The sequence below is a fragment of the Acinetobacter amyesii genome (assembly GCF_002018365.1).
Lineage (GTDB): Bacteria > Pseudomonadota > Gammaproteobacteria > Pseudomonadales > Moraxellaceae > Acinetobacter > Acinetobacter amyesii.
The window spans coordinates 57,672-115,342 of record NZ_MVKX01000010.1 but is presented as its reverse complement, the minus strand read 5'-3'; the positions used below and the strand labels follow the sequence as shown (position 1 = coordinate 115,342).

The following is a 57,671-nucleotide window of genomic DNA, read 5'->3' as shown; positions in this document are numbered from 1 at the left end:
CGTCAGCCGGTGTATTACGTGGATCTAACTTTAAGGGAAGGGATTAGCTTGAATGAAGCGATTATTCAGGCGAAGCAAATTGATGAACAGAGCAAGCAGGCTGGGTTTTATCAGGAAGCTTTAGACTTTACCGCAAGGAAGGGTTTTGGGAATGGAAGGATGGATGTGGATATAGAGGAAGGTTTGGATGTGGTTGAGGAGTTTTATCAGCTTGTTGAAGGCCAGCAGATTGAGGAAACGCAGCCTGAATTTAATATTCAGCAGGGATTGAAAGGATCAGTGACGGCTTTGAATTAAATCTAACAGGGTAAAACCTTACGAGATTGCCGTATCTCATGAGCGAGTTGCTCGAAATCATGAGATAGGAGTAAACATCATGAATGCATTTGTTGGTCAAACTTTCCCGATGAACTAGCTGATTAGTATCAAGCAGGTCGTAGAACTATTGGCTGGTCGGCTTGGGAAATTAATCAGTGGATTGAGGCTAAGCTAGCAAGTCGAGAATAAATGGGAGCTACGGTTCCCTTATTTTTTTGGCTAGTTTGTTTATCAATTTCCAATTTTCAGTAATCCCTGTCAGCTAAAATAGAAAAAATTATGGTTTGCAAGCAGAGAAAAATAACTACTATCTTGGAGTTTAGCGTTTTTTCCGATTCCGTATCCTCCATAGAGCCGCTTTCCGCCAATTAATATTGGTGAACCATTATTGATTAGAGCCAAGTACGTTGACAAAAATGGGTTTAACCCATCTCTAATAGTAGCCTAGCTGAGCACAATGTAATTTTAACTTGCAAAATGCTATGCAAATTCATAGATAATGTTATGCTCCTGACCAATATTGACACTCACAACAAGAGGCACAGCCATGATCCGCTGCCACCTCGCCCGAATGATGGGTGAACAAAAGTTGCGTATTGCCGACGTTGCCAGAGAGACGGGACTCAGTCGTGCTACTGTAACGTTGCTCTATAAAGAGACTGCTCAAAAAGTGGATTTAGACACGATAGAAAAAATCTGTCTGTTATTCGGTTGTGGCATTGGCGATCTGCTGGAGCTTCAGGCTCAGGGAGTTAAAGCCCAAGGAAAGGAATTGATGGATGCAGATCACTAGTACCACGCAAAATACCACGCTCATGAGCTCACGTGCCTTCACTCGGTGGACAGTGTAGATCGACTTTCACAATCCCTGTTCGACGTAACGGTAGATTTGAATCCTCATCAGATTGAAGCGACACTGTACATTGAAGCAACAATTGGCCGGTTTGGCAAAACCACAATAACAGGACACTTATTTACTATTCGTTGGAAAGTGAAGCAATTATTTAGGAGAAATGCCAGTGGCATCCACACAAAAAATTAGAAACAAACTCATGGGCAAACTGACGGAGTTGTTTCAGCTAGATCAGCCCGATCTGGACTTTGGTTTTTATCGCATTATGCAAGCCAAATCAGCGCAAGTTACATCATTCATTGATAAAGACCTCCTGAAGATCATTGAAGACGCTTTTGGGCAGGTGGATGAGAATAGAAAGGCTGAGTTACAAGCAAATATTCAGAAAGAAATTGAAGCCGCAAAAGAATATGGTGTTGCTGACCCTGAAAACTCACCAAAAGTATTGGCTGCCAAAGCTAAATACGATTCCCTAAAAGATGGTGCTAACGCAGAAGCTGATGTGTATGACCATTTATATCGTTTTTTTGAACGCTACTACGATCAGGGGGATTTTATTTCGCGTCGTTACTATGCCCGCGAAAATGCCGGTAAAGCAGCGCCGTTTGCCATTCCTTATAACGGAGAAGAAGTTAAGTTGCATTGGGCCAATGCCGATCAATATTACGTGAAAACGGCAGAGTACTTTACGAATTTTACATTCGACCTGGCCAAGGCAAAGGAAGTATTAGACAACCAACAATCTTTGTCTCCGCTAGACATTCCGGCTAGTCTGAAAGTGCATTTCCGAATTGTTGATGTTAGCGAAGGTGAGCATGGCAATGTGAAAGCCGCAGAGGATAAAAAGCGTTTTTTCATTCTGCACGAGGAAAACCCCATTGAGTTAAACGATGCTGATGAGCTGGTTATTAATTTTGAATACAAAGCGCTACCCGGTGGGAGTAATGATGTTGATGCCGATACAGAAAAGGCGTTAAAAATTAAATTCGGAAAGAGTCTGAATAAAGGTGATATGCCAAATCTGGCTATTGCCGAAAGGATCATTACGGCAGCTGGTGCAATAGAAAAAGCCAAAAATTATCTTGAGGTAATGGGGCTCCTTGCACCGACAGAAAAAATCAAAAATCGCCCACTATTAGCGAAGTACATCAATCAATATACCGCCCGCAACACCTGCGATTATTTTATTCATAAAGATCTTTCTGGCTTCCTTAAGCGAGAGCTGGATTTTTATATTAAAAACGAGGTGATGCATCTGGATGATATTGAAAATGCCGATGCTCCCGCCGTAGAAAACTATCTGGCCAAGCTCAAAGTAATCCGCAAAATTGCTACCAAGCTGATAGACTTTCTTGCCCAGCTGGAAAACTTTCAGAAAAAGCTCTGGCTGAAAAAGAAGTTTATTACCCAAACCAATTACTGCATAACGCTGGATCGAGTTCCCGAAGAGCTTTACGAAGAAATTGCGGCTAACGATGCACAGCGTGAAGAGTGGGTAAAACTTTTTGCTATTGATGAAATAAGTGCTACCGATGGCGATTTGATTGAGGGAGATATTCCGGGTTATTCCATTCCACTGACGGTTGAATTTCTGAAAGCCAATGAAAAATTGGTATTGGACACTGCATTTTATAGCAGTGACTTTAAGGCAAGGTTGATTGCTTCAATCGAAAATTTTGATGAGCAGTGCAATGGACTGCTGATTAATTCGGAAAATTTTCAGGCGCTGAATCTTCTGCAGGAGCGGTATCGGGCGCAGGTGGGATGTGTCTATATAGATCCGCCATATAATACAGGTAGCGATGGATTTGCTTATAAAGATAATTATAAAAGCTCTTCTTGGAATTCAATGTTTTATCAGCTTACTTTTTTGCAGGCGCCTCTTTTGAATAAGGGGTGCCCATTTATGATTAGTTTGGATGAAAACCAGATCGATGAGGCAAAATATATAATTAAAGAGAATATGCATTTAATTAATACAGTGTCAGTTAAGACAAAAGTATCAGGTGTATCTGGATCCCATCATGGGAAATCATTAAAAAACTCTCTAGAATATTTGGTGCTTGCTACAAATTCAGAAAGGGAATTTAAGCTTTCAGAAAGTGTTTACGATCTGTTTGAGTTGATGGCTTATATTCAGGAAATGGAAGATGAAGGAAGAAGCTGGAAATATACACAAGTAATTACATCTTTCGGAGAGAAAACTGAAGTAGCAGAATTTAAAGATGGATATGGTCAATTAATTAAGATATACAAACATACTGGCCACACATTTAAGTCAATTCAACAGATTGCAAAAGAAGAGTTTAATGGTGATTTGAGGGAAGCTTATTATAAATATCTAGATAAAATATTTGATACGCAGCCAGCGCAATCCTCAATAAGAACTAAAGTGATTGAAAATAGTCATGCTATTGATTCAGATTTAATAAGTATCTCCTATGTTCCTACTAGCGGTAGAAATAAAGGTAGGCTAATTGACCAATTTTACCGAGGGGCTGCACGAAGGCTAATTACTTGGCTTAGTGATATTACCCTCACAGATAATGGTGTGATTTATAAAAAAGATAACGCGGGTAATTTGTGGGGTAACATAAGTTACAATAATCTTAAAATGGAAGGAGATACGGCTTTTCCTAATGGTAAAAAGCCTCTGGCATTAATAGTTAAAAGTATAAGCTTGAGTGAAAATAGCGACGGAATTACTCTGGATTACTTTGCTGGTTCTGGCACCACCGGTCACGCTGTTATTAACCTCAACCGGGATGATCAAGGCAAGCGTAAATTCATACTCGTTGAAATGGGGGATTACTTCAACAATGTAACTAAACCCCGTATTTCCAAGGTTATATACGCCTCCGATTGGAAAAACGGTAAACCAACTAGCCGTAACACCGGTATTTCTCAGTGCTTCAAGTACATCCGTCTGGAATCTTACGAAGACACTCTGAATAACCTAGTGTTTGATGGCAATCCTGTTCGTGATAAGGCCATTGAGAATAATCCATCTCTCAAAGAAGACTACATGCTCCGCTATCTACTGGATGTGGAAACCCGTGGCAGTCAAAGCTTACTGAATATCGATGCATTTGCAGACCCAACGGCCTATTCCCTTGTCGTCAAAAAAACGGGTAGCGATGAACAGGTCACAAGAAATATCGACCTAATTGAAACCTTTAATTACCTGCTCGGCTTGCGCCTTGAACACATGGCGGCACCGCAAAATTTTACCGCCAGCTTTACCCGTAAGCCCGATTCGGAATTGCCGGAAGACCAGCACACAAAATTGGTTGTGGATGGAAAAATACAGCAGGCTACCGATGGCAAATGGTGGTTCCGTAAATTGGAAGGCTGGGTGCCTGCCGATCCTATGAATCCGAATAACGGCAAGAAAGAAAAGGTGTTGATTGTGTGGCGTAAGCTCACTGGCAATTTGGAAGAAGATAACCTGATGCTGGATGAGTGGTTTAGAAAGTATCGGATATCCAGCCGCGAGTCGGCGGAGTTTGATGTTATCTATGTGAATGGCTCCAACAACCTGCCCAATCTCAAAAAGGATGAAGAGCGCTGGAAAGTACGCCTTATAGAAGAGAGCTTCCATAAGCTGATGTGGGCAGTTGAGGGAGAGGCTTAATGGCGAAGGCAAAAGCAAAATCTCAAGCGCTAAAACAGCATAAGTTCAGAGATAAGCTGTTACTAAACCAATGGCTGCTCACTTTGTTCGGCATTGATCCGCTCGATAAGGACGCCAAAATGCGCCCCTTTCACCAATTGGCAGAGCCTATTCGTGACCCGAGGCTAGAAGGGCTGGATAAAGATAACCTGCACCATTTTTACCACACACTAACAGCAAGCAAGCTATTTGTAGGTACTCGTTCTGCACTGACTAAAGCTCAGTTGCTGGCCTATGAGGAGAATATCGTCCATTACACGCAAGCGATCAATGCCAAGCGTCATCGCCCCGTGGTCTGGAAGTATTATCAGTGGCTTTCACTATTATTTGTTGAGATTTATCTCGACCGTTATTTCAGTAACCGCGAGTCCTTGCTTGCGGCATTGAACGAATACGTTGACCGCTTTAATAAGCATTGGCCAGATTATGCGGATATGGATTTTTTCAATGAAGATGAGCTAAATAAACTCTCATTGCAGAATGCCACCGGCTCCGGCAAAACACTGCTCATGCATGTTAACTACCTGCAATATAAGCATTACGCTAAAAAATACGGCCGAGAGAAAGAGCTATCCCGAGCGATTCTTATGTCACCCAACGAGCGGTTGAGCGAACAGCATATTGCCGAATTTTCAGAGAGCAATATTGCGGCTAACCGGCTTGAAATAAAGCAGCAAACCACAGCTCAAATTGATGTTGTGGAAATTACCAAGCTGGGCGATAAAGAAGGCCCAAATACCATAGCAACACGCAGCCTTGGTGATCAAAACCTTCTGCTTGTTGATGAGGGCCACCGCGGTCTTTCAGGAAAAAATGCCAAAGCCGATGAAAACGCATGGTTTAAAAACCGTGCCATGCTGTGTGAAAAAGGCTTCACCTTCGAATACTCCGCTACCTTTGATCAAGCGGTATCCGGTACAGGGCACGAAGACGATTATGCAAAAACCATTGTGTTTGATTACTCATACCGCTGGTTTTATGAAGATGGTTTTGGAAAAGATTACCAGATCCTAAACCTGCCAAATTCCTTTCAGGAAACCAAGGCGATCTATTTAACCGCCTGCTTGCTTAAGTTTTATCAGCAACTTGATATATACGAAGAAAAAAGCCAGGTTTTGCAGCCATTTAACATAGAGAAGCCATTATGGGTATTTGTCGGGAGTACGGTAACCGGTGGCAAGCTGGGAAAAGATGAACAAATTGTCGCAACCGATGTGGCACAAATCATTGCGTTTATCGCCGATTTTCTCTCAAATAAAGAAAACGCCTGTAGGCGTATGCAACAAATTTTACTCGGTAAAGGGCAGGATACCGGGCTGCTGGACAATAACGGTGTTGATATTTTTGAAGGTTCATTTACATGGCTGGCTAAGGCAATAAATACAGGGATCTCCTATGAAGACCTCTACAAAAATATTTTGAAGCGCCTGTTCAATACCAGTAGTGGCGGCCACTTAGCGCTTGATCGCGTAAAAGGCGAATCCGGCGAAATTGCTCTGCGGGTTGGTACATCAGAAATACCTTTCGGGTTGATTAACGTTGGTGATGCCAAAGCGCTTGCTGATCACATTGAAGGTGTAGCCAAACAGGATGGTCTGTCACTTGTGGTAGCGGATAGCGATTTTTCGGAAGCAACATTCGATACGGTTAAGGATTCATCATCACCCGTTAACCTGCTTATTGGTTCAAAGAAGTTTGTCGAGGGCTGGGATTGTTGGCGAGTCAGCACTCTCGGTTTGATGCACGTTGGTAAAAGCGAAGGTGCGCAGATTATTCAGCTTTTTGGACGTGGCGTTCGGCTGAAAGGATACGAATGGAGTCTCAAACGAAGTGGTCACAGCTATGCACCAACAATTCCTCAATATATCGAGGAACTCGAAACGCTAAACGTATTCGGTGTGGAAGCCGATTTTATGGAGAAATTCCGTCAATTCCTTGCTGATGAAGGTTTGCCCGGCAACGAGCGGCGGCGCGTATTTACCATACCGCTAAACGTTACCTATGACTTCGGCAAGAAGCTTCAGATTATCCGCCCAAAACGTAAGGCGGATGACGGAAAAGAATATGACTTTAAAAAAGATGCGCCAGTCCCCACTCTTGGTCAGCTTACCAAGTACCTTGAACTTCATCCGGTGGTATCAGATTGGTATCCGCGCATTCAATCCATTCACTCAAAGCAAACGAGCGATGCGGCCAAAAAAGATGATGTGAAGTTGGAAGATAAACATATTGCGCTACTGAATTTCGATCAATTGTATTTTGAACTTGAGCAGTTCAAGCGCGAGCGTAGTTGGTACAACTTAAACATTGATAAAGCAGGCATTAAAAAACTGCTTTCTGATAACGCATGGTATAGCCTCTTTCTGCCCACAGACCGATTGGCGCCAGTAAATTTTGCTGGTGTTTCTTTGTTGCAACAGGTAGCCACTGAATTACTTAAGCGGTTTGCAGAGCACTATTACAATTATTGTAAGCGCTCATTTATCGAGCCTCGCTTAGAGTTAAGAGAACTCACACCACAAGATGACAATATCCCCCAGGAAGAGTTTTATCAGCTTATCGTTGATGGTAGTGAGGAACAGGTAATTCTTGCCATTGAAACGCTCAAAAAAGAACTCGAAGACAACAAAAAAACGCTGTTAAAAGCCGGCGACTTGCAAGCCTGTAAATTTGGAATGCATTTATTTCAACCGCTTTTCCATATCAAGAAAGGCGGAAAAATTACCGTTCTTCCAGTGGCTTTAAATGAAAGCGAATTTCAGTTTGTGACTGACCTTAAAGAGTGGGCAGAAGTAAATGCTCAGCAGCTTCAAAAAAATGGAGCGGAACTCTTTTTGCTGCGCAATCAGAGTCGCGGCAAAGGTGTCGGTTTTTTTGAGGCGGGAAATTTTCACCCCGACTTTATTCTGTGGATGATTGTTGGCGGCAAGCAATATGTCACCTTCATTGAGCCGCACGGCTTGCTCCATGAAGGCCCCGCGAGCGATAAAGTTTTGTTCCATAGCCGCATTAAAGATATTGAAAAGCGCTTTGCCAACCCTGATGTGGTTCTTAACAGTTTTATTTTATCGCCGACAAAATACGCGCAACTTCAATGGGGGATAGATAAACAGGAACTGGAAGACAAACACGTGCTGTTTATGGAAGATGGTGGGAACAGTTACCTTAGAAAAATGTTTGACCGGATTAATTAATCACAACCAGTGCGCAGGAATCTCTAGCTCAAATTGCTTCGCGGTATATTTGAGCATAGAGAATATCTCCTAGTAATTGCTTGCTAGAATATTGGGTTTAACAATTGTGAATAGTCGAATGGGGTGGTGACAAAAAACACTGAAATGTCACCACTTAAAATGGTAACCTATGGACAACTTGGAAATCGCCTACAATGCAGAGAAATTCAGGCCTAAAAACGTTGTCACCAGTGATGAATGTTACGGGTGAATGGGATCTGGAAATTTCCTTGTCATTGCTTATAAAGAGCTGCGTAAAATCGTAGCTCAAATTAATGAGCTACGTTATGAAAAGGGGGGGCGACTAATATTCCACTGACGAATTTCCGTAGTATTGAAATCAATAGTTTTCCTGGGCTTTGTTGCAAAAATCTCTGCTAAAGGCTTATTCAGCAATATACTTCCTAGATGAATAAGTCCGCACCTTAAATCTATCGCACAACCAACTAGTCCTACTACAATCAAGCTTTAATCAATCGAGGGAATCTCTCGATCTAGTTTGATCCTTATACTCAATGGTATGTCCATAGTGGTGTAATTGTATTATTTTTTACACCTAATTTACGCCATTGGATTTTTGTTTATTTGTAAATCATTGATATTTATTGGTTAATTGCATTCAATTGTCCAATCCATCATTGGCGCAACACTAATTCGTGGTTGAAGTTTATTTTCAATGGGTTGGAGATCAGTCATTAAAAAAACACGCCTTAAAAGAACAAGATGGAAGAACGAAATGGAAAATGGTGAAGAAATACCAAAAGCAGTCCGAAATACGATGAAAAAAACCGCATTTCAAGACGCGCGCAATATTAGCATAAATTGTGGTTTGGGGCATGGTCTTGCTAGTGTGGCGTATTCAAAGTCAGGCTAGAAAGAGTCGGAAGTGAGGCTTAAGTAATTTAAATTTTTATGTGATTAATCTATAATTTTATAAAATTTATTGTATGGTTTCTCAGCAGATTTAACTGCCTACCTATATGTCTTTATTTTCCCAATATCTATTGCAACGCCAGTTTTGTATCTCGTTAGAATATCTAACGACGCAAAAACCGCATCTCGTCCCAAAGACATTTGCGGGCTTTCCTGTGTGCATGACATTGGCTGACCGAGTACAAAGTGACACGGATATTGCTCCTTTGGAAGCATTGCATGACTACCCTCAAAGCATTGAAAAAATTCTGCATTATTCGGGGAAAGGTCGAGATATCTCAGATTTTCAAACTTTTCTGAAAGATGCTCAGCAGCACGGTGTAGAGAATTTACTCTTGCTCAGTGGTGATAAGTTGAAGCAGCATCAGGATGGGGCAAATGATCCGAGTTTACGGAGTCGTTATTTAGAGTCTGTGAATCAAGTCATGGCAGCCAAAGACTTTGGCGGGTTTTATTTAGGGGTGGCGTTTAATCCTTTTAAATATGCAGAAGCAGAAAAGGATGCGCAGTATTTTAAACTGAATAAAAAAATTCAAGCTGGCGCTGACTATGTGATTACACAGTTGGGCTTTGACATGGATGTGTTGAGCAGTTACCAACGCTATATGCAGCAATATTATCCACGTGTACCTGTATTGGCTTGTGTCATGCCGCTGACATTTGCCCGTGCCCGTTTTATGGCCAAGCAAAAAGTTGCAGGCATCGTGCTTTCAGCAGATGTATTAAATTTTTTGCAACAAGAACAGCAAACTGATGCCATACAAGCTGAACAAAATGTCTATGCCCGATGTGCCTTACAAATTTTAATGTGTCAGCAATTGGGCTATGCAGGGGTTCATTTATCGGCTTGTCATAAAGCGGAAGAACAAGAGAAGTTGCAAAAAGCAATTTTGCAATTTGCGAAATTAACGTATGAACAATGTTTAGCAAAATGGAAAATGCTTTGGCGCTCAAGTGTTGAGGTGAACTTCCAACCGACGGGAGCAAATAACCATAAGGCTCCAATTGAACAAGTTTTGAAATATAAAAGTATGCATGTTATGCATGAGTTATTTTTTAGTTCAAAACTGGCCAAAGGGGCGGGATCTTATATTTTTTCGGCCAAATTATGGCAAAAACCGAAAGCTGATGCAGCCTTGCTGCAAACAGAATTTATCAGTAAACATGGCATCGTGGGCTGTGAAAGTTGCGGACAATGTCGTTTAGGTGAAACCTTATATATTTGTCCTGAAACCTGCCCAAAAGGATTAGCCAATGGACCCTGTGGTGGCTCCAACCTTGACCGCTGTGAGTTTGAAGACCGTGAGTGCATACACTCGGTCAAAGCTCGGTTGGCGAAAGCCGTTGGTCAAGAAAAAATGCTGAAGCAAGAGCTCATCCCTACCGTTGCAATTGAAACTCGCCACAGTAGCTCTTGGAAAAACTGGTTTGTTCCACCGACTTCGTCACCAACAGAACAATAATTAACTTAAAGCATTATTTAGTCTAACCCTTCATAAATGTGAATTTTTAAAGTGTTAATCATTCTAAAAATCAGACGAATAGTCGTATAAAAAAATGAAAAAGATGAAAGAAACAATTAAGATCAACAGCAGATGAAAATCAAAAAATTAAAAATAGAAATGTGAAGAATTTGGGGAATACCACATGATGAAACAAACCTGCTTAGGATTAGCTTTAGTTTTCACATTGTCAGGAACAACAGGCTGTTCAGTTGTTATGGCAAGCAAGCAGCCGAGCAAGAAAAATACCGAAATGATTCAACGCGGCCTGTCTCGTAACTTGGTGATTGCTGAATTTGGCGCACCGATCACCTCTGAATATAAAAATGGCAAACGCCATGAAATTTATACCTTTACCCAAGGTTATTCGACTGCAAGTAAAGTGGGACGTGCGTTTTGGCATGGTGCGGCAGATGTGGCGACTGTGGGTTTATGGGAACTTTTAGGAACACCTGCCGAATCCGTTTTTAACGGAAAGAAAATGTCTTATGAATTGATTTTTGATGAAAATGATCAGTTAGAACGTTATACCTATCTCACACAAGATGAGACCAAATAGTTGAATACAGAGATATTTTTATTGCATGCCGGTAAACAATTGCGCTAAGTTCAAATGGTAGAAAAATAAACGAATTATCCATTGGAATTTAGCAGGCATGATGCTACTTGAAGAAATATTCAAAAGTAAAAAGTCGGAACATACCGACCAATTTAATTTACGCATTCATCGAGGTTTAAGTTGGCTGAAAAAGTCGATTGATCTTCAAGATGACCTCGATTTGCAATTTATCAGTTTATGGGTGTCCTTCAACGCAATATACGCGCAAGACTTACAGATTGCGCAGGACAAGCAAAGCTTAAGGCAGTTTTTATATGTGATTTGCCAAAAGGATACAGAGCATAAAATCTATAATATTTTATGGGAGCGTTTTAGTCAGCCGATACGGTTATTTTTAGATAATCCCTATGTTTATCAGGGCTTTTGGGATTATCAAAATCAAAAAATTAGCCATGACGCATGCAAAGAGGGCCTGGCGCATGAAAAACAGAAAGTACTACGCGCGCTTAAAGAAAAAGATTCCGTTGATATTTTAATGGTGCTGTTCAATCGCATGTATACGCTACGCAATCAAATGGTTCATGGCGGCGCGACCTATAAAAGTTCGGTCAATCGGAAACAGCTTCAAGATGGCTGCACAATACTGTCGGCACTCTTACCGGTGTTTATGGTGATTCTTTTGGAAAATGCAGAAACCTTGGATTTAGGCAAACCCTTTTATCCCGTGGTGCAGGTCAGTTAATTTGCAAAAATAAAGCCACTTATTGTGGCTTTATTGCGGTGATGAATACTTCTCATTGTGGATATTTTAGTTGCCGCGAAGTATAGAGTTGATCGATCAATACAAAAAAACCAGCAGCAATGACTAAGGCAATCCCTGTCATGCAGGTGGTGGTCCAGCCGCCATGATGCCATGCAAATACGCCCAAAGCTGAACCACATGCACCACCGACAAAATAAAAAGTCATGTAAATTGAATTGATTCGAGAGCGTGCAATCGGGTTGAGTTGGAAAATAATATTTTGATTACAGCTATGTACCATTGCCAAACCTAGGTTGATTAAACCATAGCCCAAAATATAAAAGGCAAGTGATGATCCACCCAAATACAGCAGTCCCCAACTGAGGGCTAAGATGCTGCAACCGAGCCAGGTTAATTTTCGGTTGAAACCTAAATCCGCCCAACGCCCAATCCATTGTGTCGATAGGGCACCAAACACACCAACTAACGTTACAACACCGACCCAAACATCTGCCAAATGAAAAGGTGGCTCAGTCAGTAACATGGCAATTGTGGAAAACAGCATACTCATCGCAGCAAAGACACAGCCCCCAATCAGAGATCGGAAAATTAACCGTGGCTCATGTTTGAGTAATGCGCCCATTGACTGGAAAACTTGGCTGTAGGGCATCCGTGTGATGCTAACCACGGGCAGACGCTTCTTGAGTAAGACGGCTAATACCAACATCAAGAGCGCACTGAGGATGTAAATCGATTTCCAATGAAACAGATAGGACAATAAGCCAGAGAGACTGGTTGATAACAGAATGCCGACCAATAGCCCACTCATTAAAAAGCCAACAACAGCCCCAATTTTTTCAGGTCGTATCGCAACAGTGACCAAAGGGATGAGGACCTGAGCAGCCACTGAAAATAGCCCGGTGATAATGGTTCCTGCCCAAAGCATGTATAGATTGGTCGAAAAAGCACAGAGGGCTAAACCGACAGTCGCACCAAGCATGAGTAATGGAATAAATTTGGCTTTATTCACAATATCGCCAATCGGCACAATAAACAGTAGACCCAAAGCATAAGAAATTTGCGCAAAGGTGACGGTTAGCGCCACTTCAGATTGTGGAATTTGAAAGCTTTGTTGGATAGAGGCCACTAAAGGTTGGCAATAATAATTGGCACCCGCACACAAACCACATGCAGCAGCCATAAGCCACAATAGGGTTTTATCATGGCTAATGTCGATCGAGGCTTTCATAAATTGTCCAGATTTTGGGCGGAAGCGTATGCAAAGAATTTGCTGCCACGCTGTTGTGGTCACTATAAGGAAAATCAAACCGGTCTTAAAGTGTTTCTCTGTGAATAGTATCCACGTACGCGTTTAGGATTTCTTACTGAGACTGATCATTAAGACACCCAACATATTCAGACCACAACCGACCCATTGCCATAGGTTTAAGTGTTCATTCAGTAAAGCGACGGCCAGTAAAATCGTTAAAATGGGCCCGATAGAGGCAATCATGGCCGATTGTGCAGCCCCCAGTCGGACGATACTTTGCATCATCAAAATAGTTGGAAGCACGGTAACCAATAGCCCTAGCGCTAAACCATATAGCCAGACTTGATACGGAAGTTGTTGAAGCAAGGCAATGGGCTGCGGTGTTGCAAATAGAAAATGAATAATCGTCCCAACGCAGGCTATGCTCAGGGCTAGACCAGTAAAGTGTAAAGAACCAAACTTTTGCATGAGGCCTGGCGTGAGTAATAAATAAATCGCAAATAACACGGCGCTGGCAAAAACCAAACTACATCCGAGCCAAAAGTACTGATCATGTGGTGTGGCATTTTGTTCTTGTAGCATCACTAACACTGTTCCGCCATAACTTAAAATCAGGGCAAGGATGGTTTTAAAACTCAGTGGCTTTTTGAATAAAACAGCGGAAGCCAGTACGGTTAATGTGGGGTATAAAAAAAGAATAATCCGTTCAAGCGAAGCACTGATATACATCAAGCCACGGAAGTCGAGCCAGCTCGAAAAGTAATAGCCGATTAAACCTGAAATGAGCAAGAGCACCCAATCTTTTCGTTGAATCGTTTGATAAGAACGTCGACTCAGCCATGCAATGACCAAGAAAAACGGCAATGCACTCATCATGCGTAAAGCCATGAGGACTGTGGCATCGACAAGAGGAGAAAGTGCATAGGCTTGCTTAATAAAAATCGCTTTGGTACTAAACAAGAAGGCAGCAATCAGCGCAAAAATTGCACCGATGAAGTGCGGACTAAGATTTCTTGACATAAGTTAAGGTATGCCTCATGACGACTGAATGAATTCGACAGCATTGTTCCGATAAGTTTGAACTGTCATTTTGATTATAAAAAATGCATCGTGTGAGTAAAAATGCAAAAAAAGAATAGTACTTATTCCTTTATGCATAAGGGATTGCTAGATCAAACATGAAAAACAGCGGAAGAAATGACCAATTTGGTTTTGAAATTTTTAATCTCAACATGACTCGGCAGGTCAAATATATCAGGCTGAAACATTTAAGGTGAAAATTGCACATAAATGGTGCAATAGTGTTTTTTAGGGATAGAAAGTCAGTAGCGATATCATGATGCTAAATATTCAAAAAATTATTTTTTTAGCTAAAAAAGTCAATTCTAAGACTTAAGGCGAAGCATCAGGTGGGGAGGGCAAGATCTCAATAAACCCGAAAAGTGCACAAAAATTCATCGGACATTCAAGCTGACCGATTTGACGAGACTGTGTTAGAAATAAGTCAGTTTTCAACACCAGTCAGCACGTCAAAACTGTCAAATGAGTCAACGAGCTGATGCAGTCTAAATGAAAGAGTGGCTTTACCTGACTTAAGTCGATTTTTCACGACACGTTCAGGTTATTGTGTGTTGAATGAAAATGTCACAATGATCAACGCAGTGAAACAATTTGCACTAAAACTAGCGAGATTATTTATGTTTTTGGTCTTAAGTAATATTAAAAAGTTATAAATAGGATAAAAATGAGTAATAAATCGACAAATAAAACTGAATAAATGAAATATCGCACCATTCTTTTCATGAATCATGAGTTCAAAATATGGGTATTTATTAAATAAATATTGGGTAGTATTTTAAAAAAGTTCAATTAGAATCCAAAAATTGTACAAAAACACATCCTGAGGGGAGACATCGCGGATTGCGATGTTTACTTAAGAAAAATTAGCTTGAGGAACGCTCATGCAGATCGGAATTCCAGCCGAAACTGTTGTCGGTGAAAATCGCGTCGCTGCGACGCCTGAAACAGTAAAGAAGTTGATCAGCGCTGGTCATAGCGTTGTTATTGAACGTGGAGCAGGGGTAAACGCTGCTTACATCGATAGCGCCTATGAACAAGTTGGTGCCAAAATTACGGATGATGCCTATACCGGTAGTCAAATGATTTTGAAAGTTCGTGCGCCTAAAGGTGACGAAATTCAAAAACTCACAGCGGGTACCACCGTTGTTGGGATGTTTGACCCTTACCGCAACACCGAACTTGACCAATTTGCGTCACAAAACGTGTCTGCATTTGCATTGGAACTTTTGCCACGAACCCTATCTCGTGCGCAAAACATGGACGTACTTTCATCTCAAGCCAACCTTTCAGGTTATAAATCTGTGCTTTTGGCTGCGGCAGAATATCAACGTATGTTCCCAATGCTGATGACAGCAGCAGGTACAGTAAAACCTGCACGTGTTGTGATCATGGGCGTAGGTGTCGCAGGCTTACAAGCCATTGCAACAGCGAAACGTTTAGGTGCCGTAGTTGAAGCAACTGACTTACGTCCTACAGCACGTGACCAAGTTGAATCTTTGGGTGGTAAATGGTTAGACGTACCAATGTCACCAGAAGAGCAACAAAAAGCAGCTGATGCTGCGAAAAATGGTTATGGCTGGATGCCGGGTGAAGACTACATTCGTGACCAAGCGATTATTGTTGATAAAGCCGTATCGAATGCTGACATCGTGATTACGACTGCATTATTGCCGGGTCGTGATGCACCACGTTTAATCAAAGCAGAAACCGTTGCCAAAATGAAACCGGGCTCAATCATTTTAGATATGGCGGTTGAAACTGGCGGTAACGTTGAAGGTTCTGTCTGCGGCGAAAATGTTGTGACTGCCAATGGTGTAAAAATTCTTGGTATTCCAAATATTCCTTCAACAGTTTCGACTGAAGCGTCGGCACTGTACGCACGTAACGTTTTGAATTTCATTGAAACCATGTTTGATAGCGAAAAGAACTTCGCGATTAACCCTGAAGAAGAAATTCAAAAAGCACTACTTGTCACTCATGGCGGCCAAGTGCTGCTGAAACGTGGTTAAGGAGAATCATCATGGTTGAAACGATTACTATTTTTGTCTTGGCAATCTTTGTTGGTTACTACGTGGTTTGGGGGGTAACACCTGCACTACATACACCATTAATGGCTGTAACCAATGCGTTGTCATCGATCATTATCGTTGGTGCGATGATTCAAACCGTTGGTATCCCAGGTATTGTGGATGCAAGCGTACAGTTCCAAAGCATTAACGTGGTGAGTATTTTAGGTGCGATTGCCGTTTTCCTTGCAAGTATCAACATTTTTGGTGGCTTTGCGGTGACTGCACGTATGCTAGAAATGTTCAAACCTAAGCAAAAGAAAAAAGAGGGTTAATCCATGGAATTCATTAAAGAATATGCGGATTGGTTCTACCTGATTGGTGCCGTTCTTTTTATCTTAACGTTGCGTGGTTTGTCTGGTCCAAAAACTGCGATTCAAGGTAACCGTTACGGCATGATCGCAATGGCGATTGCTGTAATCACCACATTCTTTGTCGCAGATCATCCAGTGATTTGGATGATTGTGGGTGCAATGGTGTTGGGTGCAGTCGTTGGTATTGCACGTGCAAAAACAGTTCCAATGACGCAAATGCCTGAAACTGTGGCACTGATGCACTCATTGGTTGGTTTGGCTGCGGTACTGATTGCGATCGCTGCGATTCTGCATAACAACCAATTGACTGCAGCATTTGCGGAGAATGAAGCGGTATTAACAGCTGCGGGTGTAGAACATGCCCACATGAGCAAAGTTCATTTATTTGAATTGTTTGTAGGTTGTTTCGTTGGTGCGATTACCTTCACAGCGTCGGTATTTGCTTACGGTAAATTGGCTGCGAAGAAATGGGCAAAAACCATTTCAGGTGGATGGGTAAAACCTGTTCAAGCTTTAATTTTCCTTGCGATGTTGGCGTGTGGTATCTACTTCTTCACTACAGGCAACATGAACGCATTCTGGGCAATGACTGTTCTCGCACTTGCATTTGGTTGGGTATGGATTGCGCCAGTAGGCGGTGGCGATATGCCAGTGGTGGTATCACTACTGAACTCGTTCTCAGGCTGGGCAGCAGCAGGGATTGGTTTCACGCTTGAAAATAACATGCTGATTGTTGCAGGTTCACTGGTTGGTTCATCAGGTGCGATTCTGTCTTACATCATGTGTAAAGCCATGAACCGTTCAATCATCAACGTTTTGTTTGGTGGTGCAATGGGTGGTACAGCAGTAGCTGCAGCGGATAATGGTGAAAAAGCACAGCGTAATCACCGTTCAGGTTCTGCAGACGATGCTGGCTTCTTGATGTCAAATGCGGACAGCGTGGTGATCGTGCCGGGTTATGGTATGGCGCAAGGTCGTGCACAAAATGCCGTGAAAGAATTGTGTGAAATCTTAAAAGAGCAAGGTGTAAAAGTTCGTTTTGCGATTCACCCAGTGGCAGGTCGTATGCCGGGTCATATGAACGTACTTTTAGCTGAAGCTGACGTTGCATATGAAGACATTCTTGAAATGGACGAGATCAACTCAGACTTCCCTGCAACAGATGTAGTACTGGTGATTGGTGCGAATGACGTTGTGAACCCAGCGGCAAAAGACGATCCAAGTTCCCCAATTTACGGCATGCCAATCCTTGAAGCACATAAAGCACGAACCATTATGGTCATCAAACGCTCTATGGCTACAGGCTACGCAGGTCTAGATAATGACTTGTTCTATAATGATAAAACGATGATGATCTTCGGTGATGCGAAGAAAGTTGTGGAAGATATGACAAAAGCCATTAATGGCGGCGGTCATTAATCCATATTGCCAAAGTCCCGCTGTGATAAAGCGGGATTGAGGAAGATTTAAACCACCTTCGGGTGGTTTTTTGTTTTCTTCGCTTTTATTTTCTTGGCTTTTGATTAATGGATGCCTCACACTAAAAGTGCACAAATATTTAGCGCATCAGGTGCTTGAATCAAATTGATGCGCTGTTTTGTTTCATTAAATTCGATCTCAGTGATTCAAAATATTGTCGCGAACTTGTTTTGTGACGCAATGCATTGAAAAATAATTAATTGTCTGAAATTTGGTATTCTTTTTGCACAGCATGGTTATTCTTGGGGGAATAATCATGAAAAAAACATACTTGATGGCACTGTTTCTGAGTGTCCTGACATCGACTGCATGGGCAGTTGACCCGCAAATCGCCAGTAATATTCAAGAAATTCGTATTTCGCTCGACAGTATTTGGGTAGTACTGGGCGGTATCTTGGTGTTCTTTATGCAAGCTGGATTTGCCATGATCGAAAGTGGTTCAGTTCGCAGTAAAAACACCGTGAACGTACTCATGAAAAACTACATGGATGCCTGCTTGGGTGGTCTGGTATTTTGGTTGGTGGGTTTTGGTCTGATGTTTGGGGTCAATACCACGGGCTGGTTTGGCTTAAGTCATTTTGCACCCGATCAACTGGATGATTGGCACTGGAACCTTCTATTTTTCCAAATGATGTTTGCTGCAACGGCAACCACTATTGCCAGTGGTGCCATGGCGGAGCGGATTCATTTTGTGGCTTATGTGGTGAGTGCGGCCGTTGTGTCCGGTCTGATTTATCCTGTCTTTGGTAGTTGGGCATGGGGCAGTTTATTTGGCGGAGACGGTTGGTTAAAAGCACTCGGGTTTATCGATTTTGCAGGTTCGACCGTGGTGCATTCGATGGGTGGCTGGGTGGCTTTAGCGGGCATCATCGTACTGGGTCCACGTTTGGGGCGATTTGGACGCAATGGGCAAAGCCATTATTTACCGGGGCATAACTTACCCTTAGTGGCATTAGGTGGTTTTATTTTATGGTTAGCATGGTTTGGTTTTAATGCAGGCTCGACCATTAATGCCAATGTCAGCGTAGGACGTATTGCTTTAAATACGCATCTTGCAGCGTGTGCGGCAGCGGTTGCATATATGTTGCTCTGCCTTATCCGTTCAAAAGCCATTTTGATCCGCAGCACGATCAATGCCTCACTGGGTGGCTTGGTTGCCATTACGGCAGGCTGTGCAACGATGTCTCCACTGTATGCAGTCATCACCGGTTTATGTGCAGGTGTCATGGTGACCTGCCTACCAATGTTCATGGAAAAAATGAAACTGGATGATGTGGTGGATGCGGTGACCGTGCATGGTTTCTGTGGCGCATGGGGAACATTGGCTGCAGGGATCTTCCTTGAAAATAATATGTTTAATGGCGATGTCATCGCGATACAAGGGCTTGGGGTGATTGCAGCCTTTTTATGGGGCTTTGGTGTTGCGTTCATTGTATTTAAGGTCTTGGACAAATTGTTGGGTGGCTTACGGGTGAGTAAGCAACATGAACAACGTGGTTTGGACTATACCGAACATGCTGAATTGTCTTATCCCGAGTTTCAAAAAGATGTGACTTTTGAAACGGATGATATGACCAAGCGTCATTAATAGGAGTAAAGCAATGAGCACAGAACTGTTGAATTTGGCACAACGCCGCGAAGCTTTAGAAAAAGGCTTACAACAATTTATTCATGGGACTTTACTCGAGAGTGCGCTACGGCACTGGGAGCAGCAGTACAGCATGAAACCGTCATTTGTATTGAATCGCTTCTTAAATGATATCTGTACCACAGAGGAGCTTCGCTTTTATCGTAAAGATATGCTGAAGCAAGTTTTGTATGAGTTATCTACCTTAGAAAAGCAGGAACTGTTACGGGTTGAAAAACCACAGGAACAGGTGCAAGAAGACGAGCTCATTGCAGAAACGATTAGCGAGGCCTTTTTAGGCTTTATCGAGTCAGTCATGCTGACGGTGAAATCTACAGATCAGGCTGATTTCACCCAAGATGTGATTGAGCAATTAGAAGAAATCGGGCTGGCAATTGCGGCAAATGCACAAATAAATACAGCGAGTTTTGTCGAGTTTTTGCCCTTGACCAGTTATGCCAAAGTTTTAACGAGCATTTATGAAGTGTATTGTGACTTTTATGGCCCGATGCGTGCAGACCAAGTTTATGCACAAACCAAGCTGAAAATTAAAGCCAATTATCCTGAGGTGGATTTACATCAACTGCTTTAGTGTAGGGGTAAAACACCATGAAGCTGATTGTCCGTGTATAAAGTCAAGGGATAAAAAAGCGACCTAATTAGGTCGCTTTTTTCTGGAAGCTTAAGCTACAGTTTCTGGAGCTGTACGCCATAAGCTTTCTAAATCATAGAATTTACGTGCTGTAGGTAACATCACATGTACCACTACAAAACCGAGATCAATCAGGATCCATTCTGCATCACGTTCGCCTTCAACACCGATAGGGCGGAATCCAGCTTTACGTGCTTCTTCTGCCACGTTGTCTGCAAGAGACTTAATGTGACGAGTTGAAGTACCGCTCGCAATAACAATCGCATCTGCTACGTTGCTGATAGTGCTGATATCAAGTTCAATAATATCTTTGGCTTTTACATCTTCAAGTGCTTCACGTACAACAGCTAAGCAAGCTTGTACGTCTTTGATTTGCGTTGATTTTGCGAGATCGAGAGAATTAGAAGCGCTGGGCGATGGTTCTAAATTCATAGAGGGTATGATTTCCTGACAATTTTACATGATCTAATATAGCGGTTTTGTTGCTGAATTTCAAATCAACACGTCATTGACCATTAGCTAAATGAGGGAAGTATTTGTCTTTCCACGCAAAAGAATGTGATGAGTTGCTTCGTGGTCGGTATTCAGCCGCGATGTAACCTGTATATTGGCTTTGATCTAACCATTTAAAAATCTCTGCAAATGGAATCTGTGCTGAGTCAGGTTCATGTCGCCCTGGACAGTCAGCAAACTGTATGTGACCGATATCCTGAATATTTTCTGCCAAAGTACTGAGAATATCTTCACCCATCATCGCCATGTGGTAGCAGTCATATTGCATCTTCAAAGTAGAGTGTTGTACAGCTTCAAGCATTTCCTGAGCTTGGGCAATATTTTGGACCAAAAAGCGCGGCATATCAGTGCCATTAATCATTTCAAATACCGGTTGAATATGATGTTCAGACAACATGTGGCACGCCAGTTTGAGGTTGCTTGACAAGGTATTTAAACATGGCAGCAAGTCAGCATCTTGTGGCTGTTTGCCAGCTAAAATATTGACACTCGGTACATTTAACGCAGTGGCATAGCGAATACATTGTTCTAAGGCCTGATGAAATTGATTTTCACGCCCCGGAACTCCCGCAAGACCATCACCGCCTTGCATCAAATCACCCGCAGGGACATTGATTAAACACAGGCTTAAATCATTGATGGTGAGTTGGGTTTGGATCTGCTCAATACTCAGCTCATACGGAAACTGAATTTCTACATGCTTAAAACCGTGTTCACGAGCCAAAGCAAAACGCTCTAACAACGGCACTTCGGTAAAAATCATGGATAAATTAACCGCGAGCTGAGTCATGTATATCGTCCTTGAAGCAATTTACTTCTAAAGTGAAAGTCGTTAGTTATGTTCGACATGTTGAATGATGGTGGCTAAATCTTTTTCTGCAAAACCATTGTCCTGATGGGCTTTGAGTTGCGATAAAGCAAGGCTGGCAACAGGGATACTTAATTTAAATTGGGCAGCCAGTTGGACTGCATTATTCAGGTCTTTAGATAAAGTTTGAACTTTCCATTGCACGGGCTCGAACTGATGCGTTGCCATACGTGGAGTTAAAATCTGAAAAGGCTTTGAATCTGCAAAACCGCCGGCAAGCGCTGGTGCTAATAACGTGGTGTCTACACCTGATTTCTCGGCCAGTGCGACAGCTTCTGCGATTAACGTGCTATTGGCAGCGACGATCAGCTGATTACAAATTTTGGTGGCTTGACCTGTACCTGAGTCGCCCATGCGGGTAACACGTTGAGATAAAACATTGTAGATCAGACTCAAATCTTGAATCGTTTGAGCATCACCACCGGCAAAGATGACCAAGGTGCCTTGCTCAGCGCCTGCTGTGCCCCCGGAAACAGGCGAGTCAATCCAAGTGACTTGTTTTATTTTTGCAGCATGAGCCAATTGATGGGTTTGATTCACAGAAAGACTCGAGAAGTCGACAATAATTTGTCCTGCCGCTAAATGGGTTTCGATGCTTGCATACACCGCGGCAACAGCAGCATCATCTGCGAGACAAGATAAAACCACAGGATAATGGGCAATATTCTCCAATTGAAGCGCCGTCGCGCCAATCGCAATCAACTCATCACACGCAGCGGCAGTTCTGTTCCATACCGCAACTTCAAATCCTGCCTGAATGAGGCGCGTGGCCATGCGGCTACCCATCAGCCCCATACCTAGAAATGCAATTTTTGTATTACGATCAAACGCCATGTGCTGTACTCAATCTATCCTGTGTGACTATTTTACTTATATTGGCGTGGTAAAAACTGAACCTCTGGGTTCTTGTCTTTTTTACGTGCCAATTGGCTGTTTTTGCCGAGCAGTAATTTAAATTGCCAGATTTTTTCTAAGCGTAAAGAACGTTTTGGACTATGTTCCATGGCATCTAGTACTTGTTTTGCCGCTGCCAAGGCATCTGGTGAACGTTGTGATAATTCTTCGGCTAACTGCTGCGCTTGAAGCAAAGGCTGTTCATTTAAATGCGTTACTAAGCCAATATCCTTGGCATATTTTGCATCAAAAATACGTGCTGTAAGGGTTAATTCTTTGGCTAAATCCAGTCCAATTACACCTTTCAGTGAGCGAGTTAAGCCCATATCAGGGACTAAGCCCCAACGACTTTCCATAATCGACATTTGCGTTTTCGGGTGGGCAATACGGATATCGGCAGCCAAGGCAAGTTGCATGCCTGCACCAAAACAAAAGCCTTCAAGTGCTGCAATTACAGGTACAGGAAGTTGTTGCCAAATTAGAAAGGCTTTTTGAAATAAACTTTGACCGGGCTTTAACAGTTCCCACGCGGCATAGGCACGATTTTTTGGATCATTTAGGTCAGCCAAATCAATGCCAGCACTAAATACATTGGCTTCACCCGTTAAAATGACACAGCGTAAGCTACGATCTTTTTTTAATTTTTCAGCGGTGCTGACCAACTCTTTGAGCAATGCAAAGCTCATTGCATTACGTTTTTCTGGACGGTTTAAGTAAACCGTTGCAATGCCATTATTTTTTTCTACACGTAATAAAGCCATGGTAATTACTCTTGTTGTTTCTGCGCCCGAGCATAGCATGCACCCTGACAGGATACATGACAGTGCAGTCACAACAGAAGCTGGACGGCACTGACTTTAGTCGGACTGCGCTTAATTATTTTGTTTAGCTAAGATTTGTTGAGCCGCGTGTTCAACTTGTGCCATGACATTTTTTAACTCATCAAAACGGTTTAGGGTTTCTTGAACAAAAGCATCATCTGCTTTACGGCGTTCCTTACGTAAGGTTGAAACAAACTGCTCAAAATGACCTGAAACCTCTTGGAGGGTTGGAGCACCGACATAGCGGGTTGCGCCATAAAGACGATGTAGCACATGCTCTAATTGTGGGAAATCTTCATCTTCGATGAGTTGTGCCATTTCATGGGTTTCTTGCTCAAAGCTATCGACGAGCATTTTCAGTAAATCAACCGCAAGGTCTTCTTTATTCGCGGCCAACTGCAAGCTTTGCTGCCAATCTAAAATACTCGGCTCTAGGGCTTCAATCACCGAACTACGCTCTAAAACCGGTACTTTCTTAAAGTTATCGGTAGTCCATTGAGTCAAGATTTGAATAATTTGATCCATTTGAATTGGCTTGGTGACATAGTCATCCATACCACTTTGCAGAAGCTTTTGTTTTTCATCCGAGAGCGCATGTGCCGTCAATGCAATAATTGGAAGGCGCTTATGATTTTCAAAGGTCGACTCAAGTGATCGAATGGCACGCGTGGTATCAACACCTGACATCACAGGCATTTGAATATCCATAAAGATGAGGTCAAAAGCGGCCAAACCTTGCTCTTGGCGAGCTTGAATGATTTCAATGGCTTCTTGTCCACTCAAAGCCTTGGTGGTTTTCACATTTAACTCAGAGAGCAGGGCTTCAAGCACAATCAGGTTCGGTAAATGATCGTCGACAGCCAAAATGTGCAGACCTTGACCATTAAATTCTTCATGTTGCTCTTGATCAAACCACGGCTCATTACTCAACAACTGAATCAACGCTGTACGGCTGAGTGGTTGATGCAATGGACGGGCACGGTACTCGTTCAACATGTTTGGATCGAGCATCATTTGGTAGCCATAAACCGCTAAGTTACCGCTATAACGATGACGAATTTCTTTCAGTAAAGCTTCAGAGTCGCCACTATGATCAACAATTAACCAAGTGTTTTCATTGGTTTGCAGCTGATTGAGACGGCTAAATAAATCTAGGATTGACTGCGTTTCAATATGTTCAACATCATAATTTTCTAAATAATGACGTAGGACATTGGCAGTTGCTGGATGTGCCAAGTAGGAAACGACTTGTAGATTGCTAAATTGTGGATGCACAATTTCAATTTCTTCATCGACCACAAAGCGCGCAGTAAACCAGAAGGTTGAACCTTTTTCTGTTGGCGCACGTTCTTGGTTATCTTCAAAACCAATTTGTCCATGCATCAGGCTGACCAATTGTTTGGAGATGGCAAGACCTAAACCTGTACCGCCAAATTGACGGGTCACAGATGCATCACCTTGCGAGAAGGATTCAAACAGTTTTTTGCGGTCGGTACCGCTTAAGCCAATTCCACTGTCTTGGACACTAAAGTGCAGCAGGCATTGACCGATGTCATCGTGCTCCATACGGACACGGACAATAATTTCACCATCTGGAGTGAACTTAATCGCATTTGAAATTAAGTTGGTCAAAATTTGCTTGAAGCGCAGGGCATCACCAACCACAAATTTCGGCACATTGTCCGCATAGTAGAAGGTCATATCAATATGCTTTTGCGCTGCCAATGGCGACAACATATCCATCACATCAAAGACGGCTTCTTCTAAGTCGAATTGCGCAGTTTCGAGTTCTAGTTTGCCGGCATCAATTTTGGAGAAATCAAGCACGTCATTAATTAAAGCCAATAAATGCGCAGAAGATTTACGAATCGTTTGTAGATATAAATTTTGCTCATTACTGAGGTTGCCTTGGCGCAGTAAAAGATGAATAAAGCCATCAATACTGTTGAGTGGCGTGCGCAGTTCATGGGAAATATTGGCCAAGAACACCGACTTCGACTGATTGGCATGGATCGCTTGGTCACGTGCTTGACGGTAGGTGATGTTTTGCACCTCGAGAGTATCAAGCGTGCGTCTTAAATCATCTTCAGTTTGTTCGGTATGTTCACGCAGTTCTAAAAAGCTGAAGTGTAAACGTTTAACCACATTGGCAATATCACGCTGTAATAAACGGAGTTCGCCAGTACTGTTAATGATCATGTGCTGATCTAGAGTATCGGCATTTAAACGTTGTAACTGCATGCGAATTTCGTACATTGGTGCGATCCAACGACGTGAATAGAAATTCAAACACAGCAAAAGTAATAAGAGCGTCAATAAGCCTGTTGCAATTAACACGATTAACACGCGATAGCGGGCAATTTGCAGCGGTTGATTATCCAGTTCAATGCTTAACCATGCTGGTGTCTGGGTTGAATCTGAAATTTTCAGGGCATAAATATGATTACCCTGATGTGCAATCGGTCCAATAAAAGACGCTTTACTGTCAAAAGCAGGCCAAATATCTTGATCTTGAAAGCCAATACTCAGGCGGTTGTTGCCTTTGAGATCTAAAATCGCAGCACGAATCAAATGCTTTTCATTCAACATGCTTTGCATGGCATTACGAGCTTGATCAAACTGCCACGGATAATGGTTGAGCAACTCTATGGCAGATTCTGATGTCGGTTGATAGCGCGTCAGGATCGCGACAGCCATTTGTTTTTGTTGTGCTTTGGCTGCATTGGAGGTTTCTGTTATTACCAACATCGCACCGACACAGGCCAAAATGGTGATCGGCACGAAAATAAGTGCAATCAACTGACCATAGGCATGATTTAAGTGTAGGCGTTTAAAAAGCTTTTTGTTGATATTTGACATGGTTTAAGCAGTTTATTCCTTATGCCCCGAATATTAGCATGGATTATTTAAAACTGATTGCGCTTTAATCACTTTCGCGAAAAAGCGAGGCAAATGGGTGCAGGCAAAGGCATTTTTTCATACAATAGGCGCACCTCGATATAGGTGTGAATAATGAGTAATACAACCCCTGATTTTCAAGCAGACGATTTTTTATTAGACCATTACGTCGGCAACACGCCGTTAGTGCGTTTACAGCGTCTGGCAAGTCATACTCAAGCAACAGTATTAGCCAAGTTAGAAGGCAATAACCCAGCGGGTTCGGTCAAAGATCGCCCTGCATATAACATGATTATGCAAGCGGAAAAGCGTGGTCAGATTAAACCGGGTGATACGTTGATTGAAGCGACGAGCGGAAATACAGGGATTGCTTTAGCCATGGTTGCAGCAATGCGTGGCTATAAAATGACTTTGATCATGCCTGCAAGTTCTAGCCAAGAGCGTAAAGATGCCATGCGTGCCTACGGTGCCGAACTGATCGAATCAGAAAACATGGAAGAAGCACGTGATCTTGCCCTTCAAATGGAAAAAGACGGCAAAGGTTTAGTCCTAAACCAGTTTGGTAACCCAGACAATGTGGAAGCACATTACCTCACTACGGGGCCTGAAATTTGGAAACAAACAGGCGGTAAAATTACACATTTCGTCAGCTCTATGGGTACCACGGGGACCATTATGGGGATTTCGAAATATTTAAAAGAACAAAATCCGGATATTCAAATTGTCGGTTTACAACCGTCTGAAGGCTCAAACATTGCTGGTATTCGCCGTTGGCCACAAGAATATCTTCCTACGATTTTTGACCCTTCACGTGTTGATCGTATTATGGATATTCCGCAAATTGAAGCGGAAAAAACGGCTCGTCGTTTAGCGCGTACAGAAGGTATCAGTGCAGGTACATCTTCGGGTGGTGCGGTATGGGCTTCAGTTAAATTGGCTGAAGAAAATCCGGATGCCGTGATTGTTTGCATCGTATGTGACCGTGGTGACCGCTACTTATCTACTGGTCTATTCTCTGTTGTTGATCCTGAATAATTACAGTGGCCAATGGGCACTGGTGAGTACTTATGCGTTTACCTGTTTTAATTTTTGATATCGAAACACTGACAGATTTGAAGTCAGGTGCGCATTTGTATGGACTGGATCTGCCTGAGGTAGATCTAGATGCTGCGCTGACTAAACTGCGTCGCCAAGAGGCGGGCACGGATTTTCAGCGTTTGGCCTTGCATGAAATTGTCTGTATCTCTGGACTATGGATTGATGAAAAGGGCATGAAGTTGTTTTCATTTAGCCGTGAAGACAATAGCGAAGCTGAAATTTTAAAAAAATTCGTTTCTATTTTTGAAAAGCGTCATCCGACCTTGGTTAGTTGGAACGGTTCGCAGTTTGATTTGCCTGTAATTTTGTTCCGTGCCATGTATCACGGACTATCTGCACCAAGTTTGTTCGATCAGGGCGAGATTGATACGCAAAAGCGCTATAATAACTACCAGAATCGTTATCATCATCGTCATGTAGATTTGATGGATGTCATGGCCATGTTCCATGGTCGTCATTTTCAAAAACTTGACGATGCAGCACATTTACTTGGTTTCCCTGGTAAACGTGGTGATGGTGGCTACCATGTGCCTGAATATGTACGTGAACAACAGTGGACGGAACTGACTAGCTACTGTGAAGGCGATGTGCTCAATACATGGTTGATTTATTTACGCTGGCTGTTGTTGAAAGGACAGTTATTGTTGAATGATCATCAGCACCTGATTCAAAGTACGATTCAATATTTACAAACTCAGCCGCAACACGCTGACTTTTTATCGGTATGGCAGCAAACCTCGCAACGTACCGAATTCACTCAATCTGATTTCCCATCTTCCACACATTAGGTACGCATGAAACACAAAGCCAAACCCCAAAAAGCCCAACAACCCATTTATACATTTCAGGTTGAATCGCTTTCACATGAGGGGCGAGGCATAGCGCACTTTGGGACGCATCCAGATCATCCTGCAGAAAAACACGGTAAGAAAGTCTTTATCCGTTATGCCTTGCCGGGTGAAACCGTGCGTGCGCGTATTACCAATGTGGTTAAGCGCCTTGAAGAAGCAGACAGTCTGGAGTTGCTGAGTGAAGAGTCTATACTACGAGTAAAACCGGCCTGCCCACATTATGGGGTCTGTGGCGGTTGTAGCATGCAACATATCCATCCCGACGAGCAAATTCGTTTAAAACAAGATGTTTTACAATCACATTTGCAACATTTTGCCGGCATTCAGCCTGATCAATGGTTAGCTCCGTTACGTTCATTGCGTGAAGATTACCGTCGCAAAGCACGTATCGGTGTGCGTTACCTACCTGCAAAAGATAAGCTCGTGGTTGGCTTTCGTGAGAGCCAGTCAAATAAACTGACTTCGATTGACCGTTGTATGGTGTTGGATCGTGAGTTTGGCTCAATCACCACACTCAAACAATTGTTACAAAGTTTGCAAGGTAAAGCAGATATTGGGCATATGGAACTGGCCATGGGAGATCAAGAAATTGCTCTCCTGATTCGTCATACGGCGGAACTTTGCGCGGAAGATGTCAACCAATTAGTAAAATTTGCGTTACATAAAGAGTGGCAACTGTACTTACAACCTGAAGGGCCAGACAGCTTACATCGTGTGGATCATCCCGATGCACCGATGCGTCTGCACTATGGTCTAAGTGACTTTGGTGTGGAATTTGGCTTTAATCCTCAAGACTTCACGCAAGTGAATTCCACGATTAATCCGCAAATGGTGAAACTGGCATGTGAATTGCTTCAGTTACAACAGGGTGAGCGAGTTCTAGATCTGTTTTGTGGCTTAGGAAACTTTTCTTTACCACTTGCTCAATGTGTGGGTTCAACGGGTCAAGTCGTTGCAGTTGAAGGGAGTGAAGAAATGGTTCAGCGTGGTGCAGAAAATGCACAAAACAATGGCCTTTCGCAACTGAAATTTTATTCACAAGATTTAACAAAAGATTTTTCGCATCATTCTTGGGCAAAACAAGGATTTGATGCATTATTGATAGACCCACCACGTTCTGGTGCAGAAGAAATAATGCGTTATGTGCCCAAATTTGGTGCAAAAAGAATCGTTTATGTGTCATGTAATCCTGCAACACTAGCACGCGATGCTGGAATGCTGGTACAACAAGGCTACCGTTTGAAAAAAGCGGGTGTCATGGACATGTTTACCCATACAGGGCATGTCGAATCGATTGCTTTGTTCGAAAAAGAAAATCAGATAAACGATTAAAAGTTATGAAGCGTAGAAAACTAGGAGTAGGGTATGGTCACAGTACGTGAACAATTACCTGGACGTCTCAATGAGTTGTCACAGGAAACGACTGTAGAACATGCCGAGCAAGCACAGCATGATTTGGCTGAATGGCTAGAGCGTGTGAGTGGCATGTTTGACGGGGCTCCTCTAAAGCAACTCGAAGAAGTTGCACATCTGACCTTACAGAATGAACTTGAAACAACGGTCAACCATCGCTCGAATACCTTCTATACCGGTATTGAAATGGCGGATATTCTTGCTCATCTGTATGCGGATGAAGATACGTTATCAGCAGCCATGCTGTATCGAAGTGTTCGTGAAGGCGTAACCAGTTTAGAAGAAGTCCAAAGCAAATTTGGCGATCAAGTGCATGCTTTGGTGAAAGGCACGCTTGCCATGGGTAAGTTGTCTGACCTGATTGAGCAAAATAAACGTCTAGAAGATCATTTTAATAATAACCAACGTGAACATTTGACCGGCATTTATAAAATGCTGATCTCTGTGACTGAAGATGTTCGTGTTGTATTAATCAAACTTTCTGAACGTACCTATGCATTACGTGAGTTAGCGCACTCAACCAAAGAACGTCAAGAGCGTGTCGCACGAGAAATTTTAACCATTTACTCGCCGCTCGCGCACCGTTTAGGGATTGCACAGCTCAAGTGGGAGCTAGAAGATCTTGCTTTCCGTTATCTTGCACCTGAACGCTATAAAGAAATCGCATCCTTACTGAATGAAAAACGTTTAGAGCGTGAACAATATATTCAGTTCGTGACAGAAAAGTTGCGTAAAGAACTATTAGATCATGGCATTGAGGCCGAGATTAATGGTCGGGTGAAACACATTTATTCGATTTATCGAAAAATGAAGAGTAAGAACCTGAGCTTTGATCAGCTTTATGACATTCGAGCGGTTCGTGTTTTGGTGGATAATGTACCTGAGTGTTATCACACACTGGGGATCGTTCATCAGATTTGGCGTCATATTCCGCATCAGTTCGATGATTATATTACCAACCCGAAAGCCAATGGTTATCGCTCACTGCATACGGCCGTGATTGCAGAGAACAAATCTTTAGAAGTGCAAATTCGTACGCACAATATGCATGAAGAAGCTGAACTCGGGGTGTGTTCGCACTTTAACTATAAAGAAGGCTCTAAAACCACAGATTATTCATTTAATCATCGCTTACATTCTTTGCGTGCCGTGCTTGAACATTATCAAGAACGAAATGATGCTAGCGCCCATAAAGAAGATGAAGATTCTGAAAACTTCGAACAAATCCAAGAGTTTGAAGATTTTGAGAAAATCTATGTGTTTAGTCGTGATGGTGATATCAAAGAATTACCACGCGGTTCGACTGTGCTCGACTTTGCCTATCATGTGCATACTGAAGTAGGCAACAAGTGCTATGCAGCACGGGTGAACCAACGTTATGTGCCTTTAACCTATACCCTCAAAACTGGGGAACAGGTCGAGATTTTAACCAAGAAAGATCGTGAACCGAATCGAGATTGGTTGGTGAACTCGTTGGGTTATATCAAGACGGCTCGTGCACGTGATAAGTTGCGTCATTGGTTCCGTCAGCAAGACCGTAGTAAAAACTTGGAAGTGGGACGTGAGATTCTGAATAAAGAATTGTCACGTTTGGCGATTCACCCGAAAAGTATCGATTTGAATGATTACTGCAATCATTTTAATGTGAAATTGGGTGAAGATATCTTGATTGGCTTGGTGAGTGGCGATATTAGCTTACATGCCTTAATCAATCAGGTTAACCGTCATATGCACCTCGATCAGGATGAGCCTGAACTGGTGTTAAAACCGACCTTGAACCCACGTGCAAGTCATACGCTTTCGGCGCATGGTATTTTGATTGATGGTCTGGACAATGTAGAACTACACATTGCTCAATGTTGTCAGCCTGTGCATGGTGAATCGATTGCTGGTTATATCACCCTGAATCGTGGAGTGAGTATCCATAAGGTCGCATGTCCGGATTATATCCGTATGATTGGACAAGAGCCTGAACGTGCGGTTGAAGCAGATTGGGAAATGCAGCCAACCCGTGGTCAAAGTGTACAAATCGTGGTGGAAGCTTATGACCGTCGTGGTTTACTCAAAGATTTGACTCAAGTGATTTTCTCAGACCAAATCAACATTCGTCAGGTGAATACGATTTCGGAAAGTGATGGTATTGCCAATATGAAGCTGTTGATTGAAGTGAAGGGCTTGGCGCAGTTATCAAAATTGTTGGCACGTCTAGAGCAACAACCAGGCATTATCAGCGCACGTCGCTTGGTACAAGGTAGCTAAAAATAAAGCTGTATAAAAAACCCGCTGCGTGCGGGTTTTTTATTATATTGGGGGAGAGAAATTATAAAATTGAATGCTTATGCTGCCTTCAGAGCTTTTTGAAAAGCGTCGACAGAATCTAACACAAGCCATTGACCACTGGGTGGCAACAGGCTCTTTTAAAAATGGCAAAGCCGTGTGTGAACATTTTGGCTTAGCAGTTCCTTTAATTTCCCAATTATTAAATAGTCATCGGCAGATTGGAGAGAAATTTGCACGTGAGTTAGAGTCACAATTGGGACTCATAAAGGGAAGTTTGGATGATGAAGTTCAGTTTATAGAACAAGACAAGCGCACTAAGGAGCAAGTAAGTTTAGTCCTTTTTGAAATGCAGGTGGTTGAGACACAGGCATTTTCATTAAAACCGATTTCAAATAATGCATCTCAATATTCAGCATTATTTAAAAACACTCAAGACTTATATTTTATTCGCATCACAGCGTCGTATTATGCACCTGTATTACAAGAGGGTTGGCTTGTGGTCTGTGATGAACGGCGAGGAGTGGAGAGATCGGATCTAGCCTGTGTATATTTGCGGAATGGTTTAAATCTTATTTTAAACGTAATGCAGCAAACAGATGATACGTGGCAATTTGCAAGTCTAGACCAAAAACGACAGGTGGAATTCCTGCAATCAGATATTGAAAAATTACATCCTATTATTGCGATCTTACCTAGCTCATTTATTTAACGTAGTCGCATAAAAAAACCCATCCGAAGATGGGTTTTGATCTGAACTATAAGTCGAAAAGCTTAAGGAATCTCTTCTTCTTCAAATTCAGGCTTCACTTGTACAATGAAGTCTTGACGGTTCAGGCCACGCCATAATGCGAAGGCTGTACCAATGTAGATTGATGAATATGTACCCACAAATACACCAACAAACATTGCAACAGAGAACCATTTCAGACCATCACCGCCCAGTACCATCATCGCCACAACAACCAGTAACAGTGTCATAGAAGTATGAATGGTACGGCGAAGTGTTTCAGTCAAAGCACTGTTCACAACTTCGAGAGGTTCTGCACCGCGAATCTTACGGAAGTTTTCACGAATACGGTCAGATACAACGATGTTATCGTTGAGCGAGAAACCGATAATCGCGAGTAGCGCAGCCAAAACTGTTAAGTCAAACGGCCACTGCATCATGGCAAAGATACCAATGGTCACCACGATATCGTGGAATAAAGACAATACAGCACCCATCGCAAGTTTGAACTCAAAGCGAATAGTGACATAAACTAGCATGAGCAGTAGGGCAAGACCTACAGCACCCGCAGAACGCACGTAGAGTTCATTACCGACTTGTCCACCCACCACATCAACTTTATGCACTTCTGCTTTATTGCCTGGCAATTGAGCAGCAGTCGTAATGGCTTTGGTTAAGTCTTCAGCTTCAATGTCTTTTTGAACTGGCATACGAACCATCAGGTCGCGGTCAGATCCTAAAGTTTGTACTACAGGGTCTTTAAAGCCAGCCTTTGTCAGCGCTGAGCTCACATCGGCAGATTTTACCGGTTGACTATAGTTCAACTCTGCTGCCACACCGCCAGTAAAGTCCAAACCGAGGTTTAGACCTTTGGTGCAAATAAAAAAGATACTTGCGAGCGTTAAGATAATCGATATCAAGGCTGCCGGTTTGGCAATCTTCATAAACGGAATAATGTGCTCGTTATCCGGACGGCCGTATTGTTTCGGTTGAGTATTTTCAGTCATCTTCGATCTCCTAAATGCTCAACTTCTTCAGGTTACGTTTTTTACCATAGATGATTTGTACGATTGCACGTGTCACAGTAATTGCTGTGAACATTGAGCAGACAATACCAATCATTAGGGTAACCGCGAAGCCTTTAATTGGGCCAGTACCAATTGCGAACAGAATGAAAGCAACCAAGAATGTGGTTAAGTTGGAGTCAAAGATGGTGTTATACGCACGATCATAACCCGCAACAATCGCCTGTTTCGGCGAGGCACCCCATTTAATTTCCTCTCGTATCCGCTCACAGATCAGTACGTTGGCATCGACCGCCATACCAATGGTAATCACGATACCTGCAATACCCGGAAGGGTGAGGGACGCGCCAATCCAAGACATGATGGTTAAAATCATGGCAAGGTTAACCACGAGAGCAAAGTTGGCAATCAAACCGAATAGACGGAAGAAGACCACCATCCAAATCGCAACCAATAAGAAACCGATTTGAGTTGATAATACGCCTTTGTCGATGTTTTCTTGACCGAGACTCGGACCAATCACACGTTCTTCAACGAAGTACATTGGCGCTGCCAATGCACCTGCACGTAACATCAATGCAAGTTCAGACGCTTCTTGAGGTGAATCTAGACCAGTAATACGGAACTGAGAACCTAATACAGCTTGAATCGTTGCCGCATTGATGACTACCGATTCGGTATAAGGTGTACGAACTTCAGTTTGTGTACCTGTTGCAGGATCTGCAACATAACTAATTTTTTGTTTGTTCTCAATGAACAGAACAGCCATTCGTTTGCCTACAGCATTACGAGTAGCTTCTGACATCAACTTACCGCCCGCAGTGTCCAAAGTAATGTTTACTTCAGCACCACCTGTATCTTGGCTAAAGCCTGATGACGCGTTTTGTACACGTTCACCCGTTAAGATACGGTTACGGTTAAGCAATAATTGACGACCACTGTCCAAAGATTCATAAGCAAATGCCTCTGTACCCGGCGGTAATGAGCCTTTTGCTTGACCTGTGTATGGATCGATGTATTGATCATTTAAGTCAGAAACCAAGCGGAACTCTAGGTTTGCCGTACGACCAAGCACACGTTTTGCTTCAGCAGTATCTTGTACACCCGGTAATTCAACCACAATACGGTTGCTACCTTGGGTTTGCACCAATGCTTCCGCTACACCTAACTCGTTAATACGGTTACGTAAAGTCGTTAAGTTTTGGTTGACAGCATAAGACTGAATTTCTTGTTTACGTGTATCTGTGTAGCTTAGACGAAGAGTCGAACCTTCTGTTGTTGCAACCGCTTGTTGAGTATATTCATTGCCGTTACGACGAAGGAAATCCATAGCTGCAGAACGGTCATCATTATTTGCAAATTGCATCGTAATGGTGTTGTTGTTCAAAGATAAGCTATTGAATTTTAATTTATTGTCGCGAAGTTGGCGACGTAAGTCAGCCGCAGACGTTTCCATACGTTGTGAAATGGCTTTATCCATATCCACTTCAAGTAGGAAATGTACACCACCACGTAAATCCAGACCCAGCTTCATTGGTTTAGCACCAATTTTTTGTAGCCATTCTGGCGTAGTTGGCGCAAGGTTCAATGCGACGACATAATTTTCACCGAGCCCACGACGCAGTGCTTCTTTCGCTTTTAATTGTTGTTCACTCGAATCAACACGTAATAAAGCGGCATTATTGGTGAAGCTATTGTCATGGCTGGCAATATTTTCAGATTTTAAAATCTGCTCTGCTTTTTGTACGATGCTTTGGTCAATCTGGGTACCGGCTTTGGCACCTGAAATTTGAACAGCAGGTTCATCAGGATACAAACTTGGCAGGGCATATAATGTACTGATGACTAGTACCACTAGAATCAGTAGATATTTCCATGCTGGGTAACGCATTCGTTTTCTTCTTAAAATGAAAAAAGCCGTGCGGGTGCACGACTTATTTTTTGATTAAAGGTTATTTAGAGTGCCTTCAGGCAGAACTGAAATCACACTTGCGCGTTGTACTTTTACTTCTACGCCACGGTTCAGTTCAACAACTGCAAAATCACCTTCGATTTTTGTGATTTTACCCATTAAACCGCCCGCAAAAACAACTTCACTACCAACACCTAGGCTTTCAATTAGTGCACGATGTTCTTTTGCACGTTTTGATTGAGGGCGCCAGATCAAGAAGTAGAAGATTGCGACAAATACCGCAATCATCAACAGGTTTGCCATCATGCTTGGTTGCTGTGCAGCTTCACCTGCCGCGTGAGCAGTAGAAATAAAAAGGCTCATTTCATTTTCCTAAACTAAAAAAACTGGTTATCAATACTTTGATAAATAAATTGGACTTGTTCAGCAATTTACCTTGTCTTTTTCTTCAGCGCAAATGCTGAAAGAATTAATCTTGAGGACAAGGAGGCACTTCCATGCCGCGACGACGATAAAAGTCTTCAACAAACTCATCAAAAGTGCCATGATCGAGAGCATCACGCATCGCTTCAGTTAGACGTAGGTAATAACGTAAGTTATGAATAGTACCGAGCATCGAACCGAGCATTTCGCCGCATTTCTCAAGATGGAAGAGATAAGATTTGGTGAAGTTTGTACAGGTATAACAGTCGCAATGTGGGTCAAGTGGACTTTGATCATGACGATATTTGGCATTTCGAATACGCACTAAACCGTCGGTCACAAAATAATGACCATTACGTGCATTTCGAGTTGGCATCACACAGTCAAACATATCGACACCGCGACGAACCGCTTCTACGATATCTTCTGGTTTACCAACACCCATCAAGTAACGTGGTTTATCCGCAGGCATTTTCTCTGGAAGATAATCCAATACTTTGATCATTTCTTCTTTTGGTTCGCCAACAGACAAGCCGCCAATGGCATAACCATCAAAATCAATTTCTTTCAGACCATTTAAAGATTCATCACGTAAATCTTCGTACATGCCGCCTTGGATAATACCAAACAGGGCATTACGGTTTTTCAGCACGTCATGATGTTGAGTCTTACAACGTTTCGCCCAACGCAATGAAAGCTGCAATGATTTTTGCGCTTCTTCATGTGTCGCAGGATAAGGCGTACATTCATCAAAAATCATCACGATGTCTGAATTCAGTGTGTGCTGAATATCCATCGAAATTTCAGGAGATAAAAAGACTTTAGAGCCGTCAATTGGAGAGCGGAAAGTTACGCCATCTTCTTTAATTTTGCGCATAGCGCCAAGGCTGAAGACTTGGAAACCGCCTGAATCTGTCAAAATCGGGTTATTCCATTTCATGAATTGGTGTAAGCCACCATGTTCACGAATAACATCTAGGCCTGGGCGTAGATATAAATGGAAAGTATTGCCCAAAATAACTTGGGATTTAATTTCTTTAATGTCACGTGGGAGCATGCCTTTTACAGTACCGTAAGTACCGACAGGCATAAACATAGGTGTTTCAACGACACCATGTTCAAGGGTTAAACGGCCGCGACGAGCACGGCCCGATTGCGCCAATTTTTCAAACTTCATACAAGGTCCAGATCAAGGCGAAAAAACAGTTCGCTGATGGTAAGAGTGCTAAAAGTGCTCTATTTTCCTTGATTCTGCGGTTAAACGCTAGCTTTGTCGGGTGTTAAGTCTGTAAATTTATAGATCGCATCTTGTGACATGGCTTCATCTGAACTCTTGGCATTAAAATAGAACTGGTTAATTCGCTGCAAAATTTCTTCTTTTTCCATCGCAAATGTACCTTTCGGGTCCGATGTCATGGCCACGATGCTGTCAATGAGCTTTTGAATATAGGGATTCGTGGTTGCATAGCTTTTTTCTAAGCTTAATAGATAGACTTCATTGGCAACATGTAAATAGTTATAAGGTTGTATCTCAACGATTTGTGCCAAATCAATCAGCAGGTCTTTATCATACTGAGACAACTTCATACGCTTGGGTAAGCTGTCGAGCTTGAGTGGTTGTTTGGATTTGAGAAAATCGTCAAGCTGTGTACTTGGTGTATTTAAAACCTGAGCTGAATAAATCTCTATTTCGGGCTGTGTTGGGACCGTGATAAAAAACAGAATATTGTCCAATTCAATACCATAGGACTGAGCCAAGTCGACTTTTGTTTGTTGTATGGCATTGAGCAAGATTGAAAGATGGTTAGTTGACTCAGACTTCATTGAGCTTTCGATTGAAGATGGATCAAGGTCTAAAAGACACACTTCATTTACCGATGTCATTTTGAACTGCGAGAAGTCTTGACTTAAAGACGGTAGGCTACGATAGCGCCATTTCGACACATTCCATCGATCATACGCTGCAAGATATTGAGCAGAATCTTCATCTTCGGAAAAAATACTACGCTGCGTAGAGACTGCGATATAGTCCATGGACAAATAGGGATTGAACACCAACGTACATGCGTAAATATGGTCGTCTTGGTGCTGCTCATAGAGTTTGAAAAACGCCTGAATCAGCACATTTTTCAGTGCATTAATTTGATTTTGCATATTTTATTTTTCTTTCTAGTTTTGGAGGTGCTTGATCACCTCATCATTATTTTTTTACTTTGGTACGTTAAAGCCCGAACTTAAAAGTTCGGACGATAATCAAAATTTTGGCTGGCAGCTTGATCGCGGAAAGGGCGAACCGCTTTTTTACTCAGCAATAGCGTATTAATAATATTGTTAGGAAACACTTGAATGTGGTTGTTGAACAACTCGACGTTGCGGTTAAAAATAGTAATTGCCGCACCGACATTTTCATTTTGTTCTTCAATTTCATTCATCATTTTCAGATAAATATCATTGGCTTTGAGCTCAGGATAGTTTTCAACCACAACATTCAGGCTGCGCATCAGATCTTGATTTAAGGCTTCAATACGCTGTAATTGGCTGACATCGGTACTATTGACGTTTAAATTCATAATGTTTTGACGGAGTTCAGTGACTTTTGCCAAAGTCCCTTGTTCAAAATTGGAATATTGCTCAACCAAAGGCTGTAATCCATCTAAAATTTTGATTTTTTGACGTTCATAGCTGGCTACATCTGACCATGCACGAATGGTTGCATTGTGATGTCGGACAATATTGTTGCGAATCATGATTGCGCCAATCACCAATGCAATGATGATTAAAACAAAGATCAAAAGCCCCATAAAATTTTATCCTCAAGATAAAAGGTCGTAAGTTAAAACATTATTGTATGAAATCTATTTTAAAAACTGCGTTAAGTCGTTTTTCAAATTTTCTAAAGCATTTAATTTAAAGGTTCTAAGATGCCCACGCAATGCCGAAACATCTTGAATTCGTTTTGCTTTACTACTGACTTTAAATAAATCTGTAGAGCCAAGATAGCACATTATTCGGTGGCTCGGATGAAATAGCAGATCACCTTCACGGTTTTGAAAAAAATCCGCCAGTCGGAGGACAAAGCCCGGGCTGAGTAATTTAGCGATTTCCATTTGGTTATCGCCATAAAACTTTAATTTTTGATTGGTTTGAATATCGCTGCTGTGCCAAGGAAAACTATAGGGATAGCCAAAGTTTTTGCCTGTTGCAGATACGGCAAGTCCATGGATGCCAATATCAAAAACAAATACGCCCCACAGGTCTTTATGAATTTCTTTAACCGTGACTTCATCACCGTCTTTGTCACGTACTTTCAGTTCATTCACATAGTGATAATGAAAGACCATGACCTGATGCTGTTGCTGATTTTCATCTTCCCAAACGGTGCTTGCAAAGGTCTGAATGTCATTCGAAAGGCTGCCTTGCTTAAACACGGGGAACATGCGTTTAAGATTGCCAATAAATTGCAGATTATTCAGCGGCATCGAAATGTATTGAGGCTGTCGGTTAAAAGCCAGTTGGTATTTTCTAGCAATGCATTCGGTTTCTAAAAACGCAATAACTTCTTCGAGCGGGTCATCTTTTTCATAACTGATATAGGCCCAGAATACCATGGCCAACCCCACAGCAAAGCAGAGCTGTGCCCAGCCATGATCGGGCTGAATCACAATAAACAGCATGAAGCCGATACCCAGCGCAGCTAAAGCTAGGGGCAGTAAATTTTCAAATTTGAGCGTAATGGGCGCGTTCCATGGATGTAGCCCATCGAGGAGTTCTTGATGTGTTTTGGCGTTTCGGCCTATATCCCAGAGCCGAGCGATATTCTGAAAAACCACAGCATTCTTTTTTCGACGAATATGGATGGAGTGCTTTACAGAATCTATCGGCATAGGGATGATTTCAGCGTAATTTTATTTGTGGTTAATATTATCAATTAACATCGCATCACCATAACTAAAGAAGCGATATTGGCTGTCGACGGCATGGTGATAGGCATTCAAAATATTGTCTCGATTGGACAACGCTGACACTAACATGAGCAGGGTAGACTCAGGTAAATGGAAGTTGGTAATTAAACGATCGACTACTTTGAACTCATAACCTGGGTAGATAAAGATTTGTGTATCACCTGTCCAACCCTTGAGTTCGCCGCCATTGGCTTGAGCAGCACTTTCAGTCGCACGAGTCGCGGTGGTACCGACAGCAATGACCTTATTGCCACGTGCTTTTGTCTCACGGATTAAAGCCATAGATTCTTCTGATACGTCACACCATTCGCTGTGCATGATGTGATTTTCAATGTCATTGGTGCGCACGGGTAAGAATGTACCAGCACCCACATGCAAGGTAACAAAAGTTTTATTTACGCCTTTGTCTGCCAATTTTTTGAGTAGCGCTTCATCAAAATGTAAGCTTGCTGTTGGTGCTGCAACAGATGCCAATTTGGTTGGATCGTTAAACACGGTTTGATAGCGTTCTGTATCAATCGCTTCTGCTTCACGGTTAAAGTAAGGCGGAATCGGTAAAGCACCGTATAAATCTAAAACTTGTAAAATAGGCTGTGAAAATTCCACAACAAATAAGTTTTCATGACGGCCTTGAACGGTCACTTTAACTTCGTCTGGACCAATAAATAATTCCGCACCTTCTTTAGGCGTATTGCTGGCTTTAATGTGGCAATGTGCGGTTTTTGGATCAAGAATACGTTCAACCAAGACTTCAACTGCACCACCTGTAGCGCGTTTGCCTTTTAAGCGAGCTTTCATCACTTTGGTATCGTTCAGTACCAATAAGTCACCTTCATTGAGCAAGTCTAAAATGTCAGTGAAATGATGGTCGTGATATTCGCCATTTAGATCGAGATGGAGCAGGCGTGATGCACTACGTGTTTCAAGCGGATAGCGGGCAATGAGTTCGTCAGGGAGATTGAAGTTAAAGTCAGAAAGTTGCATGTTTAAGAAATCTGAAAAGGGGATAATGAAATTTGGCTTAGTATAAGCTTTTTTGGGTTTTAACGCTGAAATTGATGGATTATCCATCTAAAAATTCTTATACGGTTTATTTTTAATCAAATGAGAACATCATGCGTTGACAAGTTTTTGAAACAGTTTATTATACGTTTCAACACCTTCCCGAGGTGGTGAAATTGGTAGACGCGGTGGATTCAAAATCCACTATCAGAGATGATGTGTCGGTTCGAGTCCGACCCTCGGGACCAAAATTCTAAAAGACCCCAAGCTTATTAAGACTTGGGGTTTTTTATTGCCCGTAATTAAATCTATAAAATATGTTTTGGACATTCAAATAAAAAGAAATATTTTTATGATGAAAAGTATGTATTAATAATTCCAATATTTGCTTTTCCCTCTTCATTTTTAAAGGATCTAAAAATGCTTTGGCTTATTGCAAAATATGCGATGACGGCTGGAATGGTGGTATTGATTTCAGAAGTAGCTAAACGTAGTGATCGTTTGGGTGGTTTGATTGCAGCATTACCCATTGTAACGGTGCTCGTATTAATTTGGATGAAACTTGAAAATCAAGATCCGCAGAAAATTTCAAATCATGCATGGTATACGTTTTGGTATGTAGTGCCGACTCTGCCTATGTTTTTATTGTTTCCAATACTTTATGCACGCTGTGGTTTTTGGCCGACGTTAGTAATTTGCTGTGTTGTTACAATAGGATTGTTTTTTTTATGGTCAGTTGTATTACATCGTTTCGGAATTGATTTAATCTAAAATTATATTTTACCTTTATTTATGAGTTGAATTTTAGAATAAGAATTACAGGCAATAAAAAACCAGCGCTTTCGCGCTGGTTTTTTACATCACTAACTTGCGTTAGTTTTGCATCAACTTATTGAGCAGCATCAAGAGCAGCATTCAAAGTTGCGCTTGGACGCATTACAGCATTTACTTTCGCTGTATCTACAGCGTAGTAACCACCGATGTCCGCAGCTTTACCTTGAACTTCAGCAAGTTCTGCAACGATTTTTTCTTCGTTGTCAGCAAGTGCTTGAGCAAGAGGGGCGAATTTCGCTTTAAGATCTGCATCTTCGTCTTGCGCAGCAAGTTCTTCAGCCCAGTATTTAGCAAGGTAGAAGTGGCTGCCACGGTTGTCTAGTTCGCCAGTACGACGTGATGGAGACTTGTCATTGTCAAGCAATTTACCAGTCGCAGCATCAAGTGTATTTGCAAGAAGTTTAGCTTTCGCGTTGTCTTCTTTGATGCCCATTTCTTCTAGAGAAACAGCAAGCGCCAAGAACTCACCTAAAGAATCCCAACGTAAGTGGTTTTCTTCTACAAGTTGTTGCACGTGTTTAGGCGCAGAACCACCCGCACCAGTTTCGTACATGCCGCCACCAGCCATTAGAGGCACGATAGAAAGCATTTTCGCAGAAGTACCCAATTCCATAATCGGGAACAAGTCTGTTAGGTAGTCACGTAGGATGTTACCAGTTACAGAAATTGTATCTAGGCCACGAGCAACACGTTCAAGTGTATAACGCATAGCACGTACTTGAGACATGATTTGAATGTCTAAACCAGTAGTGTCGTGCTCTTTCAAGTAAGTTTGAACTTTCTTGATGAGTTCGTTTTCGTGTGGACGGTACGGGTCAAGCCAGAAGATCGCAGGCATGCCTGAGTTGCGTGCACGAGTCACAGCAAGTTTCACCCAGTCACGGATTGGAGCGTCTTTCACTTGGCACATACGCCAGATATCGCCTTCTTCCACGTTTTGTGACATCAACACTTCACCAGTTTCTAGGTCAGTGATGTTTGCAACACCCGCTTCAGCGATTTCGAAAGTTTTGTCGTGTGAGCCGTATTCTTCAGCTTTTTGCGCCATCAAACCAACGTTAGGAACTGTACCCATAGTACGTGGGTCAAAGTTACCATTCCATTTACAGAAATTGATCATTTCTTGGTAGATACGCGCGAAAGTAGATTCAGGCATTACAGCTTTACAGTCGTACTGTTTGCCGTCAGCACCCCACATTTTACCGCCACCACGGATCATTGCAGGCATAGATGCATCTACAATTACGTCGTTAGGTGAGTGGAAGTTAGTGATGCCTTTTGCAGAATCAACCATTGCAAGAGCAGGACGGTGTTCTTGGCAAGCATGTAAGTCAGCAATGATTTCTTCACGAAGAGAAGTCGGAAGAGTTTCAATTTTTTCGTAAAGACCAGACATACCGTTGTTGATGTTAATACCTAACTCATCAAACAATTTGCCGTGTTTTTCGAATGCATCTTTGTAGTAAATCTTCACACAGTGACCGAAAACGATTGGGTGAGACACCTTCATCATGGTCGCTTTTACGTGTAGAGAGAATAAAATGCCTGCTTCTTTACAATCATCTAATTCTTTTTCATAGAAGTCGCAAAGTGCTTTTTTGCTCATGAACATTGAGTCGATGATTTCGCCGTCTTGAAGCGCAACTTTTGGCTTAAGAACAACAGTTTCACCAGACTTAGTGATCAATTCCATTTTTACATTGCGAGCGCGGTCTAAAGTCATAGACTTTTCGCCGTGGTAGAAGTCACCTTCGTCCATGTGAGAAACGTGAGTTTGTGACCACTGTTTCCATTCGCTCATAGAGTGCGGATGTTTCTTCGCGTAATTTTTTACTGCAGTAGGCGCACGACGGTCAGAGTTACCTTCACGAAGTACAGGGTTTACAGCAGAACCTAGGCATTTGCTATAACGCGCCTTGATTTCTTTTTCTTCCTCAGTCGCTGGGTTTTCTGGGTAGTTCGGAACTGCAAAACCTTTAGACTGTAATTCTTTAATGCAAGCAGTTAATTGGCCAACTGAAGCACTGATGTTCGGAAGTTTGATAATGTTTGTGCTTGGATCTTGGGTTAATTGTCCAAGCTCTGCCAAGTTATTTGGCACCTTTTGTTCTTCGCTTAGGTAGCCTGAAAATTCAGCGAGTACACGTGCTGCAACTGAGATATCGCGTTTAACGATTTCAACGCCAGCAGGTTTAGTAAAGGTTTCAATGATCGGCAGCAGAGAGTAAGTCGCCAATAATGGCGCCTCGTCGGTCAGTGTGTAGATGATAGTTGACTTTCCACCAGCCATATATAGCCCCTTGCTTTAGATTGTGTCTTTGAGGTCCGAGCTTGTGGCTCGCCTCTATGAACCGATTTGCTTAAATAAAACTATGAAAGTATCGGGGTTCATTGCTTTTCAGTCAACGCAAGATCCTGTGATGTGGTCATTTCGTAGAAAAATGATACAAAAGAAGTGCAGTTTGACGCCCAATTTTAGCGCAAAACCGAGAAGGGGAATATTGAAAGCTTGTTATTCATAGCTTAAAGCTATTGAACAATTAAATTTATATCGTTTTCTTGGGGCTGATCTGTTCTTTATGGCTCGTTCGAATTTTAGTTGTAAAGCAAAGCGTAGGGCAGGTCAAACCGAAAGCCTTAGCTTTTAGGTGTAGATTTGGTGCGTAAGTTCGAAAATTCATCAGGATTGGGGCGTTTATAAAAGAACGACGTGAATTTGATGCTCCGTTTGACTTTGAACGCTCGCGGAATGTTTATGCGATAACTTATATATCTGATGAATAAGGCATGGCTATTTTTAGCCTTAGTCGATTGAATGCGTGATTTCATGTAGAGCAGAAGCATGAATCGAATCTTTAGCTTAGTTTAATAAATTAAAAGCGAGACAGTTTTGTTTGAAGCAGCAATGACATGCTCAACTGATAAAAACTAATAAATTAGTCTAATAGAAAAACTTAAAAATAGATTCATTTAGTGTAGCTGATTGAAACGAGCATTTTGTTGAGCAATTTGGTCATAGAATAGTCATAAATATCACTATTTTTTGTGATGTGGTTAAAGAAAATTAAGCCTAGTTTTTTAGGTCTTATGTAAATGAATGTTTCTTTTGGTCGTGTTTTTAGTTTGAATAAAACGCGAAAAGTACGATTTAAAATAAACAGTCAATAAAATTTAAATTAATTTAAGTTTCTAATTTTATTATTTTAATTTTTGTATTGCATTTAATCTGATGTTCTTTATAGATTTTTTTATTTTCTAATTGGATGAAAGTTCGATTAAATGACTGATTCGTAAATGATCTTGGTCTTTTTGTTAGAATTTGTTATTGAGTGTTCTGGCTATTTTTGCTATTAATCTTGATCGTAGCAGTTGGTTTTTATCGATGAGATAAACCCTGAGGAGAGCAACAGGATGGCTTTACGTTTACTAGATATTGGGACACAAACCGAATTATTGACCGCCTGTCGTTTGTCTTTATTGATGGGGGTTTATACTGATGACAACCGCATTGCAGAATTTTTAAAGTTCGCGCGCAGTATCGTGCAAGTCGATAACGCCGTCCTAGCGTTTAAAAATGAGCCTTATATCTGGTATGCCTCAGAGCACACATTTAAAGCCTTTTTGGCCGAAGCTGACGATGATCGTCTCGATCAGTTTTTTGCTGAACATTCCCGTATAGATCGCGACGCTGAAAATTACCAAGCTTACTGCGACTATATGCAGGAACTGGGTTTAGGACATCAGCGTCTAGTGGCTTTCGATTTAAAATATGATCAAGACTCTATTGGTAAAGTGATTTTGTTTGATGATCAAGTCACTGCATTTGAAGCCAAACAATTAAAGATCGTTGAAGAATTTGTACAAAGTCTAGTCAACATCATTCAACTCCGTGTTGAAAATGCCGAATTAAAAGAAGCCTATGAACAGCAGTCGGCACTGAATTTTAGTAAGACTAAATTTTTCCAAATTATTGCTCATGATTTAAGAGCGCCATTTCATGGTCTATTGGGCTTTTCTGAAGTTTTGGCGCAGGAACGCAATACCTTAGATGATTCAAGTGTGCAAAATATTGCGGACTATTTATATGACACCACACAGTCGACGTATAACCTCTTAGAAAGCTTATTAAACTGGGCTATGGCAGAAGGTGGTCGCTTTGTTTATCACCCGATTAATTTTGATTTACATCAGTCTGCAAAAATCGTCAGTGATGTCTTAAATAGCTTGGCTGTGAAGAAAAATATTCGACTGATCAATGCCGTGCCTGAAGGCATTAAAGTCAATGCAGATATCAATATGATCACGTCAGTGATGCAAAACTTGGTGTCAAATGCATTGAAATTTACTCATACCGATGGACGAGGTGTGGTGACGATTTCTGCCGAACGAGATGGCGAACGGATTTTATTCACCATTCAGGATACTGGATTGGGCATGACCCAAGCTCAGATTGATGATTTATTTCAGCAAAAACTGACGGTTAGTATTAAAGGTACAGCAGGAGAACGTGGTACGGGGTTGGGTTTAGTGCTTTGTAAACGTTTTGTGGACTTAAATCAGGGTGAAATTGTGGTGAACTCGAAAGAAGGTGAAGGCACACAATTTAAAGTCTGGTTGCCAAAGGCGACGAGTCTGCATCAAACCTTAAGTACAGAGAGTAGCAGCGCACAGAAAGATGCGACCTTAAGCGAACTTTAAAGTCCGTCTATTGGTATAAAAGCCTAAAAATACTTTTCCCTAAGCGTTATCAACTGTTATAACTAGAAAAAAATCACGCTAGGGTTTGTGAAATGAATGCGGAGCAATTGCAGAAAACATTACGTGCCAGTCAATATGCTGAACAGGTGCTCGGAATCCATCAGGCCAGTTTAGAACAAGACTATGCAATTGATCAGTTTCAAACCTCGCTCAGTACAGCACAAATTCAACATTTTGTCGCAAGCAGCCTCGCTGATATCCAAGATGAAAATAGCTGGATGCGTGCAATTCGTGTGCTGCGCGCACGCCTCATGTTCCGTTGGATTTGGCAAGATGCCAATCAACTCACCGATGTCGTTACTTTAACTCGAGAGCTTTCAGACTTTGCCGATGCTTCTATCTGTGCGGCAAAAGATTTTGCACTGAATCCGTTGATTGCGAAATATGGCGAACCGCTAGGCTATAAGGGGAAAGTTCAAGACCTGATTGTGGTTGCCATGGGAAAACTTGGCGCACAGGAGCTTAATCTTTCAAGTGATATTGATCTTATATTTGCCTTTGATGAACAGGGTGAAACCAACGGTCGAAAATGTATCGATGTGCAGCAGTTCTGTATTTTATGGGGGCAAAAATTAATTTACCTGCTTGACCATATTACCGCAGATGGTTTTGTTTTTCGTGTAGATATGCGCCTTCGCCCATGGGGTGATGGTTCTGCCTTGGCAATCAGTCATGCAGCATTAGAAAAATACTTAAGCCAGCATGGCCGGGAATGGGAACGCTATGCCTGGATTAAGGCACGTATCGTCACGGGCGGTAAAGAAGGCGCTGAGTTGCTGGAAATGACCCGACCTTTCGTCTTCCGTAAATATGTCGATTACACCGCTTTCGAAGCCATGCGTGAAATGAAAGCCATGATCGAACGTGAAGTGCTGCGTCGTAATATCGAAGATGATATTAAACTCGGTGCAGGCGGAATTCGTGAAGTAGAGTTTATTGTTCAAGTTTTTCAGCTCATCTATGGCGGTTCAAAACTCGAGCTGCAAGACCGTCAATGTTTAGTGAGTCTGCATCATTTAGGTGAAGTTGGATTATTAGAAAAAACTGCAGTTGCTGATTTAGAAGATGCGTATTTATTTTTACGTCGTATTGAACATGCGATTCAAGCACTCAATGATCAGCAAACCCAATCGTTGCCACATGAGCCTGAACCCCGCCAGCGCATTTTAGATACTTTAGGTTTTGCATCTTGGGATGACTTTTTGAATGTACTCAATCAGAAACGCGCCAAAGTCATTTATCAATTTGAACATCTTATTAAAGAAAAAGAACCCGATCCGTTACTGGAAAGCTTTAGTCATTTAGAAGCCCAGTTGAACGATGTTTTAGATGATGATGCCAAAAACTTAATTCATGAATTTTGGTATGGACATGCGCTGAAAAAATTACCTGCCAAAGCAGTACAGCGTTTAAAAACCTTTTGGCCGCATCTCATTGAGGCGATATTACAGTCAGATAAACCTCAGGTGGCCTTACTACGTCTCATGCCTTTGGTGGAGTCGGTGCTGCGCCGTACGGTCTATTTGGTGATGCTGATTGAGAGCAAAGGAGCATTACAACGATTAGTGAAAATGGCAACAGTGAGTCCTTGGATCTGCGAAGAATTGACGCATTATCCCGTGCTGTTGGATGAGTTTTTGTCGATGGATTTTGAGCTGCCAAAGCGTAAAGATTTAGAAGATTCTCTACGTCAACAATTGCTTCGCATTGAAATTGATCAAGTTGAAGATCAAATGCGCGTTCTTCGATTATTTAAAAAATCCAATGTCTTAGCGGTTGCTGCTAGTGATGTTTTGGCAGAAAGTCCGTTGATGAAAGTATCGGATGCATTGACCGATATTGCAGAAGTGTCGGTGAATGCAACCTTGCATTTGGCATATCAAATTGTTGCCAAAAAACATGGCTATCCAATTGATGCAGAAGGGCAGCGTTGTTCGATTGATCACACGGCTTTCGCGGTAATTGGCTATGGCAAGGTGGGTGGCATCGAGCTGGGTTATGGTTCGGACTTGGATTTGGTATTTATTCACTATATGGACGAACAAGCCGATACCGATGGACAAAAACCAATTAGTGGCTTTGAATTTGCCATGCGGGTTGCACAAAAATTTATGTCCTTAATGACCACGCAAACCCTAGATGGTCGAGTGTATGAAGTGGATACACGTTTACGACCTTCGGGAGAAGCGGGGTTATTGGTGACCAGCTTAAAAGCCTTTGAGCAATATCAACATAAAAATGCTTGGGTCTGGGAGCATCAAGCTTTGGTACGTGCTAGAACCATTGCAGGTGAGCACAGTTTGCGGATTGAAATTGAAAACTTGCGTTGCAATATTTTGACTCAGCCACGAGATGAGAACAATGTTCGTGCAGAAGTGCTCAAAATGCGCCAAAAAATGAAAGACCATCTAGGTTCTTCCAAAGAGCAGCAAAAAGATGGAATTTTTCATTTAAAACAAGATGCAGGTGGTATCGTTGACATCGAATTTATGGCACAGTATGCAGTATTAGCATGGAGTGGGTCGAATCCCGATCTCGCCCATTACTCTGACAACGTACGAATCCTTGAGGATGCCGCAAGAACGGATTGCTTATCCAGCGCCGATGCGACAGCATTGATTCAAGCTTATCTCCGTGAACGAGCCGAGAGCCACCGTTTAGCACTTGCGAATCAATCCATGCAAGTTTCAGCTGACGATTGGCACGATACCCGAGTGGTCGTTTGCAAGCTATGGCAAAGATTAATTGATCCAACTGCAACGTTTGCATTGGATAAAAATGACTGTGTATAAAAATTTGGAGTGTGTGCCATGAACTTGGCTGATCGTGATGGTTTTATTTGGCAAGATGGACAATTGGTTGACTGGCGTGAGGCGAAAACTCACGTATTAACACATACATTGCATTACAGCATGGGTGTGTTTGAAGGCGTCCGTGCTTATGAAACTCCGAATGGAACGGCTATTTTCCGTTTAAAAGAACACACTAAGCGTTTATTAAATTCTGCAAAAATTTATCAAATGAAAGTCCCATTTGATCATGCAGCATTAGAACAAGCTCAAATTGATGTGGTTCGTGAAAACAAGTTGGCTTCTTGCTACCTACGTCCAATTATTTTTATTGGTTCAGAAAAATTAGGTATTGCAGCAACTGACAATACAATTCATGCTGTTGTTGCTGCATGGAGCTGGGGTGCTTACCTTGGTGATGAAGCGATGGCGAAGGGTATTCGTGTTAAAACGTCTTCATTTACGCACCATCATCCAAACGTGACCATGTGTAAAGCAAAAGCATCTGGTAACTATACTTTGTCAATTCTTGCACACCAAGAAGTGGCACATGCAGGCTATGACGAAGCAATGTTACTCGACCCACAAGGTTATGTATGTCAAGGTTCAGGCGAAAACGTATTCTTAGTACGTGATGGCGTGATTCATACTCCTGACATCGCGGGTGGTGCACTTGATGGTATTACGCGTCAAACCATTATTACGATTGCGAAAGACCTTGGTTTTGAAGTGGTTGAACGTCGTATTACACGTGACGAATTCTATATCGCTGATGAAGCATTCTTCACAGGTACTGCTGCTGAAGTGACGCCAATCCGTGAATATGATGACCGTCAAATTGGTGAAGGCTGTCGTGGTCCAATCACTGAGCAAATCCAAACTGCATTCTTTAATGCGGTTCAGGGTAAAGACCCTAAATATGCACACTGGTTAACTTACGTAAAATAAGCTGATCGGTTAAGATGAAAAGGCGAAACTAAGTTTCGCCTTTTTTATTGGCTTGAAGATATTGAATTTTTGGAACGTGACTATGCATATTGTTTATGTCAGTGATGGTAAAGCGGGACATCGCTCACAAGCTTTGGGTTTATTTAAAGCCATGCAGCGCCAATCTCAGGAAGTAGTCACATTTCAAGAAATTTCAATTGATGATTTGCCTATAGTGACACTTTTTTCTGCGCTATTTAGCCATCAGCTTCATGCCGTAGAACACGAGCCAACCTATATTTTTGGTGTCGGCAGCCATACACATTTTAGGGTATGGCTGTTGGGCAAAGTGTATAACAAAGCCAAAACCATTATTTTAATGAAGCCAAGCTTGCCGTTTGCATGGTTTGATTATGCGGTGATTCCACAGCACGATGGTATTCAAGCATCAAATAAAGTACTAACGACACAAGGTGCGTTAAATCCAATTGTAAATGAAGAGCGGCATCAGCATGGTCGAATCCTAATCGCTTTGGGTGGCTCTTCAAAACGCCATCAGTGGAATGCGGCTAAAGTACTTCATGCAATTGAACAGATAGTCGAACACAATCCAAATTCAGAAATCATTTTGACCACTTCACGGCGTACCCCGAAAGAATTTTTAGCAGAATTAACGCAGTTGAAAAATATTGAAAAATTGCAGATTTTCCCTGTTGAGGATACGCCGCAAGGTTGGATTTTTGAAGAAATGCAAAAAGCCGAAGCAGTTTGGGTGACTGAAGATAGTGTTTCAATGATTTACGAGGCACTCACCGCGGGTTGTAAAGTCGGGGTGATTGAAGTGGATCGGTTGAAGGAAGACCGGATTACCAAGTCGGTAGATGAAATTTTAAAACAAGGCTTGGTGTCGTTACAGACCACTTTAACTGATTTGAATCTCGCTACCGAATTTAAAGAAACTGACCGTATCGCCAAAAAGATTGTACTCGGTCCCTAAAGTATAGATAATACCCGACGAAAAATTTCTACCAACATTTCAGTCTATCTCGAAAATGTTTGAATAATATTACAGGGTTGTCGGGTCAATGCTAAAAACCTATTTGTTTCCATTTTTGCTTTCAATTGGGTTTTGCGTTGGGTTGGGTTTTTGGGACTATTTATCTGAAATCAAAGATGCTCCTTTATTCTTTGTTTTGGTTCTTTCGAGTACGTTTTTTTTCATTGCAGTAAAACAACTACATAGTCGTATTTTTAAGTACATTTTCCTTGCGCTGTTTTTTGTCATTAGCCTGTATATTGCAAGTGGGACGGGGTTCTTACAAGGACACATGTCTTTGGGAATCGTGGCATCAATGTTTCAAAGTAATACCAATGAAGCCTTTGAATTTTTATCTGTAGTCGATCCAAAATATATTGTTTTTGCGATAATTATTTTTTTAAGTCTCTGTTTTTATATTTTATTTTTTAATCCAACCCTTCAGGGAAATTATCGCAAGCTGATTTTGGCACTTATCTTTATTGCAAACGGAGTCAGTGTGTTTGGTGTTCAAACTGCACTGGCGACGGTTAAATATAAACAAGAAGAGGCCAAACTCCTTGAAGATAATGTGCAAGATGTCGATTGGGAAATTCAGCAGGTGAATGCTAGCTATGATAATCAAGTGATTATCATTGGTGAGAGTGTTCAGCGAGACCATTTATCACTTTACGGTGCGAAAGACGATACCACGCCTTTTTTAAATCAGATGCCACTAGATGTTGTAGATCATTACATCGCGACAGCACCAAATACGGTAACCAGTCTGACTCGAACGCTGACTCTGGTCGATCAAAACCGTGAACCTCAAATTGCAAAAAATGTGGTGACGCTTGCAAAACAAGCTGGCTATAACACCATGTGGATTTCAAATCAGGGATTTATGGGGAAAAATGATACGGCGATTTCTAAGATTGCCATTCATGCCGATCATCAGTTCTTCCTGAAAAGTGGTAACTATATGTCGAGTAATATCGACGATGACAAAATGGTCGAAATCTTACAGGCTCAGTTAAAGAAATATGCTAAGCAAAAAAATGTGATTTTTATTCATATGATGGGCTCACATCCAGATGCGTGTGAACGTCTGTTTAAGGCACCACGTATGTATGCGAATAAGCCTGAAACCATTAATTGTTATTTATCTTCGATCAATAAGTTGGATCACTTTATAGAGCAGATTTATAAGTCTTTAAAGGCTGATCAGCGTAGTTTCACTGTAACGTATTTTTCTGATCATGGTATGACCGTAGATGAAGATTCATATCATGTAGATAATGAATTTAAAGATAATTATCAGGTCCCATTTTTTGTATTACGTAGCGATGCGCAGGCCAAAAACCACTATAACAAGACTGTCAGTGCCTACGATTATATGCATATTTATGCAGATTTATTGGGGGTGAAATCAGCTTTATTAGATCCTAAAAAATCGTTGAAGAATATCGAAGACAATCAAAATGTCACTGTTTTTGATTGGGATGATTATGTGCCATATCAGTCTTTAAAAGGTCTGTAGCAATCGGACTCATGCTCATTCATATGGGGCTAAATACGGTCAGCGAAATCTTTTAGAATCAAGGAAATTACAGGCTTGTACTTTTAAAGCATTAGAGCGTGTGGCAACATAGCCTGAGTGTGCTTAAAGGCTTATCCCTGTGATTTATATTGTTCTTATTCTTCTGTTATTGGTGATTGCATTCAGCTACAAATATGCTTGGTGGAAACCTGCAGTCGATTGGAAGAAACCGCGTGTATTGATGTATCACATGGTTCGTCAGCATATTGATGGTGCAAAATTTAATAAGCTGCGAGTAAAGCCTGAAGAGTTTGAAAAGCAAGTGGCGTGGATGAAGTCCGAAGGTTTTCATTTTGTGACCATGCAAGAACTACAAGATGACTGGGGAAAACATCCTGAAAAAACCGTTGCGATTACCTTCGATGACGGATATCTAGATAATTTAGAACATGCCTTTCCGATTTTAGAAAAATATCAAGCGAAAGCCACGATTTACGTGGTGGTAGATCGACATGACCGAGATTGGTCAACCTATAAGAAAGCCCATCATAATAGTGGTGAGTTAGCACGTGAGCCTAAGTTGAATGATGAGCAAGTCAAACAATTGGCAGCTAGTGGTTTAGTTGAAATTGGCTCACATACCATGACGCATGCAAATCTAGATAAATTGAATGATGAAGCGTGTCTTTCTGAGTTAACTCAATCGAAGCAGCAATTAGAAGAAATGACAGGAAAATCGGTACATAGTTTTGCTTATCCATTTGGAATATATTCGGAACGTGATGTCGGACTAGCAAAACAAGCTGGCTATACCAATGCTGTGACCACCATAGAAGGCATTGATGACTTTAGTCCTGATTTTATGCAATTACGTCGTATTAAAATTAGTGGTAAAGACTCGATGTTTGCAGTGAAGTTAAGACTCAAATTAGGTAAGCGAGAGGGTTGAGCATGCGTATTACATTAGTCATGGCCAGTGCTGAAGATGGTGGTCTAGAAAAGCATGTGATTGAATTGGCGAATGGGTTAAGCCAAAACAATCAGGTCAGCTTGATTGCGCATGAGCGTTTTGCTCATTTACTCGATGCAAAAGTGAATGTTGTAAAAATGGATTTGAGTGGAAGTCGGCATAACCCTTGGACAAAGTATCAGTTAAAAAAGAAAATTATTGAAACTCTGCCAGATGTATTACATGTACATGCAGCAAAAACAGCCCAATTTGTGCATGGAATGGTCCAATCATTTGCTTTCCCTTGTGTCGTGACGGTTCATGGTCAAAAGAAAAAGAATCAAATGAATCAATCATTTGATCATATTATTGTGGTGAGTGAACAGCTAAAAAATCAATTGGAAAATCCATCCAAAACTTCAGTGGTATATAACGGTGTTGAACTGAAGATCGTTCCTCAAGAATTTCAAAAGAATCGTAAATTCATTGCAGTTGGTCGCTTAAATGAGGTGAAAGGTTTCGATGTTTTACTTCAAGCTTGGCAAGACATTCCTCATCAGTTGACGATTGCAGGCGAAGGGGAACAGCGTCTGTTATTAGAGCAGCTTATTCAAGATTTAGATTTATCCGATCGGGTTCAGCTCATCGGATTTTGTGAAGAGATACAACAGCAGATCAGTGAGCATGAAGCTCTTATCGTCTCGTCTTTACGTGAAGGTGGTCCTTACACTTTGGGTGAAGCTTTATTATTAAACCGACCTGTTTTTGGAACCCGCGTTGGGATGATGCCTGAGTTTCTTTCCGAAACGTGGTTATGTGAAACGAATGATGTCGATGCTTTACAACAACTGATCAAACGCTATTGCGCCTTGGAGCATCCTGAGTCTGTTTTTCAGGATGCATTTGATTTAGCACAGCAGCATTTAACCATCGAGCACATGCTCTTGAATACAGAACATGTATATAGGCAGGCGATTGCGAGTCAGGCTGCTTAAACTTGTTTATAGTTAGTGACTTCGATGAACTTTTTAAAGAATGGCTGAAACACTGGTGGCATGTAGGCTGAACTAATAAATTTGGTACTCACTTCTGTAATGCCGTAAATTTTACAGAACATAATACGATGATGTCCTTGATTCAGCTTATCTTTTACCCCCATAGAACGGCATAACATGATGTGCATTGGAAAGTTGAAGTCATAACCCGAATCTTTAAAAGAGTTTTCCAGTTTACTGTAGCGTTCCTGACGTTTATCTTCATCCAGCTTCCAACGACGGCTCGTCCAGTTGTATGCTGTTTCAGGCGTTTTAATATTTCGCTCTAACGCATTTTCTGTAATGTCACTGAGTAAAATACGATAGCTATGAGAACCAAAATTTTGGCGGCGAGAGCGAATTTTTTTAATAAATGAACCAAAAAAGTTAAACAAAAAACCTTCGGTTTGGAACGCAAAACGCGTACGTATACGATCTTGCTCTAATGAAGTCTCTGACTTTAAATAGATAATACAGTCTTGATGCTGGTTTGCTTCACACGCTAAAAGAACAACCGCATCACAACCTAAATGATCACCTTGAAAAGAAAAATCACGCTGCGATAAAGTGATTAAGCTTTCTGGATGAACATGATAAGTTTCTGAAGATAGGCCGAAATTTGCTTGCATGTGGACTCACATCAAATGAAATAAATTTGAACGATTCACGATAGTGTAACATGGCTGATTTTGTAGCGTATAATGTCGTATTCGCTGAGATTGGAAAAAAGAATGGGCAATCCACTTCGTTATGTTGCTTTAGGTGGTTGTAATACCGCTGGTGAAGTACACAACATCGGTAATGCATATCCTGAACGTATTGCACAGGCACAAGGCTGGGCACTTGAAAACTATGGTTATACCATGTCGAGTACACGTGAAGGCATTCAATTTTTTAATCTGAAAAATGTCGCTGAAGCAGATGTGATTAGCATTCAATTTGGTGGGGTAGACAGTTGGTTGACATTCAAAGGTTCACCTTTTGTCCTGTATTATCCAGATTCACCATGGCGTAAATTCCTGAGAAAAATCGTCAAAAAAATTAAGAAATATGCACGAAAAATTCATTGGCATAATGTTGTAGGCGAAACGAATGTTGTGCCATATCAAGAGTATATCGATAATATTCGTTATATGATTGATCACAGCAAAGCTCAATATATTCTTTTAGTTGAAACTTATCCGAATAAAGATAAATCACGTGAACCACGTATTCTCAAATACAACCAAGCACTGAAAGATTTGAGTGATGGTAAACGTGTACTGTATGTCCCTAATTATGAAGTATTGAATCAAGACCTGGTTAATAACTATGATGATTCAACCCATTTATCATCTCAAGGTCAGCAAGTTGTGACGGATGCTGCGTTAGCCGCGATTCGACAAGCTGAATCGCAATAAAAAAGCCGCTCAATGAGCGGCTTTTTTTAGGCACAAATTTGGCTAAAAATCTGTTCATGTTTTAACTTGGTTTGCTGATCAAAGGACTGAAGTCTGAGCTTTTCTTCATCGCTAAATTTTGCCTTTGCATAAAGTTGTTCAAGACTCAGTTGATTTAAATCTTCTAGACGAATATGGCGATCTGTCACCTGTGCGTCATTGAGCAGGTTATGCGTTTTAGAGGTATTTGATGCCACGATCAGCACAGGGATTTGCATCTGTAAACAAAAACATAAGCAGTGATAACGACCGGTGATTACTAAATCACTAGCGAGCATTTTTTGCTTAAAAGCCTGTGTGTCATCAATACAATAATTAAAGTCTTGATAATAACGACGTGGTTTATACAGCCCAAAGGTGAATTTAGAAAGAAGATTATATTGTTTTAATTTCTTCATTTTTTTTGGATTGTAGCCAATCGTCTGCGCATCTAAGGGCAAGTTTTTGGTGATCGGATGATAGTCAAAGCGTTGCTTTTCAGCATAGGCAAATAGGGCATCACTGACATGGCTATACACCGAATCATTCACAATGACTTGAGCAGGACGTGTTGTTGCTGATTCTGTTGTATGGGTTGGATTAAACTGATGACTCGAATAAAAGGTTAAATCGGCGGCATATTCACAATGTGGATGCTGCGGCTGCAACGTTGCTAAACTTTTTTTATCGCGTACATAGAGCCCATCAAAATCTTGAATCAGTTCATTCCATGACGTTGGGTTATTTTCCCAAGTGCTATTCAGCAGAAATACAGGTTTGCCTTGTTGTTTGGCGATAGATCCAAGTTTGAGGAGAAACTCACCAAAAGGTGCTGCATCATGCAGTGTACCTTCTCCATTGATCAGGACAATATCGATATCTTTTAATAACTCAAGCCATTTTTCTTCAGAAATCGTTTGCCCCGTACAAAGTTGAGAAAACTTCGCATCAGGATGATTTTTCTGTATTAGACTGTACAGATTATTCATTACGACTTCGCAACCATGGTGTAGGTTGGTACGGGTATCATTGAGAATAAAAAAGTGTTTCAAAAAGGTTACCTATTGTTCAAGATCAAAATGGCATTGGAAATCATAACGTTTAATTTTGGTGGGCAAATCATTCTGCCTCAACCCTTAATATAGTGTAATAGTGATGATAAAACGATTGTTTATTGTGCGGACCCCATTACAGTTATTTAATGCCTTTGAGGCAATGCAACGGTTTCATCAAGCCGATTCGCAAAATGAACTGTTAGTGGTTTATGGTTCACTGCGAGACCATCGCATGATGCAACAGATGTTACAGACACTTCAGGGCTGGAATCGTATTGTATATCAACCTTTTATGGGGTGGAAAAAGAAGTTTTATGCATTTCAGTTGAAAAAGTATTTTCCAGATCATAGTCAATATGACGAT

The 57,671-nt window shown here is 41.7% G+C and carries 45 protein-coding genes, 1 tRNA gene and 1 pseudogene (2 of these 47 cut by a window edge); 29 read left to right on the top strand and 18 right to left on the bottom strand.

The genetic code is table 11. The features are described 5' to 3' along the window. The 8 genes and pseudogenes from B1202_RS14385 to B1202_RS14355 form a co-directional block, all read left to right on the top strand. Nucleotides 1-297 carry the 3' portion of a hydrolase or metal-binding protein gene (locus B1202_RS14385; protein ID WP_078191296.1) on the top strand. It extends 588 nt beyond the left edge of the window, so 297 of the gene's 885 nt are visible here — the last part of the coding sequence; the start codon falls outside the window, past its left edge; its stop codon occupies nt 295-297. A 568-nt stretch (nt 298-865) separates the two neighbouring features. Continuing rightward, nucleotides 866-1,111, top strand: coding sequence for a helix-turn-helix domain-containing protein (locus tag B1202_RS14380; protein WP_078191295.1), 246 nt, complete (start codon nt 866-868; stop codon nt 1,109-1,111). 226 nt (nt 1,112-1,337) lie between these two features. Then, on the top strand, nt 1,338-4,805 hold the full coding sequence (locus tag B1202_RS14375) for a DNA methyltransferase (protein ID WP_171262665.1): 3,468 nt from the start codon (nt 1,338-1,340) through the stop codon (nt 4,803-4,805). Further along, on the top strand, nt 4,805-8,038 hold the full coding sequence (locus B1202_RS14370) for a DEAD/DEAH box helicase family protein (RefSeq protein WP_078191293.1): 3,234 nt from the start codon (nt 4,805-4,807) through the stop codon (nt 8,036-8,038). The genes B1202_RS14375 and B1202_RS14370 overlap by 1 nt, the downstream gene beginning before the upstream one ends. A 253-nt stretch (nt 8,039-8,291) precedes the next feature. Then, nucleotides 8,292-8,381: pseudogene (locus B1202_RS16745) on the top strand (DNA methyltransferase); the annotation flags it as partial. Between the two features lie 676 nt (nt 8,382-9,057). Then, the gene (locus B1202_RS14365) at nt 9,058-10,473 is read left to right on the top strand and encodes a methylenetetrahydrofolate reductase C-terminal domain-containing protein (RefSeq protein ID WP_078191292.1); all 1,416 of its coding nucleotides are present in this window, start codon (nt 9,058-9,060) and stop codon (nt 10,471-10,473) included. Between the two features lie 187 nt (nt 10,474-10,660). Continuing rightward, nucleotides 10,661-11,071: a hypothetical protein gene (locus B1202_RS14360; RefSeq protein WP_078191327.1), complete on the top strand. Its 411-nt coding sequence runs from the start codon at nt 10,661-10,663 to the stop codon at nt 11,069-11,071. 97 nt (nt 11,072-11,168) lie between these two features. Then, nucleotides 11,169-11,813 carry a HEPN domain-containing protein gene (locus B1202_RS14355; protein ID WP_078191291.1) on the top strand — a complete coding sequence of 215 codons (645 nt, stop codon included), beginning with the start codon at nt 11,169-11,171 and terminating at the stop codon, nt 11,811-11,813. 52 nt (nt 11,814-11,865) lie between these two features. Here B1202_RS14355 and B1202_RS14350 read toward each other — a convergent pair whose 3' ends face one another. Together B1202_RS14350 and B1202_RS14345 are read right to left on the bottom strand one after the other, a co-directional pair. Then, nucleotides 11,866-13,062: an MFS transporter gene (locus B1202_RS14350; RefSeq protein WP_078191290.1), complete on the bottom strand. Its 1,197-nt coding sequence runs from the start codon at nt 13,060-13,062 to the stop codon at nt 11,866-11,868. 123 nt (nt 13,063-13,185) lie between these two features. Then, entirely contained in the window at nt 13,186-14,103 is a 918-nt protein-coding gene (locus B1202_RS14345) for a DMT family transporter (protein ID WP_078191289.1), read from the bottom strand. A 941-nt stretch (nt 14,104-15,044) separates the two neighbouring features. Here B1202_RS14345 and B1202_RS14335 point away from each other — a divergent pair. The 5 genes from B1202_RS14335 to B1202_RS14315 all read left to right on the top strand — a co-directional run bounded on the left by B1202_RS14335 (nt 15,045) and on the right by B1202_RS14315 (nt 20,241). Beyond that, the gene (locus B1202_RS14335) at nt 15,045-16,172 is read left to right on the top strand and encodes a Re/Si-specific NAD(P)(+) transhydrogenase subunit alpha (RefSeq protein ID WP_078191288.1); all 1,128 of its coding nucleotides are present in this window, start codon (nt 15,045-15,047) and stop codon (nt 16,170-16,172) included. Nucleotides 16,173-16,183: 11 nt separating this feature from the next. Next, on the top strand, nt 16,184-16,504 hold the full coding sequence (locus tag B1202_RS14330; RefSeq protein WP_078191287.1) for a proton-translocating transhydrogenase family protein: 321 nt from the start codon (nt 16,184-16,186) through the stop codon (nt 16,502-16,504). 3 nt (nt 16,505-16,507) lie between these two features. Then, the gene (locus B1202_RS14325; protein WP_078191286.1) at nt 16,508-17,962 is read left to right on the top strand and encodes an NAD(P)(+) transhydrogenase (Re/Si-specific) subunit beta; all 1,455 of its coding nucleotides are present in this window, start codon (nt 16,508-16,510) and stop codon (nt 17,960-17,962) included. A 316-nt stretch (nt 17,963-18,278) separates the two neighbouring features. After that, a complete protein-coding gene (locus B1202_RS14320) occupies nt 18,279-19,610 on the top strand; it encodes an ammonium transporter (protein ID WP_078191285.1) in 1,332 nt (443 codons plus the stop codon). 13 nt (nt 19,611-19,623) lie between these two features. Then, entirely contained in the window at nt 19,624-20,241 is a 618-nt protein-coding gene (locus B1202_RS14315; protein ID WP_078191284.1) for a hypothetical protein, read from the top strand. 90 nt (nt 20,242-20,331) lie between these two features. Here B1202_RS14315 and rsfS read toward each other — a convergent pair whose 3' ends face one another. The 5 genes from rsfS to B1202_RS14290 all read right to left on the bottom strand — a co-directional run bounded on the left by rsfS (nt 20,332) and on the right by B1202_RS14290 (nt 26,256). Then, nucleotides 20,332-20,733: a ribosome silencing factor gene (gene rsfS, locus B1202_RS14310; RefSeq protein WP_078191283.1), complete on the bottom strand. Its 402-nt coding sequence runs from the start codon at nt 20,731-20,733 to the stop codon at nt 20,332-20,334. Between the two features lie 73 nt (nt 20,734-20,806). Then, nucleotides 20,807-21,604, bottom strand: coding sequence for a hydroxypyruvate isomerase family protein (locus B1202_RS14305; RefSeq protein ID WP_078191282.1), 798 nt, complete (start codon nt 21,602-21,604; stop codon nt 20,807-20,809). A 42-nt stretch (nt 21,605-21,646) separates the two neighbouring features. Then, complete coding sequence (locus B1202_RS14300; RefSeq protein ID WP_078191281.1) at nt 21,647-22,516, bottom strand: NAD(P)-dependent oxidoreductase; 870 nt, start codon at nt 22,514-22,516, stop codon at nt 21,647-21,649. A 32-nt stretch (nt 22,517-22,548) separates the two neighbouring features. After that, on the bottom strand, nt 22,549-23,337 hold the full coding sequence (locus tag B1202_RS14295; protein ID WP_078191280.1) for a crotonase/enoyl-CoA hydratase family protein: 789 nt from the start codon (nt 23,335-23,337) through the stop codon (nt 22,549-22,551). 111 nt (nt 23,338-23,448) lie between these two features. Beyond that, nucleotides 23,449-26,256: an ATP-binding protein gene (locus tag B1202_RS14290; RefSeq protein ID WP_078191279.1), complete on the bottom strand. Its 2,808-nt coding sequence runs from the start codon at nt 26,254-26,256 to the stop codon at nt 23,449-23,451. A 153-nt stretch (nt 26,257-26,409) separates the two neighbouring features. Between B1202_RS14290 and cysM the strand changes: the two genes are divergently transcribed. The 5 genes from cysM to B1202_RS14265 all read left to right on the top strand — a co-directional run bounded on the left by cysM (nt 26,410) and on the right by B1202_RS14265 (nt 32,646). Next, the gene (gene cysM, locus B1202_RS14285) at nt 26,410-27,330 is read left to right on the top strand and encodes a cysteine synthase CysM (RefSeq protein ID WP_078191278.1); all 921 of its coding nucleotides are present in this window, start codon (nt 26,410-26,412) and stop codon (nt 27,328-27,330) included. Between the two features lie 32 nt (nt 27,331-27,362). Continuing rightward, complete coding sequence (locus B1202_RS14280) at nt 27,363-28,181, top strand: 3'-5' exonuclease (RefSeq protein ID WP_078191277.1); 819 nt, start codon at nt 27,363-27,365, stop codon at nt 28,179-28,181. A gap of 6 nt (nt 28,182-28,187) precedes the next feature. Then, on the top strand, nt 28,188-29,576 hold the full coding sequence (gene rlmD / locus B1202_RS14275; protein WP_078191276.1) for a 23S rRNA (uracil(1939)-C(5))-methyltransferase RlmD: 1,389 nt from the start codon (nt 28,188-28,190) through the stop codon (nt 29,574-29,576). Nucleotides 29,577-29,609: 33 nt separating this feature from the next. Next, the gene (locus B1202_RS14270) at nt 29,610-31,916 is read left to right on the top strand and encodes a RelA/SpoT family protein (RefSeq protein WP_078191275.1); all 2,307 of its coding nucleotides are present in this window, start codon (nt 29,610-29,612) and stop codon (nt 31,914-31,916) included. Between the two features lie 79 nt (nt 31,917-31,995). Beyond that, nucleotides 31,996-32,646: a hypothetical protein gene (locus B1202_RS14265; protein WP_078191274.1), complete on the top strand. Its 651-nt coding sequence runs from the start codon at nt 31,996-31,998 to the stop codon at nt 32,644-32,646. A gap of 62 nt (nt 32,647-32,708) precedes the next feature. Here B1202_RS14265 and secF read toward each other — a convergent pair whose 3' ends face one another. From secF to queA, 8 genes are all read right to left on the bottom strand, one after another. Beyond that, nucleotides 32,709-33,671: a protein translocase subunit SecF gene (gene secF / locus B1202_RS14260; protein WP_078191273.1), complete on the bottom strand. Its 963-nt coding sequence runs from the start codon at nt 33,669-33,671 to the stop codon at nt 32,709-32,711. 10 nt (nt 33,672-33,681) lie between these two features. Continuing rightward, nucleotides 33,682-35,580 (bottom strand): protein translocase subunit SecD, encoded by a 1,899-nt coding sequence (secD, locus tag B1202_RS14255; protein ID WP_078191272.1) that lies wholly within the window; start codon nt 35,578-35,580, stop codon nt 33,682-33,684. Between the two features lie 54 nt (nt 35,581-35,634). Then, nucleotides 35,635-35,964, bottom strand: coding sequence for a preprotein translocase subunit YajC (yajC, locus tag B1202_RS14250; protein WP_078191271.1), 330 nt, complete (start codon nt 35,962-35,964; stop codon nt 35,635-35,637). A gap of 106 nt (nt 35,965-36,070) precedes the next feature. Continuing rightward, nucleotides 36,071-37,201 (bottom strand): tRNA guanosine(34) transglycosylase Tgt, encoded by a 1,131-nt coding sequence (gene tgt / locus B1202_RS14245; RefSeq protein WP_078191270.1) that lies wholly within the window; start codon nt 37,199-37,201, stop codon nt 36,071-36,073. 80 nt (nt 37,202-37,281) lie between these two features. After that, nucleotides 37,282-38,178: a DUF4303 domain-containing protein gene (locus B1202_RS14240; RefSeq protein WP_078191269.1), complete on the bottom strand. Its 897-nt coding sequence runs from the start codon at nt 38,176-38,178 to the stop codon at nt 37,282-37,284. A gap of 80 nt (nt 38,179-38,258) precedes the next feature. Then, entirely contained in the window at nt 38,259-38,825 is a 567-nt protein-coding gene (locus tag B1202_RS14235; RefSeq protein WP_078191268.1) for a LemA family protein, read from the bottom strand. 54 nt (nt 38,826-38,879) lie between these two features. After that, nucleotides 38,880-39,908: a hypothetical protein gene (locus B1202_RS14230; protein ID WP_078191267.1), complete on the bottom strand. Its 1,029-nt coding sequence runs from the start codon at nt 39,906-39,908 to the stop codon at nt 38,880-38,882. 21 nt (nt 39,909-39,929) lie between these two features. Then, entirely contained in the window at nt 39,930-40,970 is a 1,041-nt protein-coding gene (queA, locus tag B1202_RS14225) for a tRNA preQ1(34) S-adenosylmethionine ribosyltransferase-isomerase QueA (RefSeq protein WP_078191326.1), read from the bottom strand. A gap of 179 nt (nt 40,971-41,149) precedes the next feature. On the opposite strand from queA, the gene B1202_RS14220 reads away from it, so the two are divergent. Together B1202_RS14220 and B1202_RS14215 are read left to right on the top strand one after the other, a co-directional pair. Continuing rightward, nucleotides 41,150-41,236 (top strand) — tRNA-Leu (locus B1202_RS14220). A 172-nt stretch (nt 41,237-41,408) separates the two neighbouring features. Then, complete coding sequence (locus B1202_RS14215; protein WP_078191266.1) at nt 41,409-41,759, top strand: DUF3147 family protein; 351 nt, start codon at nt 41,409-41,411, stop codon at nt 41,757-41,759. Between the two features lie 118 nt (nt 41,760-41,877). Here the strand turns inward: B1202_RS14215 and B1202_RS14210 are convergent, their stop codons facing one another. Next, the gene (locus tag B1202_RS14210) at nt 41,878-44,112 is read right to left on the bottom strand and encodes an NADP-dependent isocitrate dehydrogenase (protein ID WP_078191265.1); all 2,235 of its coding nucleotides are present in this window, start codon (nt 44,110-44,112) and stop codon (nt 41,878-41,880) included. 1,121 nt (nt 44,113-45,233) lie between these two features. Here B1202_RS14210 and B1202_RS14205 point away from each other — a divergent pair. The 7 genes from B1202_RS14205 to B1202_RS14175 all read left to right on the top strand — a co-directional run bounded on the left by B1202_RS14205 (nt 45,234) and on the right by B1202_RS14175 (nt 54,795). Next, complete coding sequence (locus B1202_RS14205) at nt 45,234-46,520, top strand: sensor histidine kinase (protein ID WP_078191264.1); 1,287 nt, start codon at nt 45,234-45,236, stop codon at nt 46,518-46,520. Nucleotides 46,521-46,612: 92 nt separating this feature from the next. Next, a complete protein-coding gene (glnE, locus tag B1202_RS14200; RefSeq protein ID WP_078191263.1) occupies nt 46,613-49,372 on the top strand; it encodes a bifunctional [glutamate--ammonia ligase]-adenylyl-L-tyrosine phosphorylase/[glutamate--ammonia-ligase] adenylyltransferase in 2,760 nt (919 codons plus the stop codon). Nucleotides 49,373-49,390: 18 nt separating this feature from the next. Next, on the top strand, nt 49,391-50,317 hold the full coding sequence (locus B1202_RS14195; RefSeq protein WP_078191262.1) for a branched-chain amino acid transaminase: 927 nt from the start codon (nt 49,391-49,393) through the stop codon (nt 50,315-50,317). A gap of 82 nt (nt 50,318-50,399) precedes the next feature. Continuing rightward, nucleotides 50,400-51,293: a mitochondrial fission ELM1 family protein gene (locus B1202_RS14190; protein WP_078191261.1), complete on the top strand. Its 894-nt coding sequence runs from the start codon at nt 50,400-50,402 to the stop codon at nt 51,291-51,293. An 88-nt stretch (nt 51,294-51,381) separates the two neighbouring features. Further along, entirely contained in the window at nt 51,382-52,851 is a 1,470-nt protein-coding gene (locus B1202_RS14185) for a phosphoethanolamine transferase (RefSeq protein WP_078191260.1), read from the top strand. Nucleotides 52,852-52,990: 139 nt separating this feature from the next. Further along, the gene (locus B1202_RS14180) at nt 52,991-53,800 is read left to right on the top strand and encodes a polysaccharide deacetylase family protein (protein ID WP_078191259.1); all 810 of its coding nucleotides are present in this window, start codon (nt 52,991-52,993) and stop codon (nt 53,798-53,800) included. A 2-nt stretch (nt 53,801-53,802) separates the two neighbouring features. Next, nucleotides 53,803-54,795, top strand: a complete 993-nt coding sequence (locus tag B1202_RS14175; RefSeq protein ID WP_078191258.1) for a glycosyltransferase — start codon at nt 53,803-53,805, stop codon at nt 54,793-54,795. On the opposite strand, the gene B1202_RS14170 is transcribed toward B1202_RS14175, so the two are convergent. Continuing rightward, entirely contained in the window at nt 54,792-55,463 is a 672-nt protein-coding gene (locus B1202_RS14170) for a hypothetical protein (RefSeq protein ID WP_078191257.1), read from the bottom strand. The genes B1202_RS14175 and B1202_RS14170 overlap by 4 nt on opposite strands. Before the next feature lie 102 nt (nt 55,464-55,565). Here B1202_RS14170 and B1202_RS14165 point away from each other — a divergent pair, with 102 nt between their 5' ends. Then, nucleotides 55,566-56,234 carry an SGNH/GDSL hydrolase family protein gene (locus tag B1202_RS14165; protein WP_078191256.1) on the top strand — a complete coding sequence of 223 codons (669 nt, stop codon included), beginning with the start codon at nt 55,566-55,568 and terminating at the stop codon, nt 56,232-56,234. A 26-nt stretch (nt 56,235-56,260) separates the two neighbouring features. On the opposite strand, the gene B1202_RS14160 is transcribed toward B1202_RS14165, so the two are convergent. Continuing rightward, entirely contained in the window at nt 56,261-57,304 is a 1,044-nt protein-coding gene (locus tag B1202_RS14160; protein ID WP_143221619.1) for a polysaccharide pyruvyl transferase family protein, read from the bottom strand. Nucleotides 57,305-57,428: 124 nt separating this feature from the next. Here B1202_RS14160 and B1202_RS14155 point away from each other — a divergent pair, with 124 nt between their 5' ends. Continuing rightward, on the top strand, nt 57,429-57,671 hold the 5' end (the start) of the coding sequence (locus B1202_RS14155) for a hypothetical protein (protein WP_143221618.1). The gene runs 720 nt beyond the window's last position; the window shows 243 of its 963 coding nt (coding positions 1-243); its start codon is at nt 57,429-57,431; the stop codon falls past the right edge of the window.

Excerpts from the sequence above, each read along its gene's own strand:
- B1202_RS14195 (WP_078191262.1), top strand. The coding sequence starts at position 49,391 with ATGAACTTGGCTGATCGTGATGGTTTTATTTGGCAAGATGGACAATTG.
- B1202_RS14330 (WP_078191287.1), top strand. The coding sequence starts at position 16,184 with ATGGTTGAAACGATTACTATTTTTGTCTTGGCAATCTTTGTTGGTTAC.
- B1202_RS14355 (WP_078191291.1), top strand. The coding sequence starts at position 11,169 with ATGATGCTACTTGAAGAAATATTCAAAAGTAAAAAGTCGGAACATACC.
- B1202_RS14235 (WP_078191268.1), bottom strand. The coding sequence starts at position 38,825 with ATGGGGCTTTTGATCTTTGTTTTAATCATCATTGCATTGGTGATTGGC.
- queA (WP_078191326.1), bottom strand. The coding sequence starts at position 40,970 with ATGCAACTTTCTGACTTTAACTTCAATCTCCCTGACGAACTCATTGCC.
- B1202_RS14280 (WP_078191277.1), top strand. The coding sequence starts at position 27,363 with ATGCGTTTACCTGTTTTAATTTTTGATATCGAAACACTGACAGATTTG.
- cysM (WP_078191278.1), top strand. The coding sequence starts at position 26,410 with ATGAGTAATACAACCCCTGATTTTCAAGCAGACGATTTTTTATTAGAC.
- B1202_RS14230 (WP_078191267.1), bottom strand. The coding sequence starts at position 39,908 with ATGCCGATAGATTCTGTAAAGCACTCCATCCATATTCGTCGAAAAAAG.
- B1202_RS14360 (WP_078191327.1), top strand. The coding sequence starts at position 10,661 with ATGAAACAAACCTGCTTAGGATTAGCTTTAGTTTTCACATTGTCAGGA.
- B1202_RS14315 (WP_078191284.1), top strand. The coding sequence starts at position 19,624 with ATGAGCACAGAACTGTTGAATTTGGCACAACGCCGCGAAGCTTTAGAA.
- yajC (WP_078191271.1), bottom strand. The coding sequence starts at position 35,964 with ATGAGCCTTTTTATTTCTACTGCTCACGCGGCAGGTGAAGCTGCACAG.
- B1202_RS14270 (WP_078191275.1), top strand. The coding sequence starts at position 29,610 with ATGGTCACAGTACGTGAACAATTACCTGGACGTCTCAATGAGTTGTCA.
- B1202_RS14305 (WP_078191282.1), bottom strand. The coding sequence starts at position 21,604 with ATGACTCAGCTCGCGGTTAATTTATCCATGATTTTTACCGAAGTGCCG.
- rlmD (WP_078191276.1), top strand. The coding sequence starts at position 28,188 with ATGAAACACAAAGCCAAACCCCAAAAAGCCCAACAACCCATTTATACA.
- B1202_RS14290 (WP_078191279.1), bottom strand. The coding sequence starts at position 26,256 with ATGTCAAATATCAACAAAAAGCTTTTTAAACGCCTACACTTAAATCAT.
- B1202_RS14165 (WP_078191256.1), top strand. The coding sequence starts at position 55,566 with ATGGGCAATCCACTTCGTTATGTTGCTTTAGGTGGTTGTAATACCGCT.
- B1202_RS14215 (WP_078191266.1), top strand. The coding sequence starts at position 41,409 with ATGCTTTGGCTTATTGCAAAATATGCGATGACGGCTGGAATGGTGGTA.
- B1202_RS14210 (WP_078191265.1), bottom strand. The coding sequence starts at position 44,112 with ATGGCTGGTGGAAAGTCAACTATCATCTACACACTGACCGACGAGGCG.
- B1202_RS14190 (WP_078191261.1), top strand. The coding sequence starts at position 50,400 with ATGCATATTGTTTATGTCAGTGATGGTAAAGCGGGACATCGCTCACAA.
- B1202_RS14370 (WP_078191293.1), top strand. The coding sequence starts at position 4,805 with ATGGCGAAGGCAAAAGCAAAATCTCAAGCGCTAAAACAGCATAAGTTC.
- B1202_RS14320 (WP_078191285.1), top strand. The coding sequence starts at position 18,279 with ATGAAAAAAACATACTTGATGGCACTGTTTCTGAGTGTCCTGACATCG.
- B1202_RS14300 (WP_078191281.1), bottom strand. The coding sequence starts at position 22,516 with ATGGCGTTTGATCGTAATACAAAAATTGCATTTCTAGGTATGGGGCTG.
- secF (WP_078191273.1), bottom strand. The coding sequence starts at position 33,671 with ATGACTGAAAATACTCAACCGAAACAATACGGCCGTCCGGATAACGAG.
- secD (WP_078191272.1), bottom strand. The coding sequence starts at position 35,580 with ATGCGTTACCCAGCATGGAAATATCTACTGATTCTAGTGGTACTAGTC.
- B1202_RS14345 (WP_078191289.1), bottom strand. The coding sequence starts at position 14,103 with ATGTCAAGAAATCTTAGTCCGCACTTCATCGGTGCAATTTTTGCGCTG.
- B1202_RS14350 (WP_078191290.1), bottom strand. The coding sequence starts at position 13,062 with ATGAAAGCCTCGATCGACATTAGCCATGATAAAACCCTATTGTGGCTT.
- B1202_RS14185 (WP_078191260.1), top strand. The coding sequence starts at position 51,382 with ATGCTAAAAACCTATTTGTTTCCATTTTTGCTTTCAATTGGGTTTTGC.
- B1202_RS14205 (WP_078191264.1), top strand. The coding sequence starts at position 45,234 with ATGGCTTTACGTTTACTAGATATTGGGACACAAACCGAATTATTGACC.
- B1202_RS14365 (WP_078191292.1), top strand. The coding sequence starts at position 9,058 with ATGTCTTTATTTTCCCAATATCTATTGCAACGCCAGTTTTGTATCTCG.
- rsfS (WP_078191283.1), bottom strand. The coding sequence starts at position 20,733 with ATGAATTTAGAACCATCGCCCAGCGCTTCTAATTCTCTCGATCTCGCA.
- B1202_RS14295 (WP_078191280.1), bottom strand. The coding sequence starts at position 23,337 with ATGGCTTTATTACGTGTAGAAAAAAATAATGGCATTGCAACGGTTTAC.
- B1202_RS14240 (WP_078191269.1), bottom strand. The coding sequence starts at position 38,178 with ATGCAAAATCAAATTAATGCACTGAAAAATGTGCTGATTCAGGCGTTT.
- B1202_RS14170 (WP_078191257.1), bottom strand. The coding sequence starts at position 55,463 with ATGCAAGCAAATTTCGGCCTATCTTCAGAAACTTATCATGTTCATCCA.
- B1202_RS14380 (WP_078191295.1), top strand. The coding sequence starts at position 866 with ATGATCCGCTGCCACCTCGCCCGAATGATGGGTGAACAAAAGTTGCGT.
- B1202_RS14325 (WP_078191286.1), top strand. The coding sequence starts at position 16,508 with ATGGAATTCATTAAAGAATATGCGGATTGGTTCTACCTGATTGGTGCC.
- glnE (WP_078191263.1), top strand. The coding sequence starts at position 46,613 with ATGAATGCGGAGCAATTGCAGAAAACATTACGTGCCAGTCAATATGCT.
- B1202_RS14335 (WP_078191288.1), top strand. The coding sequence starts at position 15,045 with ATGCAGATCGGAATTCCAGCCGAAACTGTTGTCGGTGAAAATCGCGTC.
- B1202_RS14175 (WP_078191258.1), top strand. The coding sequence starts at position 53,803 with ATGCGTATTACATTAGTCATGGCCAGTGCTGAAGATGGTGGTCTAGAA.
- B1202_RS14265 (WP_078191274.1), top strand. The coding sequence starts at position 31,996 with ATGCTGCCTTCAGAGCTTTTTGAAAAGCGTCGACAGAATCTAACACAA.
- tgt (WP_078191270.1), bottom strand. The coding sequence starts at position 37,201 with ATGAAGTTTGAAAAATTGGCGCAATCGGGCCGTGCTCGTCGCGGCCGT.